Below are 56,323 nucleotides of genomic sequence, written 5' to 3'. Positions count from 1 at the left end.
TGCTGGCGGCGAGCGCCACCGGCCTCGTCCTCTGTTGCCTGGCCGGGCTCCTCCTCGCCGTGCACGTTGGAGCCCGGCGACGCGAGGTGATGCACTGATCGGCGGGGCGTCTCGGCAGAGCGCGGTGTCTCGGCGAGCGCCGCTCCCTCCTCTCAGCGAAGCTTGACGATGCGAAGCGCGACGACCGTGAACCACGTCAGCGCCGCCGCGAGGGCGATCGCGGTCACAACGAGCGGCACGACATCATCGACGGTGAGTCCCCCGGAGCCGACAAACGCGGTGGAACCGAGATTCAGCGCCCGCGTGGTGAGGGCCTGCGGCAGGACGTAGCCGAGGGGCCGCAGCACCGTGGACGTGAGCGCGGCGACCCCGACGACGCAGCCGACAAGGCACAGGGCGACAGGCGCCGCGAAGGATCGCAGCAGCATCGACAGGAGTGATTGCGCGGCGATGAGAGGAAGAGCCGCGACGACGGCGACGAGCCCCACGACGGCGAACTCCCACGGGAAAGGCCCCGCCAGATGGAGGACGACGGTTCCGGAGATCGCGGTACCTGCGACGAGGACCGCCTGCATGAGGGCGGTGGGCAGGAGGACCACGGCGATTTTCGCCAGCGAGAGCCGCGACGCTCCGGCGGTGGAGGTCAGCAAGAGATTCCAGTTCGTGCCGCGGTGCTCGACGCGCCAGACCGTGGCCGTGAGCAGGCTGATCCCCAGTGAATAGAAGATCAGTCCGTAGAAGAGCACGACCTGAGAGGTGAACGACTCCCACCCCGAATCGAGCACTTCAGTGTTGGTTTCGAGGTTGATCGTGCCCGTGACGACCGCGAGGATCGGCAGGATCAGGGCGACGATCCAGGTGCTGGATCGCTTGAGTTTCGTGAGTTCAGCGCGGAACACGAGATTATCCTCCGATGCGATCGAGACGGTGAACTCCCACCGAGAAGGCGGCAGCGGCAAGGATCAGGAACCCGGCGATCCATTCGTAGGGCGCCTGGATGTAGACCACGGCGTCGCCGGACTGCCCGGCCTGCGAGATAACGGCGTAGTACCCCCAGGGAATGACGCGGCTAACGGACGCAGGACTGAGCAGGGAGAATGCCGCGAGGAACGCGCCGAGCATCCCGACGCCCACGCTGACGAGCTGGTTTTCCACGCGTGCGGCGAGCCAAATGTGCAGCGCGCAGAACGTGACGTCGAGCAGAGAAACGAGCCCGGTGTACACGATCCAGGGCAGGGGATCCAGCGGCGCGGTGATCCCGACGAGGACGCCGATGCCGATCACCAGAAGGGTCTGACAGGCAACGGCAGGCACCAGCAGGAGGGCCAGAGCGCAGAGTTTGGCGCGACAGAGGCTCGGACGACTGAAACCGGCAGTGGCGGCGAGATTCCAGCCGGCCCCTGAGTGCTCGATGTCGGTCTGTCTGCTGGCAAGCACGGCGGCGAGGATCGGTGCGGTCATCGCCACGATCATGGTGTAGCTGAGCAGCAGTGCCGCCCAGGGTGACGCGTCCGGATCATCGAAGGTTGCCCGAGCGCCGCCCGAGAACAGGGAGGCGGAGCTGAGGCCAGCAACAGCACCGACGAGACCGATCAGGAGAGGAATCGTCCGCAGACGCCGCATCTTGCGGAATTCCAGTGCCACGGAGGTCGCCAGCCGTCGTGGCCCTGGCCGCGTCACAGGAGACCACCCCGGCCGGTCAGATCCATGAAGACGTCCTCGAGACTCTGCTGGACGCGACGGACCTCATGGATCGGGACGTCGGCATCGACGAGGCGCTTGACGAGCGCAGCGGTCTCGTCCTTCCCGTATCCGCTGACCCGGATCCGCTCCCCTGCCGCCACCGCGTCGGGGACCAGCCGGAGAACTTTTTCCGGCGCAGGGGTGTCGAGGACGAGGTCGGGTACGGAATGCGCGAAAAGCTGGTCGCGGCTGCCCTGGAAGATCAGCCTCCCTCCGGCGAGGATGCCGAGGACCGAGGCCATTTTGTCGATCTCATCAAGGAGGTGGCTCGAGACCATGACCGTGATCCCCTGGCCGGCCAGGTGGAGCAGGAGTGTGCGGATCTCTTCGATGCCGGCTGGATCCAGACCGTTAGTCGGCTCATCCAGGACGAGGAGGACGGGATCGCGAGCGAGAGCCATGGCGATGCCGAGGCGCTGCTTCATGCCGAGGGAGTAGTTGCGCACGAGCTTGTCCTTGTGCTCGATCAGCCGCACCGTGCTCAGAGCGCGCTCGATCTGCGCGTCGGCGAGGCCGAGCATGTCCCGCACGATCAGCATGTTCTCCCACCCCGTCAGGTGCCCGTATCCGGGAGGCGCCTCGATCATCGAGCCGATCGAGGCCAGCACCTGGCCCCGCCCAGTGCGGCTGAGGGGCTGTCCGAACAACTCGATGGAACCGGACGTCGGCTGGGTGAGTCCGAGCAGCATCTTCATCGTCGTGGACTTACCGGAACCGTTGGGCCCCAAGAAGCCATAGACCACACCCGATGGCACGACGAGATTCAGCTCGTCCACGGCCGTGTGGCGCTTGAAGCGCTTCGTCAGCCCGTACGTGGCGATGACTGTGCTCATGATGCACTCCTGTCCTTGATCGGCCCTGTCCCGCCGTGATCGGCCCTCTCCCGGCGCCGCGGCATCCCAGATTGATGTGGCTTCCATCGTCGCGGCGCAAGGACCACTACGAATCATGCTGCGGGGGGAGATGCGACGGCTCTTCTCCTCTGATGGTGGGAGATGGGCGGCAGCGACCGGCGATCCGCGTCAGCCGGAGGTGCCGGTGTCGAGGGTCAGCTCGGCAGCGCCGAGCCCTCGTCGATGTGCCCAGATGACCAGCTGAACGCGGTCGCGCACGTGCAGCTTCGCCAGGATGTGTCCGACATGCGTCTTGACGGTGACCTCGGCGACGCAGAGATCCCGCGCGATCTCAGGATTCGACCTGCCCGACACAACCTGCTCGAACACCATCCGCTCGCGCTTAGTCAGCGCGGCGAGAGCCGAATCGTCCGGTGGTGACCCTCCCCCCTCTCCCGCGGCCATTCGATTCACTAGCCGCACCGCGGTGCTCGCCGACGTCGTGAAGGTGCCGCTGTGAGCGGCCCGGATCGCATCGACGAGCTGCTCGGCGGTGCTGTCCTTGAGGATGAAACCGACGGCTCCCGCCTGAAGCATGCGGATGGCGTAGACGTCGCTGTCGTGGGTGGTGAGTCCGAGGATCCGAGTTCTGGGGCTGATCCGCTCGGAGGTGATGACCCGCGTCGCTTCGATCCCGTCCAAGACGGGCATCCGGACGTCCATCATCACCATGTCCGGTCGAAGGTCGCGCACACGTTCGATGGCCATCGCACCGTCGACCGCGTGGCTCACCGTCTCCATGTCGGGCTGCGCGTTGACGATGCGGATCAAGCCGTCGCGGACCAGAGCATGATCGTCCACCACCATCACCGTGATGCGGGCTCTCGCCGCCGTCACGCGGAGGCTCCATCAGCGCCTGCTCGCAGCGGCCAGCACGCCGTCAGCACGAAGACGTCACCGTGCGAGTAGCAGACGCTGCCACCGTAGAGCGCGCAGCGACGACGCATCCCAGCGATCCCCCGTTGTTCGCGAAGTGGCGCGGCCGGAGCCGAGGCGATCGGATTCGTCGTGACGACGGTGAGAGTCTCCTCCGCCCAGGCCACCCCGACCCACGCCTGGTCGCCGCTGCCGTGCCGCAAAGCATTGGTGAGGGATTCCTGGACCACTCGGTAGACAGACAGGGACAGCTCCGGGGTCAGCGGCTGCGACGCTCCGGTGACCTGGAGAGTGACGCTCATCCCCGATCTCGCGAAGCCCTCGACCAGCTCCCCGAGGTCATCGATCCCGAGCGTCGGCAGCGCCGCCGACACGATCTCGGCGGAGAGCAGCCCGCGGATCTCCCGGAGGGCCGAACGGCTCGTTACGGAGATCGTCTCGAACGCGTCGGCGGCCTGCGGATCCGATGTGTTCGCCCTGCCGCTCTCGGCCTGCACCACAATGCTTGTCAGCGTGTGCGCGAGCACATCGTGCATCTCGGCGCTGATGCGCTCGCGTTCCTCGTATGCGGCTGACCAGCCCCGGATCGCGACATCGCGCTCGGAGAGCTCGCGCCGACGACGAGCGTCGCGCACCACCTCGACCCTGCGCCTCTCGAGAATCCCGAGCGCCCAGGCGACCACGATGCTGATTGCGACCAGCCCGACGATCAGGCTGGCCGCCCCGAGGCTCGACGACGACCCGACAATGGCCCAGCCACCCAGAGACACGGCGTAGCCGATCCCCAGGAGTAGACCGATGCTGCGCGCCTGCTCCGATGCGTGTGCGGCGACGGAGAAGACGGCGACGAGCAGGACCGCGTCCCCCGGCAGGAGCAGCCCGCCATCGAGGAGGAGGTGGGCCACCGACACCGCTGCGGCCAGCACGGCGAAGACGACCGGGCGGGTCCGACGCACGATCAGCAACGCGGCCATGAGTACCGACCATCGCCACTCCGGCTCACCGAGCAGACCCGTCGCGGCACACACCAGGACCGCGACAGAAGCAACGATCATGTCGCCTGCCCACCACTCATTCCTCGTGTCCCGCACCACCCGAAGATAAGCCGGGCGCCGAGGAGGAGACGCGAAGTGGCGCCCGCTGGCGGGGATCGCTCGTGTTCCGTCTCCGTCGGTCGGGGGAGGCGCGAACACCGACCGGATCACTCCGTCGCCAGAGATCCGACCATCGGATAGTTCCGGCTCACCTCCGCGAAGTTCTACAGTCGCGGCACACCCGAAACCAAGATGCCTCCGACGATCACGTCACTGACGAGGACATCTCTGCGGAGATCGGACATCTTTCCCGTCGCTGCTCGATCGATTCTCCGTGATTCTCGCGATGTCGCGCGGTCTCGAACTCCGGTCGTCCCGTGCACCCCGCGGCGCTCCATCGTCGCTGGGTGCACCCCAGTGCCCCCTCGGCGACGCCGAGCGGAAAGTAAAGCAAGAAACGAAGGAAAGGAAGAGATTATGCCCGAGATTCTCGATAAAGAGGCCACCGTCGTGAGCCCGAACTGGGACATGGCGGCTCGTGCTGCGGACGGAACCAGCCCGTCGGTGCAGGCACAGATCGACGAGGCGTTCGAACGCGTCGTCAGCCCGTACATGGGCAGCAGCGGCTGGATGTGCACACTCACGATCGAGTGCGGCACGATCATCTGCGCCTGTCGCTGACGTCATCCACACGGCGGGCGGCCCGGGACTCGTTCCCGGGCCGCCCGCGATCCTCACCTCTGCGATCAACCCGAAGGCCCGACCATGCTCCGTCACGAAGATTCTCTCGTCTCCCCGGAGGCGGACGCCTCGCAGGCCGACTCCCATCAGGATGACTCCTCACCGGCCTCTTCCGCGCGGGCCGAGCCGGAGATCGCCGTCCTGCGGGCCTGCCTCCTCCAGGCCGCCGCTCTGCGTGAACGCCGACCCGACGGCGGTTCCCCGGATGCGGGTGACTCCTCGATCGTGCGCGCCTGGTCGGATCGGGCGCTCGCTCCCGACACGACCCTCGACAGCTATCTCAGCGTTCAGTGCCTTGACCGCGAAGGACTCACCGCGCTCCTCACGGGGGGACGTTGGTCGCCCCGCGAGCGGAGTGCAGAGTGGATCGACTCGGTCGAGGACTGGCTGATCACCCCCGTGGACACCCCTCCGACCCCGTTCGGGCCGCTGATCGTCGAGGGCACCCGCCTCGCCGAGCTGCCGTTCGACGGCTTGCTCGCCCCGATCCTGCATGCTCAGCAGGGCCGGTTCGATCGGCACCCCGATCTCGCACCTGCCGCGCGAACCGATCTCCTTACCGGCCTCGCCGAGATCCTGGCCACGCTGGCCCTGCGCTGCCTGCTCGCCGAACTCGCGCACGACGACGTGTCCGGAGCCTACGCGCGACTGAACACGGCGCTGTCTCTTCCCTACTTCCGGCGGGTGTTCTTCTCCCGTTACCCGGTCCTCGCTCGGGATCTGGTCGCCGCGATCAGCTCCTGGGGCGACCACGTCGAGCGCATCCTCACCCGTCTGAGCAGTGATACACGGGCACTGCGGGACGCCGATCTGCTGCCGCGCGGGACCGACGCGCTCGAGGCGGTCCACTTCGCCGGCGACGCTCACGACGACGGACAGTCCGTCGCGATTCTGCGGTTCGCCAGCGGCCATCGACTCGTCTACAAGCCGCGGGACTGCCGCGTCTTCACGCTCTACGAGGAGGTGAACGCCGTGCTTGCCGAGGTGCTTCAGCCCGATGTTTCCCTGTACTCGCCCCGCTCCCTCGTTAGGGACGGATACGGATGGGTCGAGTACGTGGAACGTCCGGACGCCACTGCCGACGATCCTCGGACGCATCTGCGCAAACTCGGCGGTCTGCTGGCGGTCACCTGGGTCCTCGGAGCCTCGGACATGCATCTCGAGAACGTCATCGCGACCGCAGCGGGCCCGGTACCCGTCGACCTCGAGACTCTGATCCAGAACAGAAGCCACCGCACGAGCGCGATGACGGCGAGCGCCCGCGCCATCGACGAACTCAACAGCTCGGTCCTGGGGACAGGCATCCTGCCCGTGCGACTCACGACGGGGGAAAGTTCCAGCATCGACGTCAGCGTCGCCACGGGCGGACTCGGCTCCGAGGGCAGGACCGCCGTGATTCACCAGGTGGTCGGTGCCTGCACTGACGACATGCGCATCAGCGCAGTGGACACGCCGGTCGGCACCTCCCAGAACCAGCCGCCGGGGATGACGCTTGCGCTGGTGCGCGCTGGGAGGGAGGTGATCGCGGCAGGATTCGCTGAGACCGTTCGAGCGGTGATCCAGCGCCGAGCCGCCATCATCGACCTCCTCTCGACTGCACCCTCGATGACCGCGCGACACATCCTGCGCGCCACGCGCTCCTACTCGCTGCTGCTGACGGAGATGCGCCAGCCGGGCCGTCTGCGCACCGGCATCGACAGGGACCACCTTCTCCGTAGCCTCTGGACCAGGCTCGCCGACCATCCCGACGAAGCAGAACTCATCGACGCAGAGGAGCGGTCGCTCCGGCGACGAGATGTGCCGCTCTTCACCACGTCGCTCGACTCGCGCGCTCTCACCGCGGACCACGGTCGGGCGCTCTCCGACTACTTCACGCGGACGCTCCGCGATGACGTCATCGCGCGCCTCACTGCGCTCGATGAGGCGAGCATCGAGCGGTCGATCGCCCTCATCCGAGAATCGATCCTCGCGGCCTCACCGGGGGAGCACGAGGACGACGAGGTGCAGGCGGTCACGCCCCGTGCGCGCAGCACTGTCAGAGAGCTTGCGAGGGCGCAGGCGGGCCTCCTCGCAAACACCGCGATTCTGGGGGATGACGACGTGACGTGGATCAGCGTGTGCAGCAGCACGGACAGCACCGGGCTGGAGTACCGGCCGGTGGGCCCGACACTCTACGACGGACTCGCCGGCATCGCTTTCTCTGCGGCGTGCGCGCACCGCGTCTTCCCGCACCTCGGCCTCGATGACCTCGCCGGACGCGCGTCGCACGCCATCGCCGCCATTCTCGACGACTGGAGCGCAGCACGCGTCTCCCTCCCGATCGGCGCTTTCAGTGGTGCCTCCGGCCTGCTCTACTCGCTCGCCCGACAGGACAGTCTGCTCGGCACTGATCGGTACCGGACGACCAGGCTGGCTGCGATCCGTCAAGTGACTGAAGGAGCACGATCCGACACCTTCTTCGACGTGATGGCGGGCAGCGCAGGAGCTCTCGCCGTCCTGACGTCCCTCCCGGAATCCGAGACGGAAGAGGGTCGGACTGCTGTGCGGACTCTGGCGGAACACCTGCTCGAGAACGCCGTCGATGCCGGCGACGGCGCGCTCGCGTGGGAGAGCGGAACGGCACGGGTGCGTCTCGGCGGCTTCTCGCACGGCTCCACAGGAATCGGCTGGGCACTCGCGAGGGCAGCGGACGCACTGGACGACAGAGAGATCGGCGAGGCAGCGCTCGCAGCTCTCCGATTCGACGACACGCTCTTCGATCCGCGGAGAGGACGCTGGTTGGACGCCCGCACGGAATCCCTCGAGCAGGGCCGCCTGTTCCCGGCCCACTGGTGCCACGGCACAGCCGGCATCGCGATGGCTCGCGCAGCGTCGGCTGCACTGCTCGACGCGCCCGATCTCCTCGAACGCGCCGTCATCGGAGCAAATCAGACGACCGACGACAGACTGCCCGCAGACGATTCGCTCTGCCATGGCGCGCTGGGGAACCTGCTAGCCCTCCGGGCATTCGACAAGCACGCCCCCGGCTGCGTCGATGTCGCGTCCTTCGCCGAGCGCACCCTCGACAGGATCGGTCGCTCCGCCGCCCGGAGCGGTCTTCCGAGGGGAATCACGACTGTCCGCGGTCTCCTGCTCGGGACCGCCGGTGCGCTCTCCGCTCTCTGCCGCGAACTCGACCCCGATCTGCCGAACGTCCTCCTCCTCGAGTGAGCCGTGCACGAACACCGCGGTGTGAGACACCAGCGTCAACCGGACGCGCGGCGCAGGGCGTCGTCGACCGAGGAGCGGACCAGACTCGAGAGGAAAAAGCCCGGTTTCTCGATACCGATGCCCGCCAGCAGGCCGGCGGCTTGGTCGACGATGGCCGTCGAGAACGTGGTCGCGGTCGAGACTGCCTCGGCGTACGCGGCGCGATCCGTCTCTGCCACGGTGACCGGCTCTCCGCCCATCTCGACGACAAGCGCCTGCGCAATCGGCAACACCGGGCCGGGCGCCGACACCGCGAAGTAGGTCTCGGCGAGCCGGGCGAGGTCCAGGCTCGTACCGGTGAACGCCATCGCGGGATGCACGGCGAGCGGGATGACTCCCGACGCGAGAGCGGAAGCCAGCACGCCATAGCCGTGCTCGGGCGCCGTGTGCACCACGAGCTGTCCAGGCTGCCACGCGCCGGTCGCTGCGAGGCCCGAGACGAGCGCCGCGATCTCGCTCCCGGGGACAGCGACGATCACCAGCTCGCTGCGCTCCACGAGGTCCGGGATCGGGAGTATCGGCACCCCCGGGAGCAGCGCGTCGGCGCGCTCCCGCCCGTCCTCGCTCGTGGTCGCGACCCCGATCACGGCGTGGCCGGCACCGGCGAGCGCCGCACCGAGCACCGGACCGACACGGCCGGCTCCGATGAGGCCGACACCGAGGCGTCCATCGCGGCGACTGTCAGGCATACGGGTCCCCCTTCGGAGCGGGCCAGGTCGTTGCGGCCTGCGCTGTCGCCGCGATCGGCAGGCTGGGCTGCGCCCGCCGGCCCCACAGATGACTGGCATCCCGCGCCGCCGCCCGAACGCCCGCACTCGCAAGCCGCTCGAAGAGGGCCGTTCCGTCGGCAGCGCTCATCACCGGCACGGTGGGAGTGACGGGGCCGGCAACCGTGTGCACGTGTGCCGAAGCCAGCCCGAGCAGGCGCTGGAGCGGCCCCTGTTGGACACCGATGCTCTGCATGCGAGCGAGCGGCACCACCGCGACCCGCCGCCACACCGCCCCGCTGCGCAGGATCGCGACATCGTCCGTCAGCCGGTAGCCCGTTCTGTGGAACGAGAACGGCCGGAGCCACACCGCTGACCGGGGCGCCCGCGTGAATCCTTCGGCGTCGCGGTGCCGCAGCGCGTCGCCGACCGGGGTCGACTCCGCTCCCTCGCTGGTGCCGGGCAGCAGCAGGCCGAGCACGCGCTCCACCGCCGCGAGATCGCCGACGGGGAGGATCGTCGTGTTCGGCTCGCCGTTCGCCCCGCGGGATGCGGCGTGGCCGGCACGGTCGATCCTGACCCGCCACCAGCCGAAGGGCCGCCAGAGAAGTGGCTGCGAGATCTCGACCGCGTGGATCCGCCCGGGTGGCAGTGTGTCGCTGCTGGTCGAGAGCACGCCGTAGCCGACGCGCACGCCGTCGGGGGTCGCGGCGATGGAGTAGCGGAGGGAGCGCACGAACTGGCGGAGGTAATAACTGCCCGAGCCGATGAGGCCAGGCAGGATCGCGACGAGCACGATCGGCGAGCCGTAGGCGGCGACGAACACGACGGCGAGGACCGCGACGGCGAGGAACAGCGTGAATCCGCTGAATACCAGCGACCCGAGCAGCCTGCCCGGCGGGATCGACACGACCGACTCGGGCGGCGCGTCGTTCACCGGCTCGCCGAACTCCTCGAGTCGCCGCGCGAGGAACCCGCCGGGCTGACCCTCGCCCCCAACCGCCGCCTCCCGCTCGCGCACCCCTGACGCCAGGCGCAGGATGTCGCGGCGCAGAGCGTCGACCAGCCGCGAGCCGAGGTACGAGAGCTGCACATTCGCGTCTTGCCCAGCGACGCTCACCTCGAGCTTCGCCGCGCCGAAGAGTCGCGCGACGAGCGGACGCTGCACCGCGATGCCCTGGATACGATCGAGTCGTGCCCTCCGGTTGGTGCGAAAGAGCACGCCCGAGCGCACCTCGACGACCTCGTCTGTGATGCGGAAGGTGTGCATCCGCCAGGACAACCAGAACGCGAAGACGGCCACCGCGAGGCCGACCGCCACCGCGAGCAGCGCCCAGCCAACGAGACCGCGGCGTACGAGCACGTCGACCGGGTCGCCACTCGCGAGACCCTCGGGGCCGGGCAGGAAGAGTTCGACCAGGCGCTCGCGGAGATTGGTGACGATGATTCCGAGCACGACCAGCAGGCCGATTCCACCCTTAAGGACGGGCGTGGCGGGATGGAGGCGGTGCCAGTCACCATCGGCGAGGTCCGTCTCGACGGCGCGCAACTCGGTCACAGACCCGCCCGGCGCGACTCGGCGAGCGCGACGAGGCGGTCGCGTAGCTCCTCCGCATCGCTCTCGGCCAGACCGGGGATGCTGACGCCGGTCGCCGCGGCGGCGGTGACGAAGCGGAGGTCGGCGAGGCCGAGCGCCCGGGCGAGCGGCCCGCGATTGACGTCGATGAGCTGCATCCGGCCGTACGGCACCGATACGAAACGCTGGAACATGATGCCGCGACGAAAGAGCAGGTCGTCCTGCCGTAAGAGGTAGCCGTAGGCGTGCGCCCGGCGAGGCGCCACGATCAGGAGAGTCACCGCGAGGGCCGCGGCCGCGAGCACCAGGATCCACGCCCACGAGACGCCGATCAGCAGCAGCACGACGGGCGCAGCGAGCAGCAGCACGCTGGACACCACGGCCGAAACGACCTCGACCGCGATGTACTTCGGCGAGACGCGCCGCCACTCCCCCGCGACCTCGAGGCGGTCCCGGCTGCGCCCGATCGCGTCGCGACGGGTCGGCAACACCGCATCCTCGGACTCAGCGGGCATGGCGTCGTCCTCCCTGCCCGCCTGTGAGCGGGCGTCGGCGTTAGGCGTGGTTCACCTCGCCGACGGCGCTGTCGTCGTCGTCGCTCGGCGGGATGGTGCAGAGGTGCTCGGCGATCAAACCGGCCACCAGCACAACGATCGCGCCCACGATGGTCGCGACGTCCTGCCACACGGAGCCTAGCGAAGGGATCGCCCGGCTCAGGAGGTAGACGAGGATGCCGCCCGAGGCTCCGAGCAGCAGCGCGCCGACGTGGCTGGACGCCTTCGCGAGCAGCACGACGCGCATCGCACGGAACGGGTCGATCGGACGGTGCAGCGTGCCCGTGGTCGCCCGGTGGATCGGGATCGCGAAGCCGAGCACGAGGGCCGCCACCACGACGAGAGTGAGCGGGACGGTCAGCGGAGGGATGAGCACAGGGTGTCCCGCGGCGGCGATGGCGAGGTCAAAGAGGAAGCCGGCCACGGCTCCGGCCAGGGCAAGGCCGAGCAGAGTGCTGATGCGGGTGCGCCTCACGGGGTCCTGCTCTCGGGGTCTACAGAGGGATGGGCCGGCCGAGTCAGCGCCGGCCAGGTCAGCGCAGCGACGTGGTCGGCCACGCGATCCACTGCCCGCGCGCGCAACTCCGCCACCGGCCCGGCTCCCGGCAGTACCGCATTCGGCTCGACGTCGAGCCAGGGCTCGAGCACGAAGGCACGTTCGGCCGCCCGCGGGTGCGGCACGGTGAGGTGCGCGTCGTCGCGGAGCACACCTCCGATCGCGATCAGGTCGATGTCGAGAGTGCGGTCACCCCAGCGTTCCTCGCCAGTGCCGCGGATCCGCCCACCCGCCACCTCGATCGCCATCGTCGCCGCGAGCAAGTCCTCGGGCTCCAGCGTCGTCGATCCCGTGACCACCGCATTGAGGTAGTCGCCAGCCGCCTCGTCGATGCCCTCGGGCGTCCACGCCGGCGACTCGACCACCTTCGACACCGCCTCGATCCGCAGCCCCGGCGTCGTCGCGAGGGAGCGCAGCGCGTCCTCGAGATGCGCGAGGCGATCGCCGAGGTTGCTCCCCAGCGCCAGCACCACGTGCCGCACCGGACGGATCCGCTCCTGCCGCGGCCTCACGAGCGGGTCCTGGTGATCTGCACGGAGACGTCCTCGAAGGGCAGCGGGATCGGCGCATCGGGCTTGTGCACGGTAATGCGGACGATGTCTGCCGCGTCGAAGCCGAGGGCCACCCCGGCGAGGCGCTCCGCCAGCGTCTCGATCAGGTCGACCGGATCGCGAGTGACGGCGTCGGCCAGCGCGATCGCGAGCTCGCCGTAATGCACTGTCTCGGCCAGAGTGTCTCCGCCGGCCGCGGCGGACGTGTCGAGCCAGACCGTCGCATCAATCACGAAGTCCTGCCCGTTCTCCCGCTCGAAATCGAAGACTCCGTGATGCGCGCGCACACGGAGGCCGGTGAGGGTAATGGAGTCGCGCAGTGCGAGGGTGGCGGGATCGAGCGCGGTCACGGGGTCTCCTCCTGGAGTCGGGCGGCGAGCGCGAGAGCCCGGGCGCTCGAGCGGACGTCATGCACCCGCACGCCCCAGGCGCCCCGCTCGGCTGCGACGAGGCTCAGCATCGCCGTCACGTCGTCGCGCTCGGTGGCCGGGGCGCCGGCGAGCGCGAATGGGGCGAGGAAGCGCTTGCGCGAGTGCCCAACGAGCACTGGGAATCCGAGCGAGCGAATCGCGCCGAGCCGGGCCAGCAGCGCCCAGTCGTGCCCGCCATTCTTGGCAAAGCCGAGGCCCGGATCGAGCACGAGGCGGTCGTCACGGATCCCGGCTGCGCGAGCGGCATCGACGCGGCGCTCGAGCTCGTCGCGCACCTCCACCACGACGTCGCCGTACTCGGCGAGGGCGTTCATGCCCGCACTGTGCCCGCGCCAGTGCATCGCGATATAGACCGCTCCGCGCTCGGCGATCAGCGGCAGCATGGCCGGGTCCGCGAGCCCACCCGAGACATCGTTGACGACGACGGCACCCGCGTCCAGGGCGGCGCCGGCGGTCTCCGCGCTCATCGTGTCGATGCTGACCCGGACGCCCTCCGCCGCGAGCGCGCGCACGACGGGCAGCACTCGCGTCTGCTCGGCGGCGGGGTCGACGCGGGCGGCACCGGGGCGGGTGCTCTCGCCGCCGACGTCGACCAGATCGGCGCCGAAGGAAGCCGGCCCCTCGCCGGACGCGCGGGTCATCGCGAGACCATGGCGGACGGCGTCATCGACCGAAACCCACCGGCCACCGTCGCTGAACGAGTCCGGAGTGACATTGAGGATCCCGACAAGCGCGCTGCGGTCGCCCGGAGCGAGGTCCACGACGGAGAAGGCCATGTCATCGCCCCCGTGCGGCGCCGATCAGCGCGATGATCTCGGCGCGGGCGGCCGTCTCGGCGAGGCTGCCCCGAGCCGCGACCGTCACCGTCGAACTGGCGGCTTGCCGGGGTCCGCGCATCCGAACGCAGCCGTGCTCGGCGTCGACGACCACCAGCACGCCCTCCGGGGCGAGGCCATCATCGAGCGCATCGGCAATCTGCTCGGTGAGCCGCTCCTGGATCTGCGGTCGCGAGGCGACCGTGTCGACCACGCGCGGCAGCCGTCCGAGCCCGACGACCCGCTCCTGCGGCCGGTAGGCGATGTGCACCACGCCCACGAACGGCAGCAAATGGTGCTCGCACACGGAGCGGAAAACGAGATCACGCACGATGATTGTCTGCTGGAGCGGCGCCTCCTGGCCGTCCTCCACGACCGCGAACGTCTCGGTCAGCTGGGCAGCGGCATCGGTGTCGAAGTCGGTGAAGAACTCCTCGTATGCCGCGGCAACCCGGCGGGGCGTCGCTACCAGACCCTCACGGCCAGGGTTCTCCCCGATGGCCGCAAGGATCTCGGTGACGGCCGCCTCGATGCGCGCCTTGTCGACGGGCACGCGCGCGCTACGCCGTCGCGGGGCGCGGGTTGATCAGCGGCGGGCGCTTCGGGGTGACTTCCTCGGCTCCTGCGGAGGAGACGCCTCCGTCGGTCGCGCCGGAGTCGATCGGCGCCTTCGCAACCGGCACCGCGATGGGCGGCAGGTCGGACAGGGGACGCTTGTCGCTCGAGAGCCACTGCGGACGCTCGTCGATGCGGCGCACGTCCTTAAAGATTTCGGCCAGCTGATCGTGGTCGAGCGTCTCCTTCTCGAGAAGCTCCATTGCGAGACGGTCGAGGATGTCGCGGTTGGCATTGATGACCTGCCACGCCTCGTCGTGGGCCTGCTCGATCAGTTGCCGGGTCTCGGCGTCGACCGTTTCGGCGATCTGCTCGGAGTAGTCACGCTGGTGGCCCATATCGCGGCCGAGGAACATCTCGCCCGAGGACTGGCCGAGCTTGACTGCTCCGACGTTCGAGGACATCCCATACTCGGTGACCATCTTGCGGGCGATGGCGGTCGCCTTCTCGATGTCATTCGACGCTCCGGTTGTCGGGTCGTGGAAGACGATCTCCTCGGCGACACGGCCGCCCATCGCGTAGGCGAGCTGGTCGAGCAGCTCATTACGTGTGGTCGAGTACTTGTCCTCCAGGGGGAGCACCATCGTGTAGCCGAGGGCGCGACCGCGCGGGAGGATCGTCACCTTGGTCACCGGGTCGGTGTGGCGCATCGCTGCTGCCGCCAGGGCGTGCCCACCCTCGTGGTAGGCAGTGATCAACTTTTCCTTGTCACGCATGACGCGCGTGCGGCGCTGCGGGCCCGCGATGACGCGGTCGATGGCCTCATCGAGCGCCCGGTTGTCGATTAGCTGCGCGTTCGAGCGCGCGGTCAGCAGTGCGGCCTCGTTGAGCACATTGGCGAGGTCGGCCCCGGTGAAGCCCGGAGTCTTGCGCGCGACGACCTCGAGGTCGACTCCGCTCGCCAGGGGCTTGCCGCGCCCGTGGACCTCGAGGATTCGCTTGCGACCGAGCATGTCAGGGGCGTCGACGCCGATTTGGCGGTCGAAGCGCCCGGGGCGCAGCAGCGCCGGGTCGAGAATGTCGGGGCGGTTCGTCGCTGCGATCAGGATGACGTTCGTCTTGACGTCGAAGCCGTCCATCTCGACCAGGAGCTGGTTGAGAGTCTGCTCGCGCTCATCGTGCCCGCCGCCCATGCCTGCGCCGCGGTGGCGACCCACGGCGTCGATCTCGTCGACGAAGATAATGGCCGGCGAGTTCTCCTTGGCCTGCTGGAAGAGGTCGCGAACGCGGCTCGCGCCGACGCCGACAAACATCTCGACGAAGTCGGATCCAGAGATGGAGTAGAAGGGGACGCCCGCCTCACCCGCGACGGCGCGGGCGAGCAGGGTCTTGCCGGTGCCGGGAGGGCCGTACAGCAGAACGCCCTTGGGGATGCGGGCACCGACCGCTTGGAACTTGGCCGGCTCCTTGAGGAATTCCTTGATCTCGTGCAACTCCTCGATCGCCTCGTCGGCACCGGCGACGTCGCCGAACGTGACCTTCGGCGACTCCTTCGAGACCAGCTTCGCCTTCGACTTGCCGAACTGCATGACGCGGTTGCCGCCGCCCTGCATGCCCGAGAGCATCAGCCAGAAGAACGCGCCGATCAGGAGGATGGGGAGCAGGAATCCGAGTGCCGAGAGGAACCAATTGGTCTGCGGGACCTCGTCGTTGTAGCCGGTGCTACCGAGTTCCGCCGCGGACACCGCGTTGACGACCTCGGATCCACGCGGCGTGACGTAATAGAACTGCACCTGCGTCCCGTTGTCCCCGTCGGCCTGCTTGAGCGTGAGGTCGACGCGCTGTTCGCCATCGACGATCTTGGCGGAGTCGACCTTGCCGCCCTTCAGGAGGTCGAGACCCTGCTGCGTCGTGACCGGGCGGAAGCCAGACATCGTGATCAGCGAGGAGCCGATCCACACCGCGACGATCGCCAGGACGACGTAAAGGATCGGACCTCGGAAGATGCGCTTGACGTTCATGCTTGTTGCGGGTGCGACACCCGGCACCTTTCTGACGAGGAAATGTGAGTGACAGGCTACCTCCCGCACTCTGGACGGCACCCACGCGTTCGCCGTGGGCCGAACGCGCATCCGCTGTGGCGCACGCGTCCCTCCAGGACCTGCAGTCCCCGCACCACCCCCACTGTCCAAAAGTTGTCGCGTTCGGCGTCGAGTGCGACAACTTTTGGACATTCGCGGAGCACGCGCACGCGCACGCGCGTTACGCCGCCTCGAGCAGCGGCGCCGGGGCGCGCCCGCGACGGCGGCGCGCCGCCGCCAGCACGGTCACCCCGAGCGCCCCGACCAGCCACAGCAGCAGCACCAGCACCGCGTGCGCCACCCCAATACTCCCGCCCGCGATCAGCGACCGGAACGCCTCCACTGTCCACGTCAACGGCAGCACCCCGTGGATCACCTGGAAGAAGGCCGGCGCGGTCTCGACCGGGTACGTTCCTCCGGCAGAGGACAACTGCAGCACGATCAGCAGTAGCGCCAGGAATCGGCCCGGCGCATCGAGCAGTGCGATCAGCGCCTGGTTGATGGCTACGAAAGTCAGGCTCGTCAGGACCGCGATCCCGATCAGCCCGGGCAGGTTCGAGGCCTCGACTCCCACCCCGAAGCGGAGGACCAGCGCGGCAAGCACACCCTGGGCGAGAGCCATCAGCGCGCCCGGCAGATAGCTCCGTAGCGCGATGACCCAGGCGGGTCGGCGCTCGGCGAGGAGGCGGGTGCTGAGCGGCGCGCTCATGAGGTAGAAGGCGAGGGCCCCTACCCAGAGCGCCAGGGCCAAGAAGTAGGGAGCAAGCCCGTAGCCGTACGAGGGCACGCCGTTCAGCCGTTCCGCATCGAGGCCAACCGGAGCCGCGGCGACCGCGCTAAGCGCCCGCGCTTGCTCGTCGGTGTAGCTGGGCACGCCGGCCGCGCCGTCGGTCAGCTTCGTGCCGAGGGCCCGCGATCCGGAGGCGAGGGAGTCGATGCCGCTCGTGAGGTCACGCGATCCGTCGGCCGCGACGGCGGTTCCCGAGGCGGCGGAGGCGGCGCCGTCGGCGAGCGCGGATGCGCCGGTCGCGACGTCGGCCGTCCCGGAAGAAAGGGTCGCCGCGCCGGAGGCTGCATCGGCGATGCCGGCGCTGAGCGGGCCGACCGCGTTCGCGAACGTGTCCAGTCCGCCCGCGAGCTGCGCCGCACCGCCGTCCAGCGACGCCGCGCCACCGGCGAGCGTTTGCGCGCCGGCCGACAGCGTCTGCGTGCCAGCGTCGGCGGCGGCGGCGCCCGTCGCCAGCGCGGACGCGCCGGTCGCGACGTCGGCAGCTCCGCCTGAGACCGACGAGGCGCCCGCGGCGAGGACCGTCAGACCGGACCTCCCGTCATCGACGAGGGCCGTCGATCCGCCGCTGAGGGCCTGCGCCCCCGCATCGAGCTTGGACGCTCCACCGGCGACGGCAGCGGCGCCCTGCTTGAGCGCGGTCAGTTCGGCGATGCGCTGCGCATCCGTGAGCGAATCGTAGCGGGCGAGGAGCGAGGCCAGGCCGGAGTCGATTCCCGCGGCACCGGTCGCGAGAGCCGGGGTGCCTACGGCGAGCATTCCCGCGCCGGCCGCGAGCTGCTGCGCCGCACCGAGTGCCGCCTGCGCGCCGTCCGCCACCGAGCCGGCACCGGTCGCGAGGGTCTGCGCTCCCGTCGCCGCCGAGACGGCGCCGTCCTTCAGTCCCGCGGTTCCGGACGCGAGGTCCGCGGCTCCCGAGGCAAGGCCGGCCGCACCGCTGTCGAGCTGCTGCGCGCCGGACGCGACCGTGCGGGCGCCGGAGTCGAGGGCTCTCACCTGCTGCGGCAGCTGGCCCGTCCCGTCGGCGATCCGCCGGAGCCCCGAGGACAGGGTCGCCGCTCCGTCCGACGCCGAGGCAGCACCGGAGCGAAGAGCGGTGGCACCTGTCGCGAGCTGCGCTGTGCCGTCCTGAAGCTGCGAGAGGCCGACGACGAGCTGTGAGGACCCCGCCGCAGCCCGGTCGGCGCCGTCCGCGAGCTGCCCTGCCCCGCCTGCCGCCTGCTCCAGGCTCGAGTGCACACTGGTGAAGCCGACGTAGACGTTCTGCAAGTACGTCTCGCCGACCTGCTTGTCGAGCGTCTGCGTGACCGTGCGGCCGATAGTGGACGCGATAGTGCCGATGATGAGGTTGGCACCATCGTTTGTCTTGACCGAGAGCATCGCTTGCGCGGCAGCGGACGGGTCATCGCCGCCAACCGAAGCGACATCCGCAGAGAACCCCACGGGAACCGTCAGCACGGCGTACACCTCACCCGAGGCCAGCTCGCGCGCCGCCTCGTCAGCACCAACGGCGGTCCAGGCGAAGTTCGATTCGGAGGTGCTGGCGGTCAGCTCGTCGGCCAGGTCGTTGCCGAGGGCAAGGGCCGAGCCGTCGGAGGCGGTCGCGCCAGCGTCCTCGTTGACGATCGCGGCGGGCACGGTGTCGAGGTGGTGGGTCGGATCAAAGTTCGCCGAAGTCAGCAGACCCGCGTAGATCAGTGGGATGAGCGCGATCGCGGCGAAGACGACGGCGAGGCGCGGGTGTACGGCGCGCAGGATGCGGCCCAGCGGTGTGGCGGTCATGGTCCTTCTACTTCGTGGCGTGCAGGGCGGCGAGCCGCTGCGACGCGACTCCGGTGACGAGAAGTTCCGCGATGTCGGCGGAGGCCTCGGCGAGTGGGCGGCGTGCCTCGCCGTCGAGGAGCCAGCCGACGACGAGCCAGGTCGTACCGGCTGCGAGGAAGACGGCGAAGCGCTCGACCCGGGCGTGGTCTCCTCCGCCCGGCGCGCGCTCGGCGAGCGGAGAGAAGGTGAGAAGCCGTTGCGCGAGGAACGCGACAACCGACTCCTGCACCGCGCGGGCCGTACCTCCGCTGAGCACCCGGCGAAAGAAGTCAGCGTGCACGAGTAGACCCTCGAGTAGCCCGCGGACGACGCGCGGGACGGCGCCCTCCCAGTCAGCCCTCGGTGCGACAGGTGCGACAGCGCCGAAAAGCGCGTGCATCCGTTCGACCGCGGCGACCTCGATCAGCGAGGGGACATCGCCGAAGTGCTGGTAGAACGTGGGCCGACTCACGCCCGCCTCCGCGCAGAGTTCCGTGATTGACGGCTGTTCGTCACCCGGACGGTCCAGCGCCGTCGTGATCGCGGAAAGCAGCAGCTCGCGCGAGCGGATGGGTCTCGGGTCGGTCACGAGTCTCCTCTTCTCCGGCGCCCGAGAGCACCTTCTTTACGTCCGTCAAATAACTTACAGCCGTAAAAGAAAGTGCGCAAGCGCTCAGGAGGTGGGCGGCCGCGGAATCAACGTCGCGATCTCGGACGTGGCGACACTGACGGAATCGCGCGGAGTGAGCCCAGGGCTGCGCGGCGTCGGCACAGGGAGGCGCACCAGCAGCGCACCCGGGTCCACCCCGAAGCGCCCCGACCTGGTACGGCCGAGTAGATCGCCATCCAGCTCCGCAAGAACGGGCTGGTCCAGTTCGAAGGTGAACTCGCGGCCGGGCCACTGCCGCAGCGACGCGAGTCCGTTGCGGTTGCCGGTTGCCACATCGAGGGCCAGGCCGAAGCGGCGGCGCAGGAGCACCAGCTCCAGATCGCCGTCATCGAGCACCGCGCCGGCCGCGAGTTCGATGTTGGCGACAACAGAGCTGCAATTGCAGGCCAGCAGCATGAAGCAGCGCTGCGGAGGCTCTACCGCCCCGTCGATCGTCAGCGTCGCCTCGAAGCCCGCCTTGAACATCGCCGGTGCCCCCGCTGCGAAGTAGGCGCCCCAGCCGACCCGCTTCTTCAACTCCTCGTCCGTCTTCTGCATGATTTCGGCGTCAAGGCCCACGCCGCCCATCACCATGAACACCCGCTCCTCGCCGTCGTCGAACGTCGCGGTGCCCATGTCGATCGCCCGATCCTGCCCGAGCAGGGCGATCTCGACGGCCTCAGGGAGCGACCCGAGCGGGATCCCGAGGTTGCGGGCAAGCAGGTTCCCCGTCCCGCTCGGCAGCAGCCCATAAGGGATTCCGGTGCCGCGGAGGGCCGTCGCCACCGCGCGCACAGTGCCATCACCGCCCATCGAGCAGACCAGGTCGGGCTCGGCCGCCCGCGCGGCTCGGGCTGCGGCCGCACCGGAGTCGCAGGGACTGGTCGTGAACCAGAGCGGCTCGTTCCAGCCATGCCGGCGGGCAATCGTCGCGACCAGGTCCTCCGCCGCAACGACGTCGTTGAACTTGCTCGGGTTGATCACGACGGCCAGGGTTCGCTTTTCGAGTGCCTTCACCCGGTCAGTCTGCGGTGAACGGCGACCGCTCCAGCGCCGCGGCGGCCTCGATCGCCAGAACGGCGCCAATTTGGGCCGAGAGACTGGCGGGCCCTGATGGTGGCGCGTCCCAGCGCGGGCCGGCAAGCAGCACTCCGCGACGCTCACTTGAGCGCTGCAAAACGGCGACACTGCCCGTGACGAAGCCGCGCACACGCTCGGCGAGCGCCGGCGCGACTCCGTGGGTCGTGGCGAGGTCAACGAGGTGCCGGTAGGCGATGCCGCCGAAAAGCGCGCCGTCGCCCGTGCCCTGCTCGACGAAGACGCCGTCGGGAGCGAGCCGGTCGAGGAGATCCTCTGCCGTCCGGGATGCGTGCTCGATGAGGCGCGGATCGGGCCGCAGCCGGTGCAGCGCAAGAGCGGACCCGAGGTAGACCCCGTGGTTGTAGCTGAAGGCCCACTCGTCGCGAGTCGTCCCACCCTCGCGGCCGATGCCGTCGGCCACGAAACCGGTGTCGTCGTCGCGCAGCCGGACGTGCATCCAGTCGAAGGCGGCTCGCGAGAGCTCCTCGCGACCATCGGGGCGGAGGAGCTCCAGCCGCGCACCGAGGATCGCGAAGGGGCCGTTCGCCGGCGCGTTCTTGTAGTGCAGCTGCCGACGGCGCCAGGCGAGGCTCGCCCCATGACGGAGGTTCCAGCCCTTCTCCACCGCGAAGCGCCACAGCCGATCGGCGCGGTCGAGCCACCGCGGATCGCCCGAGGCCTCGCCGAGCCGGGCGAGGGCACCGCCGAGCCACATCATGTCGTCGAAGTAGTCGTTGACCAGGCGCCCGCCGTTTCGCAGGCGAATCGCGCGGTGGATCCGCCTAGCCCGCTCAAGGTGCGCCGTGTCGCCCGTGCGCTCGAAGGCGTCGACGGCCGCGTCGATCGCGTGCGCCAGCCACCAGTAGTTGAACTCGAGGTCCGCCCGCAGCGACGTCGGGTAGCTCATGTGGTAGCCGAGCAGCGGCACCGCGAAGAGCCGCTCGAGACTTTGCTGCGCGGTGTCCGCGAGGCTACTCGTAGACGTGCGGGGCGAGGACGGCGACATCGCGCAGGTTCCGGTAGCGCTCGGCGTAGTCGAGTCCGTAACCGATCACGAACTCGTTCGGAATATCAAAGCCCACGTAGGCGACGTCGACCTCGACCTTGGCCGCGAGGGGCTTACGGAAGAGGGCGCAGATCTCGACGGAATCGGCGCCTCGACTGCGCAGATTGCCCTGCAACCACGAGAGGGTGAGGCCTGAGTCGATGATGTCTTCGACGATCAGGACCTTGCGGTTCGTGATGTCGGAGTCGAGGTCCTTGAGGATACGGACGACACCCGAGGACTTCGTCCCGCTCCCGTACGAGGAGACGGCCATCCAGTCCATCACGATGTCGAGCTTGAGTTCGCGCGCCAGGTCCGCCATCACCATGACGGCACCTCGGAGGACGCCGACGATGAGGAGGTTCTCGCCCGCGTAGTCGCGTTCGATTGCGCGGGCCAGGCCGCGAATCCGCTCGTGGATCTCGGCCTCGGTGTAGAGGACCTCGGTGATGTCGTCGGCGATATCGGCTGCTTCCACCCGGCAACTCTACGGCTGGTCCGCCTTTGGATCGCCCGCGCGAAATGCCTCTTGAGTACGCCTTTGCCGGCGTGTCGCGTACCCAAGAGGCATCTCGCGACGGTTGGGAGGGCCAGCGCGGGGGTCAGTGCGCCGGGGCGAACACGAGGGCTGTGCCGGAGCGGGTGGCGACGACGCCCGGGAGGTCGATGCCCTTTTGGCCGTGCCAGTCGGTGACCAGCGCGGCGACGGCCAACGTCTGCGCGCGCGAGAGCGCGACTCCGAACTCGTTCGCCATCACCAGGCGGATGATGCGCTGGCGCAGCGCCGGCGGATCGGCCGCGAGCCCGCGCACGTCGATGGTGACGTGGCCCGCCTCGTCCTGCCCAACCAGCTCCAGTGCCCAGTCGAGCGCGAGCGCATCCAGCGCGTCGCCGTCCTCGCGCAGCTGCTCGGCCGTGCGCGCCAAGGCCTGCGCCACGCCCGGGCCGAGCTCGTCCTCCAGCACCGGCAGCACGCGCCGACGCACCCGCACGCGAGAGTAGCGGGCGTCGTCGTTGTGCGGGTCGTCCCAGACGCTCAGGCCCTGGTCGGCGCAGGCGCGGCGGGTCTGCTCGCGGCGCAGGCCCAGGAGAGGTCGCCGTAACGGCCCGCTGACCGGCACCATCCCGTGCAGCGAAGCGGCACCGGCTCCGCGCGCCAGTCCGAGCAGCACCGTCTCGGCCTGGTCGTCGAGGGTGTGCCCCAGGAGAATCGCGACCGCGCCCGTGGCCGCCAGGGCGTCGTCGAAGGCGCGGTACCGCGCGGTGCGGGCCGCCGCCTCCGGGCCGCCCTCCGTAGCCACACTCACCACCTCGACCAGCACCGGAGCGAGCCCGAGCGTGTGCGCCTGCTCCCCCGCCCGCCGCGCGACCTCGGCCGAGCCCTCCTGCAGCCCGTGGTCGACCACCACCGCGCCGGCCCTCCGGCCACCTCGCGGCACCTCGAACGCAACGGCCGCCGCGAGCGCGAGCGAATCCGCTCCCCCGCTCAGCGCGACCAGCACCAGCGCTCCGGGATCAAGCTCATCGAGGCTCGCCCGCACCGCCCGCCGAAGGTCGGCGACGGCGGGGGTCAGGCGGGGGCGATCGGGCACATCAAGTAACGTTAGGCCAGCGATCCGGCCTGCGAACGCGCGCACGTGCACGAGCGCATCGGGGCGCCACCACTGCCGATGCGCCGTTCCGGCGCCACCGACTCAAGGAGAGAGCATGGCCGCATACGACGTCGTCGTCGAGATCCCCAAAGGGAGCCGCAACAAGTACGAGGTCGACCACGAGACCGGTCGCGTGTACCTCGACCGCGTGCTCTTCACCTCCTTCGTCTACCCGACGGACTACGGCTACTTCGAGAACACACTCGGCCTCGACGGCGACCCCGTCGATGCGCTGGTGCTGCTCGAGTACCCCGTCTTCCCGGGCGTGGGAGTCTCTGTCCGCCCGGTTGGCGTGCTCAACATGAGCGACGAGGCCGGGTCCGACGCCAAGGTGATCGTGGTCCCCGCGAAGGACCCGCGGTGGCAGCACATCCAGGACATCGGCGACGTTCCCGAACAGACGAAGAACGAGATCAAGCACTTCTTCGAGCGCTATAAGGATCTCGAACCCGGCAAGTGGGTCAAGGTCGAAGAGTGGGGCGACGCCGCCGAGGCCGAGCAGATCGTCCAGGACGGCATCAAGAAGCTGGCCGAAGAGGGGCACTGACCTCTCGCCCGACGACGAGCGAACCCCCTCCCGTGACACAACGGGAGGGGGTTCGTGTCGTCTCTGTGCTGTGAGGCCTCAGGTCTGTGCTGTAAGGCCTCAGGCGCTCGGGCGAGCGACCATTGTGGCCGGGGAACCCCAGGTGTTCCAGATGCGCACAGGTTTGCCGTAGTCGGCGGCCTCGAGGATCTGATTGTTCCCGAGGTAAATGGCCACGTGGTAGTAGTCGCCGCCACCGCCCCAGAAGACCAGGTCGCCGCGCTGTCGCTGGCTGTACGGGACGAGCTTGCCCGCCCCGGCCATGGTGTTGTACTGGTTCGTCGCGGAGTGCGTCCCGACGTATAGGCCCGCGGAGGCGTACGACGCCTTGGTCAGACCGGAGCAGTCCCACTGGTCGGGACCCATACCGCCGAGCACGTACTCCTCGCCGAGCTGCGCCATCCCGTACGAGATGGCTGTCTCGACCGCGCTGCTCTGCGGCTGCTGGACGGGAGCGGAGACCGCCTGCGGGAGGGGCGCTGGGGCCTGGATCGGCGTGGGCTGGGCTGCGGCGGGTGCCGGCGCGGGCTGCGGCGGAGCGGGCTGCGGCGCCGCGGGCTGTGGGAGAGGGGCGGCGGGCTTCGGCGCAGCCGGCTGCGGGAGGGAGGGAGCGGTCTGCACCGACTGGGAGGACGTGGACGACGACGCTCCCTGCTGCGGCGGTACGGCAGAGCGAGCAGCCTCGGCCTGCGCCTGCGCCTCAGCCTGCGCCTTGGCGTCAGCCTGAGCCCGCGCCTCGGCTTGCGCCGCGGCCTGAGCTTGCGCCTCGGCCTGGGCACGAGCCTCGGCCTGCGCCTGCGCGGCAGCGGCCTCGTCGGCCTTGCGCTTCTCCTCACCGGCGAGGAACGCCGTCTCGACCTCGACGGTCGAGTCCTTGAGCAGTGCCAGCTGGGCAATCAGCTGCTCGGACTTCTGCTCCTGCGAGGCGAGGGCCGAGCGAGCGGATTCCGCCGCGGCATCAGCCTCGATACGCGCCTCGTCCGCCTCCTTCGAGAGTCTCTCGTGCTCCGTCACGGCCACGTCGGCCTGCTGACCGAGTGACTCCGCGTTCTGCTTGTCAGCGAGAGCGTCGGCGTAGACCTTCTGCGATTGCGCCGACAGCTGCGACATTGCGCCGAGCTGATAGAGCAGGTCGCCGGCGTCCTGGCCCTTGGCCACGAGGCTCGCGGAGAGGTCACCACCGGCCGCACGCGAGAGGTGCGCCGCAAGCAGACCTGCACGCATCTTCGAGGTCTGGGCCTTCGCGGAGGCGGCGGTTGCCTTCTCTTCCAGACCGGAGACGGCCTGCGCGGCGGCGTCGAGAGCCTCCTTGGCCTGGCGCCAGGCCTCCGCTTTCTTCATCGCGGTGATCGACTTCTCGTCGACACTGGCCTGCAGGCTGGCAATGAGCCCGGTGATCGAGTCGATCTCGGACTGCTTGGTCGCCTCGTCCTTCTTTGCGTTCTGCACGTCATCCCACGAGGGGTACTTGGCGTCCTCCGCGAGAGCGGGGGCGATGCCGAGCGATGCCGTCACCGCGCTCACCGCGAAGGCGGCCGAGATCGTGAGAGGGAGACGGCCTTTCCAGGCGCGCTCCCGAGGAGCTGGAGTGAAATTGCGGACGGTCGTCTGTGCGTCAACCAAGGGTGACTCCTCGTGTGGCCATGAACGGTTGGGCGTCGACGGCCGAACCGTTGACGCGGGTCTCGAAGTGCAGGTGGCAACCGGTTGAAGCGCCGGTCGTGCCGACGGCGGCGATCTGTGTTCCCGCCTGGACGCTGTCGCCGACGCTGACGAAGATACCGCCGGGCATGATGTGCGCATAGCCGGTGCTGATGCCACTGCCGTGGTCAATCAGCACCCAGTTTCCGTAGGTGCCGTTCGGACCCGCATAGGTCACCGTGCCGCTGTGGGCCGCGAAGATGGGGATGCCACAGCCACCCGCGATGTCGGTGCCGCGGTGGAACGAACCCGACGAGCCTCCGCCAGTGGAGATGCTGTCGCGGGCTCCGTAGGTTCCGGAAATGCGACCCGCCGCGGGACGGACCCAGCCGGAGTCGCTGACCGCAGAGGAGCTGCCGCCGAACGAGGCGCTGTAACCGCCGCCGGAACTCGCCGCCGCAGCCGCCGCCTGACGTTCGGCCTCGGCAGCGGCCTGACGGGACGCCTCTTCCTCCGCGAGCTTGCGCAGGCGTTCCGCCTCGCGGGCCGCGACTCCGGCCTCGTACTCGGCCACTGTCTTTGACTCGGTGTCGCGCAGTGCGGCGAGCTGCTGCTCGAGGACGACGCTCTGCTGCTGCTGCTCGGCGAGCGCCGACTCCGACGCCGCCTGAGCCGCGGTCGCCTCGGCGAGCTTCTGTTCGGCAGCGACGCGGAGCCGCTCGCGCTCGGTCTGCGCAACCACCGCCTGATCGGCGAGGGAGGAGGCGGTATTGCGCGCCGCACTGGCCTGCTCATAGATCGCGGAGGAACGCTCCACGAGCTTGGTCATGTTGCCGATCTTCGAGAGCAGCTGGTCGGCCTGGCCGGACTGTTGGTCAAGGAACATGTTGACCGACAGGTCGGTGCCGGTGCTCCGGTAGAGCTGAGCGGCGAGCAAGCCCGCCTGCTGAGAAGCCGTGTCCGCCTTCTGCGCGCTCGCGCTCGCCTTGTCGTCCAGCTCTCTTGAGCGGTCGGAGGCAAGGTCGAAAGCCTGTTGCGCGGCGAAGTGCTCGTCGCCCCGCTGCTGGGCGAGCTGCTGGGCCGCAGCGACCTCGCGCTGCAAGTCGCCAATCAGGGACGTGATCCGGTCGACCTGTGCCGCTGCCGACGCGGTGTTGCCCTTGGCCGCCTCGACGTCCGCCCACGTCGGGTAGTCGATCGCCTGAGCCGGAGTCGCGACCAGCAGTCCACTGACGAGGGCGAGGGCGGCGGACGCGAGTGCCGCGCTACGGAGTCGCCTCAGCACCCCACTGCGGAGTCGCCCGAGCCGGGTGACACCCGAGGGGCGGGCGGGACGCGGGCTGCGCAGGGAGTAGGGCATAGGACCTCAGGGATTGGTGGAGCCTCCTCCCACGGCGGTGCGGCGCCGACGCGCAGGTGAAGAGCGATTCCGCCCCACCATAACCGCGCCCCTGCCAATCTCCTAGACCGGGGTCAACCCCGGATGAGGTGCACGCGCCCCGGAAATCGTTCGATTTTGCATCCGCCGCCGAGTCATCTATGCTTCTGTGTCGGTAGCCATGGGATGATCGGTCACGCGTCGTTTCATCCACCTCCCGGCCCCATCGTTTAGTGGCCTAGGACACCGCCCTTTCACGGCGGCAGCACGGGTTCGAATCCCGTTGGGGTCACGGACGGGTCTATCGGCAAGTGCACTGGTTCGTGAGAGTCAGAGCGTGAAAATCGAACAGCCTTGAAGGCAGTATGCTTGTCTTCGCAACGAGGCCCTGTAGCGCAGCTGGTTAGCGTGCCGCCCTGTCACGGCGGAGGTCGCGGGTTCAAGTCCCGTCAGGGTCGCAGAAGGGCCCTTCCGAGAGGAAGGGCCTTTTTCAGGAGATCACCTCTCCGGCGACGTTGCGTCGCAATGGCTCTGTAGCTCAGTTGGTAGAGCGCACGACTGAAAATCGTGAGGTCACGGGATCGACGCCCGTCGGAGCCACGGAAACCCTCGCCTAGCTTCTACATGGCGGGGGTTTCTTCGTGCCCGTCGGCGTCTTCCGACTCTGGCTGACGAGCGGCACGCGCTAGGCCGCCATGCTGAATCCGCGGATCGCCCACACGCTGGAGCATCGCGCGTGCGTCCTGGCGTCGACGGACGGCTCGCAATGGTCACAGAGCGGCTCGGGACGCGATCGTGTCGCACGCGACGATGCACGGCTCCGCGGTGCTCCTGCCGCCGATGTCGCGACAGGAGACGCCCGCATCACACGTCGTACGTGCGCGCCCCAGGAAGCGCGCCGCGCACCTGGCGGTGCAGCCGCTCCATGTCGGCGTCGAGCATGGCCGCGGTACGGGCCGCATCGGCGAGGCCGTCGAGTAGCTCCTGCGGCACCTGGCACTCGTACTTGTAGTAGATCTTGTGCTCCAGGCTCGCCCAGAAGTCCATCGCAATGGTGCGGAATTGCACCTCGACGCGGACGTCCACCGATCCGCCCGAGAGGAACACTGGCACCTCGACGATCGCGTGCAGACTCTTATAGCCGTTCTCCTTCGGCCGGGCGATGTAGTCCTTCACCTCGAGCACGGTGACGTCGGACTGCGACGTGAGCAGGTCGAAGACCCGGTAGACGTCCGAGACGAAGCTGCAGGTGATCCGGACGCCCGCGATATCGGTAATCGCGCCGGCGATCCCGTCGAACGTGGTCGCGCAGCCCTTGCGCTCGATCTTCCTGATGAGGCTGTCGGCCGACTTCAGGCGGCTCGTCACATGCTCGATCGGGTTGTACTCCTGCAGCTCGCGGAACTCCTCCTGCAGGATCGACACCTTGGTGACGATCTCGTCCATGCCGAACTTGTACTGGAGCATGAACCGCGCGAAGTCGTCCCGAAGGGCCCGGATCTCGGCAACGGTGGTGGCGTCCAGGGCCTGCGCGACGTCGTCCGTCAGGGGCGGAACGGCGGTCACGGGGTTGGAAGGGTTGGAGGGGCTGGAGTCCACAGTCGGACACCCTACGCGCGCCCACGTCCGAGACGGGTGGGAGTGCCCGCCCTACGCTGGAGGCGTGAGTACCGAGCCCCGCCCGCTGCGCTTCTTCGCCTTCGTCATGAACACCGCCTCGCACATCCAGCACGGGCTGTGGCGACACCCCGACGCGCGTCAGCACGAATTCGACGACGCGCAGCTGTGGATCGACCTCGCTCGAACGCTCGAGCGCGGCCGGTTTGACGCCATGTTCTTCGCGGATGTCGCAGGTCTGTACGGGCCGGCGGATGGCGACTGGGAGGTCAACGCGCGGGAGGGACTCCAGCTGCCGAGCAACGATCCGTCGGTGCTGCTCTCGGCGCTCGCGGTCAGCACCGAGCACCTGGGCTTCGCGTTCACGAGTTCGGTGCTCCAGTCGCATCCGTTCGACTTCGCCCGGAAGGTCTCGACGCTCGATCACCTCTCGAAGGGGCGCATCGGCTGGAACATCGTCACCAGCGCTCTCGACGGCGCCGCCCGCAACTTCGGCTACGACCGCCTTGAGGAGCATGACGAGCGCTACGCGTGGGCGCAGGAGTACCTCGACGTGGTCTACAAGCTCTGGGAGGGATCGTGGGACGACGGAGCACTGCTGCGCGACAAGAGCGGATCCTTCGCCGATCCCGCGCGCATCCACCGCATCGACCACGTGGGGAAGCGCTACCGCGTGCAGGGGCCGCACCTGAGCGCGCCGTCGCCGCAGCGCACCCCGGTCCTGTTCCAGGCCGGCTCCTCCCCCGCCGGCCGACGCTTCGCGGCGCGCAACGCGGAGGCGCAGTTCGTGTTCTCGGGGTCACCCGGGAAGACGCGCGAGCTGATCGAGGACACCCGCCGCCTGGCCACCGAGGCGGGGCGCGAGCACGGCGCTCCCGCCTTCTCCCTCGGGCTCTCCTTCATCATCGGCGACACGGAGGAGGAGGCGCGCCGGGCCGAGCGCGAGATCGACGAGTACCTCTCCTCCGACGCCTTCCTGGTGCACTCGAACCTCGGCTTCGATCCAACGACCGGTGACAAACTCAACCCGGACCTGCCACTCTCTGCGATCACGACGTACGCCGGGCAGAGCCACCTGCAGTGGATCCGCGATGCGTCGCCGGACCGGGAGCCGACCGTCCGCGACCTGGCGCGCCTCTCGGCGAAGTTGCGGGGCCGTGTCGTCGGCACTCCCGAACAGATCGCCGACCACCTCGCCGAGTGGCGGGACGCGGGCATCGACGGGATCAACGTCGTCAACTGGGTCCTGCCCGGCAGCTACGAGGAGTTCGTCGACCGGGTGATGCCGGTGCTGCAGGAGCGGGGTCTCGCGCAGACGGAATATACGGAGGGGACGTTGCGCCGCAAGCTCTTCGGCACGGACGAGCTGCCCGCGACGCATCCCGCCCGCGCCTACCGCGGCGCCTTCGCGGGCTGAACCGCTCCGTACACGCGGCCGCACGACGTCAGGTCCGGCGAGCGGGTGAGGGAGCGTCTGTCGGAGTCCGCAGCTCCTCACCTTCCCGCGCGCGTCGGTCAGGACGAGGATGGAGGGATGATCGACATCGAGAGCTGGATCGCCGCCTACGAGAAGGCCTGGGCCACCGACGACGCAGACGATATCGCAGCGCTATTCACCGAGGACGCCGAGTACTTCGAGGCGCCCTACCGCGACGCGATCACTCCGCGCGATGCCATCGTGGCGTGGTGGCTCGCCGAGGACGAGCCGGGCGATCCGACGTTCGCGTGGGGGCTGGTCGCGCTGACGGAGGAGACGGCGGTCGTTCAGGCCCGCACGGTGTATCCGGGCGACCGCACGTATCTGAACCTGTGGGTGATCCGCTTCGCGGCGGACGGGCGAGCGCGCTCGTTCACGGAGTGGTACATGGAGGAGCCGGCCGACTCGGTGTCGTGAGGGCTCGCGGGGATCCGTACGAAGTGCAGGAGTCCGTGCGATGTGCAGGAACCTGTGCGATGTGCAGGAACCTGTGCGATGTGCAGGGGTTCCACCTCCATCCGCTTGTCCCATATGGCGGAGAGCGCTCTTCTCGGCTGAAGCCCTGCACATCGCATACGTTCCTGCAGATCGTACGGAGGGGGTCCGCAGAGCGGCGGAGGGTCCCAGGGTCAGAGTTGGGCGGCGGAGAAAGTGTCGCAGCGCGTCGCGTCGCCCTCGAAGCCCGCCTGGAACCAGCGCTGACGCTGCTCCGCTGAGCCGTGCGTCCACCCCTCCGGATCGACCGTGCCGGTCGCCTGCTCCTGGATGCGGTCGTCGCCGACCGAGGCCGCAGCACCCAGGGCATCCTGGTACTCCTGCGCCGTCACCGGGCGGAGGTAGGGCGTGCCCGTCTCGTCCGGCACAGTGGAAGCGTCGCCGACCCAGGCCCCCGCGTAGCAGTCCGCCTGCAGTTCGAGCCGCACCGAATCCGACTCGGGACCCGTGCCGAAGCGGTCAGCCGACTCCATCGCTCCGGTCAGGTTCTGGATGTGGTGCCCCCACTCATGAGCCAGGATGTACATCTGCGCGAGCGATCCGCCCGAGGTGTCGAAGCGGGTGCGCAGCTCGTCGAAGAATGCGGTGTCGAGGTAGATGGTCTGGTCCGGCGGGCAGTAGAACGGACCGACCGCTGCGGTCGCGCCTCCGCAGCCCGTGGTGGTTTGGCCGTCGAAGAGGTCGACGCCCGCGGGAGTTCGGTAGGCGACTCCGAGGGTCTGCGTCGCGGTTCCCCAGTAGCGGTCGAGCGACTCCGCGGCACCTTCGAGGCGACAGTCGACGTCGGAGTTCGCGTCGGCGCCGCTGTCGCAAGCGACGGCCGTGCTCGTGATCTGCTGCGGAGAAGAGTCGCCCACGAGGCCGCCGAGGGTTGAGAGATCGACGCCGAGCAGCTGCGAGAGCAGAGCGAGGACCACGATGCCAACCGCGCCTCCGCCGACCGCGATCCCGGTCGTTCGGCCACGGCGACGGACCTTGCCGCCGCTGAGCTGGGAGTCGTCGTTGAAGGTCATGCCGTCGAAAATAGCGCGCGGCGCGTCGACCGCGCGCAGGCTTGCGGCTAGCCCCAGCGCGCGACGCGCGCCGAGCGGATGATCTCGAGTAGCGCCTCCCGAAGCGGCCCGTCCTCGCGGGAACCCGGGAACAGATCCACCTCGAGCCGGTGAGCGCGACGCCAGGCGGCACGTCCCGCCGAAGTCAGCGACACGAGCTGACGGCGGCGATCAGCGGGGTCGGTGGTGCGTGTGACGTGGCCTTCGCGCTCGAGACGCTCGAGAGTGCGCGACATGGTCTGCACCTCGACATGAGCGGCCGCAGCCAGCTGTTTCTGCGCGACCGGCCCCGCGTGAAGGAGGTGCAGGACGATCAGGCCGGCATGCGTCAGCCCGATCTCGGCAAGGGCGCCGTGGCGGGCGTGCTCGACCATCCGGGACGCGGTCGAGAGCAGACGGCCCGTGGGCCAGCCCTCCATCGCGGAGGAATCGTCGACACGCATCTGCTCAGGCTATGTCCGCCGCTCCTTCACATGCTGCGGCAGGCGCCGGACGAACCGCTCAGGGCGCGAAATGGTCGGTTGCCTCGATCAGCGCGTCGAGGATGCCCGGCTCGTCGAACGCGTGCCCAGCATCCGGGATCATCCGGAAGTCGGCTTCGGGCCAGGCGACGTGCAGGTCCCACGCCGTGAACGCGGGGGTACACATGTCGTAACGACCCTGGACGATCACGGCGGGAATGTGGCGTAGGACGCCTGCATCACGGATCAGCTGACCCTCCTCGAACCAGCCTTTGTGGACGAAGAAGTGGTTCTCGATCCGCGCGAAGGCCAGCGCGAAGTCGGGGTCGGACCAGGTCGAGACCAGCTCCGGCTTCTGCAGGAGCGTGATCGTCGAGGCCTCCCACGTGGTCCAGGCGACGCCCGCTGGGCCATGCACGGCGGGGTTCGGGTCGTGCAAGAGGCGATAGTAGGACTCGATCAGGCTGCCGCGCTCGGTCGCCGGGATGACGGCGGTGAACTGCTCCCACAGGTCCGGGTAGATCGCGGCGGCGCCGCCCTCGTAAAACCACTCGAGTTCGGCGCGGCGAAGGGTGAAGACGCCGCGCAGGATGATCTCGGTGACCCGCTCCGGATGCGTCTCGCTATAGGCCAGCGCGAGGGTCGAGCCCCAGGAGCCGCCGAAGACGAGCCAGGACTCGACGCCGAGGTGCTCGCGGAGTCGCTCGATGTCGGCGACGAGATACCACGTCGTGTTGGTAGCGAGATCGGCGTCAGGTTCGCTGGCGTGCGGAGTGGAGCGGCCGCACATCCGCTGGTCGAAGAGCACGATGCGGTACTTCTCGGGGTCGAACAGTCGGCGATGGGCGGGTGTCGTTCCGCCCCCTGGCCCGCCGTGCAGGAAGACGACGGGCTTACCCTCGGGATTGCCCGACGCCTCCCAGTAGAGCTGATGGCCATCACCGACATCGAGCATGCCGGAGTCGTACGGTTCGATCTCGGGATACAGAGTTCGCATAGGCCGCACCCTACTGACCGCAACGAGCGGACCGGGCCATTTGACCCGGTCAGCCCTCGGATGGGGGGAGTCGCGATACTCCGCCGCGCGACCACCGCGGCGGGCAGTGACGCCTCCGCACGGCAGCCCTGCCGTGGCGAGCGCTACAGTCGCGGCGTTCCGACCAGAACGCGGATCACTCCAGGAAGACTCGGACGGAGCGCCCCAGCACGACTCCCTCCGACGCCTACTGGTAGGCGAGGCGCCCGATCAAGGAGCCGGGCCGCTCCCCATCCTCGGAGTGGGGTTGGCCACCATCATGAGCGGTGAAGTGAAAGGTCATCGCGTCGGCATCATCGACCGACCACGTGCCACTCAGTATCCATCCCTTCCCGATCGAGACAGTCGTCGACGGCGCATCCGAGGTGATCCGTCCATTCGGGACGCCATACGGCCACCCGACAACATCACCGGCAGCGGTCCTCAACGACATCGAAGGTAACCGCGGACGTAGGCAGGTCACTCGAGTATCCGTTCCCACTGAACCCACGCGACAAATCCTGCGGCACCGGCCACGCCCGCCCAGCAGCGGGCGAACAGGGACCATTCGCTGTCTATCGCGTTCTGGCGGCGGGCGCGGATCGCCGCGATGATCGCGGCTCCGGCGAAGCCGATTGTCAGGCAGCTTGCACCTATGGCGACGAGGGCCTTCATAGCCAAACGTCCATCGTCACGGGATCGGTGGGCAGCGGCTTCGAAGTCGGCTCAACACATACGCGGATGCCGCGGCCGCCGACCGCGATGAGAAGCCAGCCATAGCCGGAACGCTCGAACTCATACTCAGATTGCGGGTCCCAAGCGGGCGGGTCCCGCCAGGACGTGAGCATCGACTGCTCCGCGATTGACAGAGGCACCGCCGACGTGAGTAGAGGCATTTCCACGCCGGGGAGAGCACCGGAGAGCTGGACGCCGGTGCGCTGCCTCGTGTGTTTCATGTGGCCGGTTCCCCTCGTTGTGACACCGGTAATCCAACCAGGTAATGCCCGTATGGACACTCAACGAGTGCCCATACGGGACACTGGATGTCTACGCTGGTGGCAGGTGACCGACGCCGACCTAGAATCGTCATGTGGACGTGGAATTGACGAACGTCAACGCCGTGATCGGCGAGGCCGTCAAGAGCGCTATCTTGAACACCGGTTCCACCGTGAAGGCCGCGGCTGAAAGAGCTGGCCTCCCTTATCGGACCGTGCTTCGTTACATCAAGGGCGAACGGGACATGCCCGTCCCTGTTCTTCTTGCTCTTGTGCACGCCACAAATGCTGATTTGGACGCCCTCGTGAAGCAGCTTCGCGGTCGAGTGGTCTTCAAGGAGATGGGCAACTACGTTCCGGACGGCAATTCCATTCCCGCCGAGGAGTTCAGTTCTCTGCATCCCGACGAGGTGGCTCGTCGTCTCTCACTCGTGTTCAGTTCACGAGGCCTCGACGTCACGACCTCCCACACCAAGGTCCCCGAGGCCCTCCTCCAGAGTGAGGCCTCGATTGATCGTCAAGAGTGGGGCCTGCTCATTGCCGGGCGGCTCCCCTCTGCGCCGCGCGTCGATGTGCTCTTCGCCGTGGCACAAGCACTCGATGTCGACCCCGTCTACTTCCTTCGTGACGACCCGGAGCTGGTTGAGGCAGTGGAGGCGCGACTCGAATTTGACAGTGCGATGCTCAACCTCCGTATCGAGCGCGTTGCGGCCCGGTCACTCGGCACGATCCAGCCCGCTGAGCTGCGCGGCATCGCCGCCGTCGTGTCAGAAATCGTCACAGAGCTGCGCCGATAGCGCGCCTCACCTGTCCTGTCGGGTGGCGCAGCTGCGCTCCTGGCCGGAATGCCGTCTACGGTAGATGCGTTTCTCCCGGCCAGACGTGAATGGAGTCCATCAATGCCGTCAGACTCGGCGGAACAAGGACGCGGCCGATGGAGGATGCTTCGCCGCAACGGTCAAACCCGGAGCGGATCGGTCGTTCAGGCCGCCGACCAGTTCGTGGCCAAGCTGGGCTTCCCGGCCGCCGCGACTTGGGATGATCTCCAATCGTCCGTCGAGAAGGTCTACGGCAAGCCCGTTTACCTGATCGCCTCCGCCAGCACTGCTTTGAAGACCGTCACTGGCCTATGGATCGACACAGCCGAGTTCGGCACCATCGTTTGCCGAGAGAGCGACGAGCTGCACTACCAAAGCCAGAACGCATGCCACGAGCTGGCACACATCCTCTTCGCCTACGCCCCCGACGCCTGGTTCAGCGAGCAAATCCCGCGCCTGATCCACCCGGACCGCAGGCACGGTGCCGCGCACCTCTGCGCGCCGACCGACGACCCGGACAGTTCAGAAGCCAAGGCGGAAACCGCTATCGAGCAAATAGCTTTTGCAATGGTCCGCCGCATCCAGACGCTCAATCGAACAAGCGAGGAAACGTACTTCGGATGATCGAGCAGGTTTGCCTCGCCCTCCTCATCGCGCTGGTGCTTGTCCGCGCACCCCGCGCTGCCGCAAAGCCTGCCGCCCGGCCCGCGTTCTGGGCCACGGTCAGCGGTACCGTCTCGCTCACCACCTACGGCTTCCCGATCTCGTTCTACAGCTACGACGCCCTGTTGGGCGGCTCCAACGTCATCACTCTCGTTCGCGACCTCGCGGCCACTTCGGCGTTCTGGTTTTTCCGCGAAGCGCTCGGTCTCCATGCCGGCGGGCAAGGCCGCATCGCCAGCCGGTGGGAACTCACGGTCATGTTCGGCTCGTACATCGTCCCGTTCCTACTCATCCGGGACCGAGGAGAGACCAGCGTCGATTTCATCATTGACCGCCTCGACCAAACCGCCGTCTGGCTTTACGGCTCGGCCTACATGACAACCCTTGTATGGCTCGCCGTCTCCTCGATCCTCAATGCACGGCTGAACTGGCGCGGAATGCAACTGGTGTTCATTATCGGCTCCGCCGTCACCACAGCGGGATGCCTCATCGAAATCGGATTCCTCACGGCGTCTCACTTCGGATACGGCGGAGACACCTTCCGTTACTCCGCTTGGAATGCCTCCGAGATTCCGTTCTTCCTTGGTTTACTCATCGTCATGTCGGGGATCGGATGGATAGCCATCGTTTTGCCTATCGGACACCGACTCGTCGTCATTCGTGCCTCACGAGTCGCAGCCCGATACAAGCTGATCCAGCGCCCGGGAATCACCACTTACCTCAGTGACCGACGGCTGATCGCACACGCTCAGCACGTTCTCGTTATAACCACCAACGCGGAAGTTCGCGGGGACGTCGCATTCACCGACGCTGACCGCCACGCGACCGCCCGAGTGCGCTCGCTCATCGCCCACGACTACGCCTTCACTCCTCGGGTCATCGGCAGCGGATTCCGGAAGGCGGCGTAGGGACGTGGGCTTCCTCTGGGTCGCAATCCCGGCTGTTGTGTTCGGCGCAGCCGGCGCAGCGCTCGTCGCCACCGTGGGACGCCGCGTTGTCTCTCCCCAGCGCAGTCGACCGACGCCGATCCTCGCCGTACCTGCGCCCGACCGCATCGTCCTCGGCGTCACGCCCATATCGAAGCAGGACGGCACTCTCGGGCTGCTCTACGACGACGAGGCCCGTCACGCCGTGCTCGGTCCGATCGTCCGGGCCGGAGCGGAGGGCATCGAACGCGCCCTCACCCTCGATGTCGACGCGTCCTCGCCCGCTGCCGGCTCTCTGAGCCGCCCCATTGGCAACGTGTTCGCGACCGCGCGAGACGTCGATGACCGCGCCCGCGAGGTCGTCGTTCGCACCGAGTTAGGCGAGGCACCAGCCTGGCTCTTTCCCGGCGAGAGCGATGCTGCACACACGTGGGCTATCCACATCCACGGCATCCTGTCGGGCAGAGATGCGACCTTCCGCTCGGTGCACACCCTCAGAAACACCGGGTACACGTCACTCGTCCCGTCCTTCCGCGGCGACGGAGAAGGCCCACCAGCGCCTCTTGGAGCGTTCACGCTCGGGCAGACAGAATGGCCTGATATCGAGGCGGCGATCACTTTCGCGGTCGCGCAGGGAGCACAGCGGATCGTGATCGTCGGCTGGTCCAGCGGCGCCTCCATGGCCCTGCGCCTTGCCACGGACTCGGCGCACCGTTCAAGCATCGCCGGCCTGATTCTCATCTCCCCCGTCCTCAGCTGGCGCAACAGCGTGCTTTACAGCGCCATGAACGTCGGCATTCCCCGCATCGTGGCCGCAGCTGCCATCGCGGCATTGAGCAACTCGGTCTTCAGTCGGATGCTCGGGTCACCGATCTCCCTCGATTTCGGCGCTCTCGACTGGACCGGAGAAGGAACCTCGCTCCCGGTCCCCGCACTCGTGATCCACTCCGAAGGCGACCGCACCACGCCGATTAGGGATACGCGCACGTTCAGCGAGGCCCACGACAAGGCGACCCTGGCTGTCATGGATCCTGCCGGCCACGCCCTTGAGTGGAACTCCGACCCGGAGCGCTTCGAGGCCATCGTGCGCACCTGGTGCAGCACCACACTCTGACCGTCTCGCCCCAGAGGACAGGGCTTGAACGAGCCTTTCGAGCATACGTCCTACTGTTCGGTTGGGAACAAGCCGATGCTACGAACGCCGCTGTCACTGAGCGGCCGGCCGCTGAGGGCATCGTCAGGGCAACGAGGAGACCCCGAACACCAATCGCGCCCTCAATGCAGCTCCAACCTCGTGCATCTGCCGCCGGCCGAGGGGCAGTACGGGCCCTAGTTTTGCCACCACCGCTTCTCTGGGATCGGATTGGGAAATCTTCCGCCCAACGAGAGCCACTTACGCCCAGCCGTTGGCAGGCGCGTCAGCCCGACCGTCGCATTGGACCCTCATCAGACGCTCGGGACCGCCACTGAACGAAGTGATTACTCCCGGAGACGTAGAGAACTGTCCGTCGGTGGCAATCGGAGGCGCACTGTGGCCATTAGCACCTCCGGTCCCGCCTCGGCCTCGGGGGTGCATGTGCCGCCACTCGGCTCGCACCGATTCTAATAATGGCGACTGTAAAGAAGGGGGCACGGCGGCATGCTCCCTTCCTTCCTCGCAGTTAGCAGGTGATGGCGCCGAGGAAGCCTCCCCCGGCTGCACCGGCAACACCACGACTGGACACGCAGTGGCCCCACTCATCCGAGGCCCAGTCGCTGTTGAGGCGGACCGTTTCCCCGCTGGCGTTGACGGTGAAGCGGAATGTCACCGTGTTTGTGTCATCGACAGACCAGATACCAGCCGCTGTGCGCCCCTTTCCGACAGGGATGCTCGTCGGCAACGCATCGGAGGTGATCGTTCCATCCGTAACACCGACGCCGCCGCCCGCTAATTTCACCGGCCGCGCTCCCCCTCCCACGTCGAACGTCACTGTCGAAGCGGAGCCACCCGTCATCGTCAGCACCACCCTTCCGGCGGGCGCGTCGTGCGCGAAAGACGCATCCGCAGCAGATGCCGCCATGACGGGGCCGGCGGTCAGCGCTACCGCCACGACCACCGTCGCCGCGACCTTCGTGCAAAATTTCATCATGATCGATTTCCTTTCCTGATAATTTCGGGGAGCGCTGACGGTGAAGGAGGTTCAATACCACCCAGCCGACCAGGAAAGTAACCGCAACAGCCACGGCAGTGATCACAACGTTCCACGGATCGCGTGCACCCACCGCCGCCGAGACGACACTTCCGACTGTCACCCCCACGAATGAGATTCCCATAGACCCCCACGGCGTGAATTTCCTCGTTACTGAAGTCCGGTCCCGCTGATCGCTCATGTCCGGTCACTCCTCCAAGTTGTGAATGTTGAATCCGGTTTAGCGACCTCATCCAGGGGCGGTCAACCGAATGTGGTGCTTCTCAGGAGCTTGGGACTGCCCGCGCATTGCTGACGCGGGCGTCCCGAGGAACGCACCCGTACGGGCGGGGTGTCGCCGCCGCGATACCTCGCAGTCGGTAGATCAGTGGTCAGACGCCCTCTCGTGGTGATGCGTCACCACTTCTCCCCTCGCGGCAGCGCGAGCGCGACACCGACCGAGGCTGTAGCACGCGCGTCCGCCCGGTACACGATCGAGCGGCCTTAAACTTCGTTCGATCCAGACCCCATACCGGATTACTTCGTGACCGGCGATGCAGTCGAGATCTACTCCGCAAGTTCAGGTGATGACCCATCGACATTCACGCGCGTCGTTGATTGGGGATGGGCGGACGAGGATGCGTGTGACGCGGGCGCCTTTAGGCTCCATGGACTTCTACCGCCTAAAAGGAAACCCAGCCGACGAAGCGGGCACTCGAGAAGACGTAATTCTGCGCACCAATCTATAAGATAGCGGAGAGGTGTGGTTATGCAAAACGATGGAAATAGAAGATTCAGGCGATCAGTAGCAGAACTCGTTTTCTCATTCGCGAACTGACTTAAGGGAATGGGGCACGCAGCACACCTGCGGCGGGCCCCACAGCTATACGAGAAGTGTGTCAATAGAGGTGCCCTCAGCGGGCATTTCATCCGGCGGGCCATCTAAGACACCACGATGCCCGCGATTCCGCGCCGAGCGACGCGCCCTCGCGGTGTCGCGATGAACGATTCTCTTGCGGGACACCTCGCCTTCCGGCTAACGGCGGATGAGAAGGGCGCGAGCGGTGCCGTAACCAGTGACGCTACTGAACCAGCCTCGTGAGGGTCCGGATGTCGGCGGCGAGCAGCTCCGGCTCCTCGTGTGGGGCGAAATGGCCGCCGCGAGGCATGCGCGTGTAGCGAATGACGTCATACGTGCGTTCCGCCCAACTGCGCGGCGGGTGCGTCAGGTCTGCGGGGAAGATCGAGATCGCGGTCGGCACCGAGACGCGTCCGACCCGAGCAGTCCGTCCGGTCGCGTACTCCCAGTACGGGCGGAGGGATGTCGAGATCGAGTCGGTGAACCAGTACAGCGACGCGAGGGTGAGCAGGTAGTCGTCGTCGAAGCGGATCGAGAGGTCTCCTCCGCAATCGCTCCAGGCGCGGTGCTTCTCGAGGATCCAGGCGAGCAGACCGACCGGAGAGTCCGACAGTGCCGGAGCCAGGGTGAGCGGCCGGGTCTGCTGCTGATGCTCGTAGGCGCCCTCGATGTCGGACCATTCCCGTACCTCGTCGAGATAGGAGCGCTCTTCCGCGGAGAGGGAGTCGTCCTCCACGTGCTGTGGTGAAGCGACGGCGAGCAGGTGGATGCCGGCGACCGCCGCGGGGTGATTCTCGGCCAGCCGCGAGGTGATGCCCGCGCCCAGGTCGCCTCCGTGGGCGACGTAGCGAGCGATGCCCAACTCCTCCGTCATCAGCCGATGCCAGAGGTCGTGGGTTTGCTCGTCCAGCCGCGGCCGCTGCGGCGAGAACGGGAAGCCCGGCAGCGCGGGGACGACGACGGTGGCCGCGTCGGCTGGATCGCCGCCGAACCGCGATGGGAAGGCGAGGCGCTCGGCGAGCGGAACCAGTTCCAGAGCGGAGCTGGGCCAGCCGTTGGTCAGCACCACCGGAAGCCTGCCCTCTGTCTCGGCTTCGAAGCGGAGGTAGGACAGAGGTGTCCCATCGAAGTCGGCCTGCGACCAGGGCAGCTCGCGCATCCGCCGCTCCTGCGTCGGCCAATCGAACTCCTCGGACCAACGGCGGGCCAACCGCCGCAACTCGGCTCGGTCCGTTCCTGCCGACCAGCCCTCGACCGGCCACTCGGGCGACCAGCGGGTCCGGCGGATGCGATCCCGCAGGTCGGACCACTCCTCCGACGACACTGTGGGGACGGGCCGCGACGTTCGATGCTGCTTCATCGCTCGACCGTAACGCCCGAGAACGGACACGAGGCGTCGCACCCCGGTCCGGTCTCCGTTGAGGCCCCGGGACCAGACGTGACCGCACGCCATCCTCCTGAGTTTCCTGAGCGCAGTCCTTTCGCGCGTTCACGAGACGGTCCGCTTGCGAAGGACAGGATGTGTCCTCATTGCTCCGTACTGTCGCCGCAGTGACTCGATCGATCAGACGATTAGCACCCGAGCGAAGGACGACTTCATGAGCGACCAGATCCATCCGTTTCGGATCGAGATACCGATGAACTCGATCGAGGACCTCAGGAGCCGGCTCCGCGCGACCCGCTTCTCGCCCCCGCTGCCGGGTGACGACTGGCGCACCGGAGTCCCGGTCGGGTACCTACGTCGGATGACCGAGTACTGGGCGGAGGAGTACGACTGGGTTGCTGCGCAGGCAGAGCTGAACGAAATCCCGCAGTTCACGACCGTCATCGAGGGTCAGACGATCCACTTCCTCCACATTCGGTCGACCGTGGCAGGGGCGCTTCCCCTACTGCTCACTCACGGCTGGCCGGGATCCTTCGTGGAGTTCGTGGACCTCATCGGGCCGCTCACCGACCCGGGATCGCACGGTCGACACCCGGCGGACGCGTTCGATCTGGTGATTCCTTCGCTCCCCGGATTCGGGTTCTCGAGCCCGGTCGCGGAAGGCGACTGGGATGCCGCCAGGATCGGACGGACGTGGGCCGCGCTGATGGAGCGTCTGGGCTACGACCGGTACGGCGTCCAGGGTGGGGACATCGGGGCGGCAGTCTCGCCTGAGATCGCCCGGTCGGCACCTGAGGCCGTGGTCGGCGTGCACGTCAACGGCACGCTCGGGACGCCGTTGCGGGCCCCGACCGAAGCCGACCTGGCCACGTTGACGCCGCTGGAACTGGATCGTCTGGGGCGGGTACAGACCTTTATGCAGGAGGAATACGGCTACATCTCGATCCAGTCCACGAGACCCCAGACACTCGCGGCGGGCCTCACCGATTCACCGGCGGGCCAGCTCGCGTGGATCTTCGACAAGTTCCACAAGTGGACGGTCCCCTCCGAGGCGCTGCCCGAGACAGTCGTCTCACTCGACCGCCTCCTCACCAACGTGTCGTTGTACTGGTTCACGGCGACCGCCGCCACCGCCGCCTACATCGGTTACGCACAACACTCCGCATGGGGAGCTGTCAAGGAGCCCTCCGGCGTACCCACCGGCGTGATCATGTTCGCCCATGACGTCGGCATCCGCCGGTACGCCGAACGAGAGAACACCATCACCCGCTGGACCGACGTTGCGGACAGGGGTGGGCACTTCGCAGCTCTCGAAGAGCCGACACTGCTCATCCAGGACCTGACAGAGTTCTTCCGCCCCCTCCGCCCCCTCCGCCCGCTCCGCCCCCTCCGGTGAGTGCAACGGGCCGACCCCTCAGGAAGGGCCGGCCCGCCTCCCTTACTCACGGCCCGCTCGATCGGCCTGTCTCGCGACCCGGCGGAACGCAACCCGCAACTCGTCCGGCTCGATGACATCAATATCCGACTGCACAAGCAGAAGCCAGCGGGCTATCGACTCGTACGTGTCCGCTCCCGCTCGGACAATCGTGACCCCGGGTGACTCCTCCTCCACGACTCCCCAGGCCGGCGCCACCCACCGACTCACCGCCTCTCTCGGCGCGTGCACTCGGACCGTTGCCGTGACCTGCTGCCACCCGGCAGCGAGCTGCCCCGTCACCCACTCCTCGACATTCCGACCCGGGAACTCGTGCGACCGCGCAGGGAAGTCCATCACCTGCACCTCGGAGACACGGTCCACGCGGTAGGTGCGCCACTCGCCGGCGTCGATATCGAACGCGACGAGATACCAACGCCGAACAGTGTTCACCAGAGAGCGAGGGTCGGCGCGGCGCACAACCGTCTGCCCATCCTGTTTCGTGTAGCAGAATTCCAGGCGACGGCGCAGCTGACATGCGCGTGCGAGGTCACCGAGCAGACCAACGTCGACCAGGCGATCATCGACCGGTTCGAGAGCGTCCACAGGGACGGAGAGGGTCACCTTCGACACGGCGTCGACCACCCACCGCACACGCGGAGACAGCGACAAGACGAGCTTCCCGAGGGCACTGCCTGCTCCGAGACAGCCCTCCCGTCGATCGTCGCCGAGACGCCGACCGTCACCGCGCCCGCAGGCGCATTCGCGTGACGGGTCGTGAAGGAGGTGGTGGAAGCACCGATGGTCTATAGTGAAGCTACGCCGTGACTGCGTCGATACTTGCAGGTTTGAGTGAACACTCATCACGGCGTCTTTTTTCAGCGGTGCGGAACCCGGACGAGCCCGTATCCGTCGATACTCCCCGTTGGGGAGCGGCGGAAGGCCGATTCAAGTTGGGAAGCAAAGCGCTTGTCGTCGCGGGCCTCTGATCGGAAGACGGCTCCGGCGACCAGGTCTGCGAACTGTGTACCGGGGCTGTGGTGTGAGGCCGCAATGAACAGTCCCTCGATTAAATTACTGTAGTTAGCCGTATTCTTGCCGCCGGCGAGCAAATTCTGGTGAAACTCCTTGAGGCGGTCATCCTGGTCGTTATTTCGATTGTCGGCGACGATCATGCCGTTGACACGCACTCCTGCTAATCACTCAAGGTCTTGCAAGAAGTACTGGAAGCGCTCGCTGAGTTTCTTGAATGCGTCGTGGTAAAGGTCATCGGCATCCCTAATGTGGATCTGCTCATACGCACGAACGGTGTCGACCACCACGGCAATGACCTTCACCGAGTTGTACTTCGTTATTGCAGCAAGCAAGTGAGAGCGAAGCTCCTCCTTCGCGACGGCATCCAAATGGCTGAGGGCGTGAGGCCGTGACCCGGCACGAGACGGAGCAAAGTATCGCCATTTGATCTCGCCGACGACGTTGTGGCGCGACTTCCCCAGCTCAAGGTCGGCACGGATCTTGGACCACACGTCCTCCGGAATGATGACGCCGGCCAGCACGAAGATCGCGTTGCTAGGCGCTTGCACGGGGGCCGGAGCGGTACCGCTCTCGTCGACAAACATGATGTGCACGCGGGCAACTCTATTGGGTCGTCGCTGATGCTCTTCACATTCGCCGCGACCAGACTGACACCGCGCTCACAAGCGAGTAGTTGGCGGTGGTCGGGGCTATGTCGACGGCGCCGGCGGTGAGCACCTGGCGGCGACGCACGATGTCGGCGTCATGTTTCGGGTGCGCGCCGACCGCTATGGCGGCTTCACTTCGAACGTCCGCGACGTCGTCTCCCACATGGACTGATCATCCGCGCGAATCAGGACACCCGCTGTCCCCAGGGAGCCAGACGAGGTTCGAGATCGCGAGCCAGCCGTCTCTCGCGCGCATCTGCCCGCCTGAGGTGCAGCCCAGCCGGACGTGAGAACACGGGCCGGAATCCGCCCAACTAGAGCGAGATCCGGTCACATCGTCACCTCCTCGCGGAGAATCACGGAGTCCGACCTGACACAAGAGTGGTGCCCGGAAGATACACGAATCACCCATCTCGTCGTCGTCTCCTGACGTCGGCGCCTGTCCCGAGACGGCGCCTGCGCCAGAGCTACTCTTCGGGGCATGCCTCTCGCTCTCGTGACCGGCGCTGCTCGCACGAACAGCATTGCCGCCGGCATCGTGCCTCGCCTGGCTGCTGACGGCTGGACCGTCGTGACCAGCGATCTACACGCCGGCGACGTCCCCTGCGACCTATCCACCGCCGACGGCCCCGCGAAGCTGATCGCGGAAGTCTCCCGCATCCACGGGCCGATCACCGCTCTCGTTCTCAGCCACGCGCACGATGTCGAATCAGGGATCCTCGACACCACCGCCGAAAGCCTCGACCAGCACTTCGCCGTCAACGCCCGCGCCGCCCTCTTGCTCATCGCCGCATTCGCGCGGCAGATTGGTGCCACCGGCGGCGCGGTCATCGCGTTCACCAGCGACCACACCACGGGGAACCTCCCCTATCCACGTGTGCGGGGGGGGTCTGCGCTCCGCACGACGTGAGGTGGCCGCGGTTGTCGAGACGCGTGCCCCGCCCTTCCGAGCACGTATCGCGCCCTACCTGTTTTGAAGCCATTCCGGACCGAGATCCTGCAGCCCGTAACCGCGGGGGTAGACCGAAGAACCGGATACTCCCGGGATGAAGCCGGGCCTTGGGTGTCGCCGGCGCCGAGCGCGCACGAGAGACATGGATGCGTAGACCGCCTTCGCGAAGAGAGGGTGCACCGCAGGGAGATGGAGTGCGCGAGCGACGGCGTCATCGTCGATCAGCGCCGCGAGGATTCGAGACCCGAGCGGACGCAGCGGCGCGGGGAAACGGTCCACGAGCACGGCGAGTGTCGCTCGCATCAGTGATCTGGAGGAGTTGCTAGGGGCGACGTTCTCTGCCTCGTAGGCGGTGTAGAAGCGCTCTGCGGCGTCGTAGGTGCTTGCTGGCTGGGCGATGCCCATCCGCCGACCGATCTCCGCGAAGGTCTCGGCAAGAGAGTCCCGTTCCGACCTAGAGAGCGAAGAACCGCCGTGGGAATCGATCCATCGGGTCGGAACGACGACGAAGGACTGAAGCACGTAGTGGAAGTCGTCTGGCAGGGCCTGCACGCGCTCGTGAGCGCGTACGAGGAGGTCGAGGGCCTTCTGACCACGCGGCGAGCTGAGGCCATTCACGACGATCTCGAGAGTGATAAGCGCAGTGTCGTAGGACCGCTTGCGGGGTGAGCGCCCGATTTCGCCACTCGCCGACAGGTGATCGGCGATGCGTGGCACCGCGAAGGAGCGGTAGTACGCAAGGAAGAAACCGACACGCATGTCGAAGGCTCGTCGGCAGACGATGAGATCTCGAGCGACCGCCTCCGACTTGAGGTAGGCCTCGCTCAGACCATCATCACGCTGCTCCACACCTCGATCGTAGATTGAATGATGAGTTGTTCGCAGTTTTGAGGGAGTGGGAGGCGATTGATGAGGTGATGACGTCTCGACGAACGCGCGTGGCCCGACAGCTGCGTCTCAAAGGGCTATCCGGGATTCGGGCGCTCCGGGGCCTACAGGCATCCGGAGGAATCCGTCGCGTTCGGAAAGCGAGACGGGCGAGCTTCCCGGAGCGCGCGACGTCGTCCGTACCGCTCATCGGGAGCCAGCAGCACGAGCGCGCCACGTACGGAGCGCTCAGCTCCGCCGAGGCAGCCTTCCCGTCGATGGTCGCCGAAGCGGCATCTGCATTTGCGCAACACATTCGTGCTCCGCGATTCGACGGCGCGGACGGAGTGACTAACGCCCCTCCCCCTCCCCGCCCGCGAGATGCTTCTTCAGTACACCTCCACCGGCATGTCGCGTACCGAAGAGGCATCTCGCGGGCGGTTTTAGCGGCGCTTCTCGGGGGTGGGGAGGGTGCCGGCGGCGCGGGCAGCGGCGGACCAGGCGTGCGCCTCCTGCTGACGCGTCGCCTCGGCGCCGGTCGCGATGGCGGCACGGACGTGCTCGGGGGCGTAGCCGAACGCGGCGACGAGGTCGGCGGCGTGCGGGCGGATGCGGGCAAGCAAGCGGTCGATATAGGAGGTGACAGCGAGCGCACGCTGCGAAGAAAGTCGGCCGTGGATGAGGTACCAGTCGAGGTGCTTCTCGATCAGGCCGAGCCCGAAGAGGTCGCGGAGCCACGTGAGGACTGTGCGGGTGCCCGCATCCTCGATCCCGTCGAGCGCCTGCGTAAACGCCTCCCACTGGAGCAGTTCCGCGTGCGCGCGGGCGGCTTCGATCAGCTCGTTCTGATTCGCGTTGAACAGGCGGGCGGCCTCGTCGGCAGAGAGTTTCGACGCCGGGCGCAGGCGCGACGCGATGCTCGAGACCATGCTCTCGACACGGCCGGTCAACAGCTCGCGCTGGTCCTCCCGTAGCTGTCCGACGGAGCGGGCCGTCGATCCGCGGTCGGCGACGACCTGGGCGAGACGCCGCAATCCGGAGGTGTCGACGGTCGCCTCCGCAACATGGGAGGCAGCGTAGCGCGCCAGATCGGTCGGCTGCGCGTCCTTGAAACGGCGGCCGACATCGGTGAGCAGACGCTTTGCGACGAGCTGAAGCAGCACGGTGTTGTCACCCTCGAACGTCGCGTAGACATCGAGGTCGGCGCGCAGCTGGGTGAGACGGTTCTCGGCAAGGAATCCCGCGCCTCCGCAGGCCTCGCGCGCCTCCTGAAGCGTATCGAGCGCATGCCAGGTCGAGAGAGCCTTGAGACCGGCAGCCAGGGTTTCGAGATCCTGCCGCGACTGCTCCGTGTCGTTCACGCCCGAGAACACTTCGTCGAAGGCGCGCAGCAGCTTCTCGTGCGCGAAGCCGGCAGCGTACGTGGTGGCCAGGCGCGGCAAGAGGCGGCGCTGGTGACGTTGGTAGTCGAGCAGAACCTCCTCGCGCTCTCCCCCGCCCGTGAATTGGCGGCGTTGGTCGCCGTAGGTGACGGCAACGGTGAGTGCGATCTTGGCGGCGGCGACCGAGGCGCCATCGAGCGAGACGCGGCCCTGCACGAGCGTGCCGAGCATGGTGAAGAAGCGGCGACCCGGACTCGCGATCGGCGAGGAGTAGGTGCCGTCTGCGGCGACGTCGCCGTAGCGGTTGAGCAGGTTCTCACGCGGGACGCGGACGCCGTCGAAGTGGAGTCGACCGTTGTCGATCCCGTTCAGCCCGCCCTTGAGGCCATCGTCTTCGCCGCCGACTCCGGGGAGGAACCGGCCATGCTCGTCGCGAATCGGCACGAAGAAGGCGTGGACGCCGTGGTTCACGCCGCGGGTGATGAGCTGCGCGAACACGACCGCCGCGCGCCCATCGATCGCCGCGTTGCCGAGATAGTCCTTCCACGCCGCACGGAACGGGGTCCTCAGGATGAACTCGCCGTCCTCGTACGTGGCAGTCGTGGCGAGGGAAGCGACGTCGGAGCCGTGCCCCGTCTCGGTCATCGCGAAAGCACCCGGGATCTCGAGGCTCATGATGCCGGGCAGCCACTTCTCGTGGTGCGGGCGAGTGCCCAGGTGCAGAACCGCGGCGCCGAAGAGTCCCCACTGCACGCCGGACTTGATCTGGAGCGAGGGGTCGGCGGTGACCAGTTCCTCGAAGCCGGCGATGTTGCCTCCGTGATCGGCGTCTCCGCCGAGGTCGCGCGGGAATGCGCGGTGCACGCCGCCCTCCGCGGCGAGGATGCGCATCTGCTCCGAGACGCGGGCGCGGTGCTCGTTCATCGGGAGACCGTCGAGGCGATGCAGGTCGGCGCGGGCCGTCAGCGCGCGGGTGGCGAGACGCTGTTCGCGCCACGCTCCGAGCAGCGTCTCGCCGAGGGCGGCCACGTCAACGGAAGGGGCGCCGTCGGCATCGAGGCGGGCGTCGACCTCGGAGCCGAGCGAATCGATCGGCGGCGTCGGCGAGATAGAGCCGGTGCGGGAGCGGCGGAGCCGGGAGCGGCCGGTAGCGGCGCGGTCTGCGGCATCGGCGGCGGAGCGAGGGTGGGGAGCGGTACTGACCATGGTGTTCGTGTCCCTTCGACCGTCTTTGGTGGGGACCGCTCCCGGCGCATCGTGCGCCGGCGGGCGCGGCAGCGGAGGCGGTCTGAGCACGGTAGGCCGCGCGGCGCGAGGTCGGAAACGTTCCGTGGCGGGGGCACAAAGGGCGCAGGGCGAAGGCGTCGACGCGTTGTCGGAACCGGCCAGGCACAGGGAGGAGCCCGCTGACGTGGGGCTGGTATGCGTTCGTCGCATTTCGGTGATCGGGAGAGAGGGGTGGCATCTCGCGCCAGGATGAGCGAGAGGAGCCGACAACGGTACGCTCGAGAGATGAGCAGTGGTCGGTTACAGGTTGGCGACCGGGGCTTCACCTGGCCGCAGCCACCTCGTCCCATCGATTTCGTTGCGACCATCATTCTGATCGCTGTGTCCTTCTACGCGATGGGGGTGGTGTGCGCCCTCAGCTCGCTGGCCGCCAACTACCCGGGGCGAGGCTGGGGGCCGCTTACTCACGACGGCCTCCGCTCGTTCTACACCGTCCTCGCGAACGCAGACTGGGTCGTCTACGCAGCGACAGTCCTGCTCGCCATCACGCGGCTCGTTCGGGAGAAAACCGCCTTCTGGGTCGTGCCGGCGGGTGTCGTCGCCTCCTTCCTCTGCGCCCTCGTCCCCTACCTGTTCTTCACCCGTGACTGACGGCGGTGACCGGATCGACGTCGGTGGCCGGGGATATGCGCGCAACGACCGCCGCTGGGATGTCGTGCTGACCCTGGCGCTCCTGCCCCTCGTCTGCTTCGGAGCGCTCCTCGCGACACCGGTGATCATGCCGCCGAACTGGTTTCGGTTTCTGAGCGACGCGAGTGAGCCCCTGCGGCTGACGCGCGAGCCTCCCTCCTTCCTCTCGTTCTCTCTGCAGGTCGTCTTCTTCGTCTCGGTCGCGGTCTCGGCAGCGCGACTCGTCGCGGGGAGGAACGCCTGGTGGGTTCCTGTCACCGCGCTCCTCGTTGAGGGCTGCATCGTCACGTTCGTGCTGGTACGGTGACGCGCCCGAGAGGGTGTCCCGCGTCCGTCTGGCTAGCGTGCTGCACCATGAGTGACGATGACAGCGACTGTTCGGCAGTGGTGCAGAAGGACCGTGTTCCGCGTCCGGGATCGACCGCTGATCTCGTGGTGACGCTGATTCTCCTGCCTGTCGGCTTCGTTCTCACCGCCGCGGTCTCGATGATGGCGCTCGTCGCCGCCGCGCTGGGCGCCGCCTGTACCGGATCCTGCTCCGACTCCTTTGTCAGGACAGTGCGGTTCGTCGTGGCGGCAGCCGTCTGGGTGCCGTTCTTCCTCAGCTCGGGGGTGGCGGTTGTCCGCCTCGCTCGGCACCGGGGTGCCGCGTGGGTGCCCGTGATCGGAGCGGTTGGAGTGATCGCGGTCACCGTGATCGGGTTAGGAGTGGGGCGCAGGTGATGCTGACGAAACCGGACGATGCTCGGCGCGTCGATGACCCTGAGCTTTTCGCCGCCGACCTCATCGCAACAGTGCTCCTGCTGCTCGGTCTCGTCGTCTGGTCACTACTGCGTTCACTCGCCGGTCTGATGCTCGGCATCTGGTCGTCGCTCTGCTGGGCGGAGCCGTGCACGAAGGCGTTCTTCGCTCCGGGCACCGCTCTCGCCCTCGGCGGGTTTTGGCTGATCATCTTCGCGACGGTCGTGGTGTCGGTCCTTCGATTGAGACGGCGCACACTTGCGGCCGTGATTCCCCTCATCGGCTTGCTGGCCTCGTCCAGCTGGTTCGAGTGGCTGGCACGGATGTCGTCGGAACGGTGACGGCGACGACCGGAACCGTCGCTCGCTTCGGAGGCTGAGCGAGCCGGCGGCTGGGCGCGGTTGCTGCTTCATCTGAACCGAGTGACACCTCCGCCTGCGCTCCGGGTCAGTAACTGTCCCAGCCGGGCTCCCAGTCGGGTTCGTCCGGCGGGACCCAGTCGTCCTCGGGCGGCTCGGCGGACGAGACCGGCGGGCGAGCGGGCTCACGGCCGAACGAGGGCGTGGCGCCTCCGGAGCGGGAACCGCCGCCGCGGGCGGGCGGACTGCGACGAGGAGCGGGCGCCTCCTCGCTCGGCTCCGGTGCGACGATCTCTGGAGTCTGCCCGGCGACGACCGCGAGGACCGCGTCACCGTAGGTGAGCAGCTTCTTCTGGCCGACGCCGCCGATGATGCTGAGCGCGTCCATCGTGGCCGGTTCGGTCGTTGCGATCTCGCGGAGGGTCGCGTCGTTGAACACGATGTACGCGGGGACAGACTGTGCCCGTGCCTGAGCGGCGCGCCACTCCCGAAGGCGCTCGAAGAGGGGCTGCGCCTCTCCGGAAAGCTCGGCGACGGCGGACCGGCCGGAGCGCGTGGCTCCGCTTGACCTCGTCGGTTTCTCGGGCTCCTGCCGCAGCTCGACCGTGCGCTCACCACTGAGCACCGAGGCGGAGGCGGGAGTGATTACCAGCGTGCCGAAGCCGTCGTCGTTCACTCCGAGCAGCCCCTGCGCGAGGAGCTGACGGGCGACTCCGCGCCACTGGGTGTCGCTGAGGTCGGCGCCGATGCCCCAGGTGGCGAGGGCATCGTGCTTGTACTGGGTGGTGCGCGGCGTGGTCTTGCCTCGCACGATGTCGATGATGTGGCCTGCGCCGAACTGCTGGTTGCGCTCGCGCTTGAGTCGCACCACTGTCGACAGGAACTTCTGCGCCGCGACCGTACCGTCCCACGAGGCTGGCGGCTCAAGGCAGGTGTCGCAGTTGCCGCAGGCGGTGCTCTGCTGGCCGAAGTAGGCGAGCAGGTTGACCCGGCGGCACTGCACCGTCTCGGAGAGGGCGAGCATGGCGTCGAGGTGCGCGGACATCCGCCGACGATGCGCGAGATCGCCGGGCGACTCGTCAATCATGCGACGCTGCTGAACGACGTCCTGCAGGCCGTAGGCGAGCCAGGCGGTGGAGGGCAGGCCGTCGCGACCGGCGCGACCCGTCTCCTGGTAGTAGCCCTCGACGGATTTGGGCAAATCGATGTGCGCGACGAAGCGGACATCTGGCTTGTCGATCCCCATGCCGAAGGCGATGGTGGCGCAGACGATCACGCCCTCCTCGCGGAGGAACCGCGACTGGGCGGCGGCCCGGACGCGGGAGTCGAGACCTGCGTGGTACGCGACCGCATCGAAACCGGCCGTGCGCAGTGCCTCGGCTGTCGCCTCCACACTCTTGCGCGAGAGTGCATAAACGATTCCCGCGTCGTGCGCGTGCTCGCGGCGGAGGAAGTCGATCAGCTGCTTACGCGGCTCCACCTTGTTGACAATTCGGTACTGGATGTTGGGGCGGTCGAAGCTCGAGACGAAGTGGCGGGCCGCGCCCAGGTGCAACCGGGTGGTGATCTCGCGGTGGGTGGCCTCGGTGGCGGTCGCGGTGAGGGCGATGCGGGGGACGTCGGGCCAGCGCTCGGCGAGTTCGCCCAGAGCGAGGTAGTCGGGGCGGAAGTCGTGGCCCCACTGGCTGACGCAGTGCGCTTCGTCAATGGCGAAGAGAGCGATGCGTCCGCGGGCGAGGAACTGCTTCGTACCCTCGTTGCCGAGGCGCTCGGGGGCGACATAAAGCAGGTCGAGTTCGCCAGCGAGGTAGGCGCGCTCGACGCGGTTACGCTCGCCCGCGTCCTGCGTGGAGTTGAGGAATTCGGCGCGCACGCCGTTGGCGCGCAGGGCGTCGACCTGGTCTTGCATGAGGGCGATAAGCGGAGAGACGACCACGCCGGTACCCGGGCGCACGATCGCCGGGATCTGATAGCAGAGGGACTTGCCGCCACCGGTGGGCATGAGGACGACGGCGTCACCTCCGTGAATGACCTGCTCGACGATGGCCTGCTGCTCACCGCGGAAGGATGCATAGCCGAAGACCTTCTCGAGGATTGCCTGAGCCGCGCTCGCGTCGCCACGGGGCTCCGCCTGGGCGGCGGGCGTGGTGGAAGCGGCAAAGACGGTTGCGGTGGGGTCTGTCACGCGGGGAACTCTACCGGCCGCCTCCGACGCCGCCCCGGGTGCGCGGGGTTCTGTGGAGAGAGGCCCCGAGGGGCGGGTTGTGGAGGGGCGTGCGGGTCGGGTGGCGACGGGGTGCGGCAGGCCAGGACGACGTCAGGCTCGCTGGAATGGCCGGGTTGGGCGAGCCGAGCGAGGTGTGGCGAGCCGAGTGGCGCCTCCCCGGGGTGGGAGCGGGGGTCAGAGGTCGGTGACGGTTCTGGTGTTGCCGTCCCAGAAGCGGATGCCCGCGAGGCCGACCGTGAACGGCTCGCCGAGCAGCGGTACGGCCTGGCCGAGGTGCTCGGCGCGGAGGCGGCGCGAGAGGCTGATGTGCGGCGTCCATGACTCCGGAAGTGACGTCTCGATGCCTCCCGGGACCAGACGCGCGGTGCGGGCGTGCAGCGCCTCGAGGGCCGGCGAGCGGATGACGCCCCAGGCAAGCACGAAGCGGCCAGCGTGCGGGAAGAGGAGGATGGCGACCAGGTCGACGGAGTCGGGCAGCGGGGCGAGCGCGCCCGGGTCGGGAGCGACGAGTTCGGGGCCCGCGACGAGGGTGAGATGTGGGCGGTTGCTCTCCGAGGTGTGCAGGGCGAGGCTCGGGATGCCTGCCGCCTCGAGTGCCTGCCACTGCCCGCGGACGCGCGCCTCCGACTCCGAATCGAGGAGCACTTCGATGCTGCGCATGCTCCCATCCTGCCGGAGCTGAACGCGCGAGTCGCTTACGCGAAAAGCCAAAAGTTGTCGCACTCGGGGGTCGAGTGCGACAACTTTTGGACAGTGGCGAGCGTGCCGACGGGTCGGACCTCGCGCGGGCGCGGGGCTGGCGCGAGAGGCCAAAAGTTGTCGCACTCGGCGTCGAGTGCGACAACTTTTGGATAGTGGGGCGGGGGCCCGAGGGGGCGGAGCGGCGGAGGGCGGGGCGGGGGCGGCGGGCGGCCGCGCTCAGCCCACCGTCACGAGGGCGGCGAACAGCTCGGGGGCGCGGCGGTCCACGATTCGCCCGCCGACGCGGATGCCGACCGCGGCGAGCGCCGAGCCCAGCACCAGCGCCACCGCTAGCGACACCACGCCCGACACCACGTCGCCGCCGATCAGCGAGATCGCTCCTAGCACGATCGACGGCGCCGCAAGCAGGCCGGTAGCGGCCATGCTGCCGAACATCACGACACTCGAGATCACTCCCGACCCGGGCGGCGTCTTCAGCGGGCTGTCCCCCGGCGCCGGCACGGGGTAGACGACCAGCGAGGACGCGACGCTCGAGACGCCAAACCCGCTCAGCACCAGCGCGAGCGACATCCCGAGCACGCCGGGCACCGCCTCCGGACGCCCGGCGTACAGGCACGTGCCGACGGCCACGACGAGCACCGCCGGGATGCCGATGAGGGCGGCGGCGATGACGCGACCGGCGCGATCGGCCGACCCCGTCACTCCTGAACTGACGTGCGCCGCCCACGCGGTGCCGTCGTAGGACACGTCGGCGCACAGGGTGACGCCGAAGATTAGCCCGATGAGCAGGCTCGACAGGACGACAAGCGTGCTCCCGCCGCCGCCGATCACGGAGTAGAAGACCGCGAGCACGACGACCGCGGGCACGACGAGCAGCCCGCGGCTGTATCGGGGGTCGCGCCACCAGTAGCCGAGCGCGCGGGCGGCGACCGCGCCGGTCGGAGTGCCGGGGAACCGAGCGAACAGGCCAAGGCCCGCGGATCCGGAGGCGGAGTGCGCGCCGGTCGCGGCCGGCTCGGCGAGTGCGTGACGCAGCGCTCGCGCCCATGCCCACACCAGCGCGGCGAGGGTCGCGAGCCCGATCAGCAGGCGCGCGACCGCCGCGACCCCGTCGCCCGCAACGACGGAGCCGGGCACGGCCCAGATCGCGCCGAGCGGCGACCAGCCGAGAGCCGTCGCGATGACGGGAAGCACATCGAGGCCGCCGCGGATCACGTTCGTGAGCCCGACGATGAGGGGGCCGAGGAGGATGACGACGACGAGCACGACTCCGCCGATCACTTCGCGGTAGCGGCGGCTCGAGCCCAACCCCGTGGTCAGCGCGCCGATCAGGCGGGAGGCGACCACGCAGATCGCGACCCCGATCACCGCCGAGACGACGGCGGGGAGGATGCCGACCGGGTTGCTCCACCAGGCCGCCGCCGACGCGAGCGCGCCGAGCGAGGTCACCAGTCCGGGGATGCCCGCGAGTCCGGCCGCGGCGAGCCCGAGCATGAGGGTGCGCAGCGGAATCGGGAAGGTTGCGAGAGTGGGCAGGTCGAGGCTCTGGTCGGAGCCGGACACGAAGATCGGCCCGAGCACCCAGCCGAGGATCAGCGCCGATCCGCCGAGGATCACCGCGACGTTCGCGAACGCAGGGTCTGTCGCTCCGAGCGCGACCAGCCCCGTGAAGACCAGGCCGAGCACGCCGATCGCGTACAGGCCGCCGACGATGACGCCGATCAGCTGCCAGACGTTGCGCGTCAGCGAGTTGCGGAGGAGGAGCAGCCGCAACCTCAGGAGATGCGCAACCATGCCGGTCCCTCCTGGTGAGTGCGGCCGCCGACCAGTTCGACGAAGCGCTCCTCGAGGCTGGAGCCGGCGCGGACCTCCTCGAGGGTGCCCGAGGCGAGGACGCGGCCCTCGGCGATGACGGCGACGCGGTCACACATCCGCTCGACCAGGTCCATCGAGTGGGAGGAGACGATCACGGTGCCACCCGAGGCGACGAAGCCGGTCAGGATGTCGCGGATGTTCGCGGCTGACACCGGATCAACGGACTCGAACGGCTCGTCTAGCACGAGGAGGCGCGGGGCGCGCACGAGGGCGCAGGCGAGCGCAATCTTCTTGGTCATGCCCGCGGAGTAGTCGACCACGAGCGTGCGGTCCGCGGAGTCAAGACCGAGCAGCGCGAGCAGGTCGTTCGTCCGCTCGATCACGGTCGACCGCTCGAGCCCGCAGAGCAAGCCGTAGTAGGTGACGAGCTGGAGCCCGGTGAGGCGGTCGAACAGCTTCACGCCGTCGGCGAGGACGCCGATCAGTCGCTTGGCCGCGAGGGTGTCCTTCCAGACGTCGACGTCGTGGATTGTGACGATGCCGTTGTCGGGGCGAAGGAGCGCTGTAGCCATCGAGAGGGTCGTCGTCTTGCCTGCGCCGTTGGGGCCGACGAGTCCGAAGAAGGAGCCGGCGGGGACGTCGAGGTCGATGTCCTTGACCGCTTCCTTCTCACCGAAGCGCTTACGCAGGCCGCGGATGCGGAGGGCGATCTCGCCGTGGCGGCCGGTCGCCTCCGGGGCCGCCCAAGCCGGGGTGGGTTCCGGGGCGTCGGCGGGTGTCGTCACGTCCATGTGTGTCCCTTTCCGGGCCGCGGTGCGCAGCCGCCCGGCCACAGTAGACGCACCGCCGTCCGCGCACATCCGTCACACGACGGAGTCTCCTCCACGACGTCCCCCGAACTGAGTTGCCCGAGACTGCGCTCGACACGCCGTGAGCGCCGACCATCTCGGGCATCTCAGTACGGCAAAGAAAGAGGGGGGCGCGTCTACGCTGGGCTCATGCCCACGCTTCTCCTCGTCCGGCATGGGCGTACCACAGCGAATACCGCGGGGATCCTTGCCGGCCGCGCCGCCGGAGTGCGGCTCGACGATGTGGGCCGCACTCAGGCGGCGCGCACAGGAGAGCGGCTGACGGCTGTTCAGCTCGCCACAGTCGTGTCGAGCCCTCTCGAGCGATGCCGACAGACGTCGCGGTTCGTTCTCGAGCGGCAGAGCGGATCGCCGGCGACCGTGATCGACAGGGGCATCACCGAGTGCGACTACGGGCAGTGGCAGGGCCGCTCGCTCCGCGATCTGGCGAAGGAGCCGCTATGGGCGACCGTGCAAAGCCAGCCCTCAGCCGCTGTCTTCCCG

Annotated in this window: 56 protein-coding genes, 3 tRNA genes and 1 pseudogene (2 of these 60 running past the window's edge); 21 read left to right on the top strand and 39 right to left on the bottom strand. The window is 68.1% G+C overall.

The annotated features are described in order from the left end of the window. A protein-coding gene (locus B0H03_RS00575) for an MFS transporter (RefSeq protein ID WP_104266190.1) crosses the window boundary here: on the top strand, window positions 1-98 show its 3' end. Its footprint begins 1,141 nt before the window's first position; only the last 98 of its 1,239 coding nucleotides appear in the window; the start codon falls outside the window, past its left edge; the stop codon is at window positions 96-98. Window positions 99-152: 54 nt separating this feature from the next. Here B0H03_RS00575 and B0H03_RS00570 read toward each other — a convergent pair whose 3' ends face one another. From B0H03_RS00570 to B0H03_RS00550, 5 genes are all read right to left on the bottom strand, one after another. After that, entirely contained in the window at window positions 153-899 is a 747-nt protein-coding gene (locus B0H03_RS00570) for an ABC transporter permease (RefSeq protein WP_104266189.1), read from the bottom strand. A gap of 4 nt (window positions 900-903) precedes the next feature. Next, a complete protein-coding gene (locus tag B0H03_RS00565; RefSeq protein WP_241560469.1) occupies window positions 904-1,644 on the bottom strand; it encodes an ABC transporter permease in 741 nt (246 codons plus the stop codon). 32 nt (window positions 1,645-1,676) lie between these two features. Then, window positions 1,677-2,576, bottom strand: a complete 900-nt coding sequence (locus B0H03_RS00560) for an ABC transporter ATP-binding protein (protein ID WP_104266188.1) — start codon at window positions 2,574-2,576, stop codon at window positions 1,677-1,679. Between the two features lie 189 nt (window positions 2,577-2,765). Next, window positions 2,766-3,473, bottom strand: coding sequence for a response regulator (locus B0H03_RS00555; RefSeq protein ID WP_206612073.1), 708 nt, complete (start codon window positions 3,471-3,473; stop codon window positions 2,766-2,768). Then, the gene (locus B0H03_RS00550) at window positions 3,470-4,603 is read right to left on the bottom strand and encodes a sensor histidine kinase (protein WP_146083986.1); all 1,134 of its coding nucleotides are present in this window, start codon (window positions 4,601-4,603) and stop codon (window positions 3,470-3,472) included. Before B0H03_RS00550 ends, B0H03_RS00555 begins: the two co-directional genes overlap by 4 nt. Before the next feature lie 420 nt (window positions 4,604-5,023). On the opposite strand from B0H03_RS00550, the gene B0H03_RS00545 reads away from it, so the two are divergent. Both B0H03_RS00545 and lanM read left to right on the top strand, forming a co-directional pair. Then, window positions 5,024-5,227, top strand: coding sequence for a hypothetical protein (locus tag B0H03_RS00545; RefSeq protein WP_104266186.1), 204 nt, complete (start codon window positions 5,024-5,026; stop codon window positions 5,225-5,227). An 84-nt stretch (window positions 5,228-5,311) separates the two neighbouring features. Then, on the top strand, window positions 5,312-8,497 hold the full coding sequence (gene lanM / locus B0H03_RS00540; protein ID WP_104266185.1) for a type 2 lanthipeptide synthetase LanM: 3,186 nt from the start codon (window positions 5,312-5,314) through the stop codon (window positions 8,495-8,497). A 35-nt stretch (window positions 8,498-8,532) separates the two neighbouring features. Here the strand turns inward: lanM and B0H03_RS00535 are convergent, their stop codons facing one another. The 15 genes from B0H03_RS00535 to tilS form a co-directional block, all read right to left on the bottom strand. Then, window positions 8,533-9,225, bottom strand: a complete 693-nt coding sequence (locus B0H03_RS00535; RefSeq protein WP_104266184.1) for a Rossmann-like and DUF2520 domain-containing protein — start codon at window positions 9,223-9,225, stop codon at window positions 8,533-8,535. Next, window positions 9,218-10,801 carry a PH domain-containing protein gene (locus tag B0H03_RS00530; RefSeq protein ID WP_104266183.1) on the bottom strand — a complete coding sequence of 528 codons (1,584 nt, stop codon included), beginning with the start codon at window positions 10,799-10,801 and terminating at the stop codon, window positions 9,218-9,220. Before B0H03_RS00530 ends, B0H03_RS00535 begins: the two co-directional genes overlap by 8 nt. Further along, complete coding sequence (locus B0H03_RS00525; RefSeq protein WP_104266182.1) at window positions 10,798-11,334, bottom strand: PH domain-containing protein; 537 nt, start codon at window positions 11,332-11,334, stop codon at window positions 10,798-10,800. Before B0H03_RS00525 ends, B0H03_RS00530 begins: the two co-directional genes overlap by 4 nt. Window positions 11,335-11,374: 40 nt before the next feature. Continuing rightward, on the bottom strand, window positions 11,375-11,848 hold the full coding sequence (locus B0H03_RS00520) for a DUF3180 domain-containing protein (protein ID WP_104266181.1): 474 nt from the start codon (window positions 11,846-11,848) through the stop codon (window positions 11,375-11,377). Beyond that, window positions 11,845-12,441 (bottom strand): 2-amino-4-hydroxy-6-hydroxymethyldihydropteridine diphosphokinase, encoded by a 597-nt coding sequence (folK, locus tag B0H03_RS00515; RefSeq protein WP_104266180.1) that lies wholly within the window; start codon window positions 12,439-12,441, stop codon window positions 11,845-11,847. The genes B0H03_RS00520 and folK overlap by 4 nt, the downstream gene beginning before the upstream one ends. Continuing rightward, window positions 12,438-12,830 (bottom strand): dihydroneopterin aldolase, encoded by a 393-nt coding sequence (folB, locus tag B0H03_RS00510; RefSeq protein ID WP_241560468.1) that lies wholly within the window; start codon window positions 12,828-12,830, stop codon window positions 12,438-12,440. Before folB ends, folK begins: the two co-directional genes overlap by 4 nt. After that, on the bottom strand, window positions 12,827-13,687 hold the full coding sequence (gene folP / locus B0H03_RS00505; RefSeq protein WP_104266179.1) for a dihydropteroate synthase: 861 nt from the start codon (window positions 13,685-13,687) through the stop codon (window positions 12,827-12,829). The genes folB and folP overlap by 4 nt, the downstream gene beginning before the upstream one ends. Before the next feature lies 1 nt (window position 13,688). After that, window positions 13,689-14,279 carry a GTP cyclohydrolase I FolE gene (folE, locus tag B0H03_RS00500; protein WP_104266178.1) on the bottom strand — a complete coding sequence of 197 codons (591 nt, stop codon included), beginning with the start codon at window positions 14,277-14,279 and terminating at the stop codon, window positions 13,689-13,691. Window positions 14,280-14,286: 7 nt separating this feature from the next. Further along, window positions 14,287-16,302 carry an ATP-dependent zinc metalloprotease FtsH gene (gene ftsH / locus B0H03_RS00495; RefSeq protein ID WP_104266177.1) on the bottom strand — a complete coding sequence of 672 codons (2,016 nt, stop codon included), beginning with the start codon at window positions 16,300-16,302 and terminating at the stop codon, window positions 14,287-14,289. Between the two features lie 241 nt (window positions 16,303-16,543). After that, window positions 16,544-18,931, bottom strand: coding sequence for a YhgE/Pip family protein (locus tag B0H03_RS00490; RefSeq protein WP_104266176.1), 2,388 nt, complete (start codon window positions 18,929-18,931; stop codon window positions 16,544-16,546). A 7-nt stretch (window positions 18,932-18,938) separates the two neighbouring features. Further along, window positions 18,939-19,541 carry a TetR/AcrR family transcriptional regulator gene (locus B0H03_RS00485; protein ID WP_104266175.1) on the bottom strand — a complete coding sequence of 201 codons (603 nt, stop codon included), beginning with the start codon at window positions 19,539-19,541 and terminating at the stop codon, window positions 18,939-18,941. An 84-nt stretch (window positions 19,542-19,625) separates the two neighbouring features. Next, window positions 19,626-20,618, bottom strand: coding sequence for a diacylglycerol/lipid kinase family protein (locus tag B0H03_RS00480; RefSeq protein ID WP_160487188.1), 993 nt, complete (start codon window positions 20,616-20,618; stop codon window positions 19,626-19,628). 4 nt (window positions 20,619-20,622) lie between these two features. Further along, complete coding sequence (locus tag B0H03_RS00475) at window positions 20,623-21,687, bottom strand: glycoside hydrolase family 76 protein (protein ID WP_104266173.1); 1,065 nt, start codon at window positions 21,685-21,687, stop codon at window positions 20,623-20,625. Next, window positions 21,653-22,204, bottom strand: a complete 552-nt coding sequence (hpt, locus tag B0H03_RS00470) for a hypoxanthine phosphoribosyltransferase (RefSeq protein WP_104266172.1) — start codon at window positions 22,202-22,204, stop codon at window positions 21,653-21,655. The genes B0H03_RS00475 and hpt overlap by 35 nt, the downstream gene beginning before the upstream one ends. A 124-nt stretch (window positions 22,205-22,328) precedes the next feature. Further along, the gene (gene tilS / locus B0H03_RS00465) at window positions 22,329-23,318 is read right to left on the bottom strand and encodes a tRNA lysidine(34) synthetase TilS (RefSeq protein ID WP_104266248.1); all 990 of its coding nucleotides are present in this window, start codon (window positions 23,316-23,318) and stop codon (window positions 22,329-22,331) included. 115 nt (window positions 23,319-23,433) lie between these two features. On the opposite strand from tilS, the gene ppa reads away from it, so the two are divergent. After that, entirely contained in the window at window positions 23,434-23,925 is a 492-nt protein-coding gene (ppa, locus tag B0H03_RS00460) for an inorganic diphosphatase (protein WP_104266171.1), read from the top strand. 99 nt (window positions 23,926-24,024) lie between these two features. Here the strand turns inward: ppa and B0H03_RS00455 are convergent, their stop codons facing one another. Further along, entirely contained in the window at window positions 24,025-25,587 is a 1,563-nt protein-coding gene (locus tag B0H03_RS00455) for a C40 family peptidase (RefSeq protein WP_104266170.1), read from the bottom strand. Further along, window positions 25,580-26,965 (bottom strand): M23 family metallopeptidase, encoded by a 1,386-nt coding sequence (locus B0H03_RS00450; protein ID WP_237399257.1) that lies wholly within the window; start codon window positions 26,963-26,965, stop codon window positions 25,580-25,582. The genes B0H03_RS00455 and B0H03_RS00450 overlap by 8 nt, the downstream gene beginning before the upstream one ends. 237 nt (window positions 26,966-27,202) lie before the next feature. Between B0H03_RS00450 and B0H03_RS00445 the strand changes: the two genes are divergently transcribed. The 3 genes from B0H03_RS00445 to B0H03_RS00435 all read left to right on the top strand — a co-directional run bounded on the left by B0H03_RS00445 (window position 27,203) and on the right by B0H03_RS00435 (window position 27,583). After that, window positions 27,203-27,275 (top strand) — tRNA-Glu (locus B0H03_RS00445). A 92-nt stretch (window positions 27,276-27,367) separates the two neighbouring features. Further along, window positions 27,368-27,441: transfer RNA gene (locus B0H03_RS00440), tRNA-Asp, on the top strand. A 69-nt stretch (window positions 27,442-27,510) separates the two neighbouring features. Then, window positions 27,511-27,583, top strand: a tRNA-Phe gene (locus B0H03_RS00435). A 264-nt stretch (window positions 27,584-27,847) separates the two neighbouring features. On the opposite strand, the gene B0H03_RS00430 is transcribed toward B0H03_RS00435, so the two are convergent. Beyond that, a complete protein-coding gene (locus tag B0H03_RS00430) occupies window positions 27,848-28,450 on the bottom strand; it encodes a GTP pyrophosphokinase (protein WP_104266246.1) in 603 nt (200 codons plus the stop codon). A gap of 238 nt (window positions 28,451-28,688) precedes the next feature. Here B0H03_RS00430 and B0H03_RS00425 point away from each other — a divergent pair, with 238 nt between their 5' ends. After that, window positions 28,689-30,017: an LLM class flavin-dependent oxidoreductase gene (locus B0H03_RS00425; protein WP_104266245.1), complete on the top strand. Its 1,329-nt coding sequence runs from the start codon at window positions 28,689-28,691 to the stop codon at window positions 30,015-30,017. 117 nt (window positions 30,018-30,134) lie between these two features. Beyond that, entirely contained in the window at window positions 30,135-30,494 is a 360-nt protein-coding gene (locus B0H03_RS00420; RefSeq protein ID WP_104266169.1) for a nuclear transport factor 2 family protein, read from the top strand. Window positions 30,495-30,706: 212 nt separating this feature from the next. Here B0H03_RS00420 and ypfJ read toward each other — a convergent pair whose 3' ends face one another. The 6 genes from ypfJ to B0H03_RS00390 form a co-directional block, all read right to left on the bottom strand. Further along, window positions 30,707-31,585 carry a KPN_02809 family neutral zinc metallopeptidase gene (ypfJ, locus tag B0H03_RS00415; RefSeq protein ID WP_104266168.1) on the bottom strand — a complete coding sequence of 293 codons (879 nt, stop codon included), beginning with the start codon at window positions 31,583-31,585 and terminating at the stop codon, window positions 30,707-30,709. Between the two features lie 47 nt (window positions 31,586-31,632). After that, entirely contained in the window at window positions 31,633-32,067 is a 435-nt protein-coding gene (locus B0H03_RS00410; RefSeq protein ID WP_104266167.1) for a MarR family winged helix-turn-helix transcriptional regulator, read from the bottom strand. A gap of 58 nt (window positions 32,068-32,125) precedes the next feature. Then, complete coding sequence (gene pip / locus B0H03_RS00405; protein WP_104266166.1) at window positions 32,126-33,082, bottom strand: prolyl aminopeptidase; 957 nt, start codon at window positions 33,080-33,082, stop codon at window positions 32,126-32,128. 226 nt (window positions 33,083-33,308) lie between these two features. Continuing rightward, a complete protein-coding gene (locus tag B0H03_RS00400) occupies window positions 33,309-33,554 on the bottom strand; it encodes a hypothetical protein (protein ID WP_104266165.1) in 246 nt (81 codons plus the stop codon). A gap of 26 nt (window positions 33,555-33,580) precedes the next feature. Then, window positions 33,581-33,775: a hypothetical protein gene (locus tag B0H03_RS00395; RefSeq protein ID WP_104266164.1), complete on the bottom strand. Its 195-nt coding sequence runs from the start codon at window positions 33,773-33,775 to the stop codon at window positions 33,581-33,583. Further along, entirely contained in the window at window positions 33,772-34,056 is a 285-nt protein-coding gene (locus B0H03_RS00390) for a hypothetical protein (protein ID WP_104266163.1), read from the bottom strand. Before B0H03_RS00390 ends, B0H03_RS00395 begins: the two co-directional genes overlap by 4 nt. Window positions 34,057-34,190: 134 nt before the next feature. Here B0H03_RS00390 and B0H03_RS00385 point away from each other — a divergent pair, with 134 nt between their 5' ends. From B0H03_RS00385 to B0H03_RS16410, 5 genes are all read left to right on the top strand, one after another. Further along, a complete protein-coding gene (locus B0H03_RS00385) occupies window positions 34,191-34,892 on the top strand; it encodes a helix-turn-helix domain-containing protein (protein WP_104266162.1) in 702 nt (233 codons plus the stop codon). A gap of 144 nt (window positions 34,893-35,036) precedes the next feature. Then, entirely contained in the window at window positions 35,037-35,537 is a 501-nt protein-coding gene (locus B0H03_RS00380; RefSeq protein WP_104266161.1) for a hypothetical protein, read from the top strand. Then, entirely contained in the window at window positions 35,534-36,484 is a 951-nt protein-coding gene (locus B0H03_RS00375) for a hypothetical protein (protein WP_104266160.1), read from the top strand. Before B0H03_RS00380 ends, B0H03_RS00375 begins: the two co-directional genes overlap by 4 nt. Before the next feature lie 4 nt (window positions 36,485-36,488). After that, on the top strand, window positions 36,489-37,616 hold the full coding sequence (locus tag B0H03_RS00370; RefSeq protein WP_160487187.1) for an alpha/beta hydrolase family protein: 1,128 nt from the start codon (window positions 36,489-36,491) through the stop codon (window positions 37,614-37,616). A 752-nt stretch (window positions 37,617-38,368) separates the two neighbouring features. Further along, window positions 38,369-38,650 carry a hypothetical protein gene (locus B0H03_RS16410; RefSeq protein ID WP_146083985.1) on the top strand — a complete coding sequence of 94 codons (282 nt, stop codon included), beginning with the start codon at window positions 38,369-38,371 and terminating at the stop codon, window positions 38,648-38,650. Window positions 38,651-39,752: 1,102 nt separating this feature from the next. Here the strand turns inward: B0H03_RS16410 and B0H03_RS00360 are convergent. Further along, window positions 39,753-40,889 (bottom strand): epoxide hydrolase family protein, encoded by a 1,137-nt coding sequence (locus B0H03_RS00360; protein WP_104266244.1) that lies wholly within the window; start codon window positions 40,887-40,889, stop codon window positions 39,753-39,755. 238 nt (window positions 40,890-41,127) lie between these two features. On the opposite strand from B0H03_RS00360, the gene B0H03_RS00355 reads away from it, so the two are divergent. Then, window positions 41,128-42,309, top strand: a complete 1,182-nt coding sequence (locus B0H03_RS00355; RefSeq protein ID WP_104354402.1) for an epoxide hydrolase family protein — start codon at window positions 41,128-41,130, stop codon at window positions 42,307-42,309. Between the two features lie 42 nt (window positions 42,310-42,351). Here the strand turns inward: B0H03_RS00355 and B0H03_RS00350 are convergent, their stop codons facing one another. The 3 genes and pseudogenes from B0H03_RS00350 to B0H03_RS00335 form a co-directional block, all read right to left on the bottom strand. Further along, window positions 42,352-42,999, bottom strand: coding sequence for a helix-turn-helix transcriptional regulator (locus B0H03_RS00350; RefSeq protein ID WP_164860207.1), 648 nt, complete (start codon window positions 42,997-42,999; stop codon window positions 42,352-42,354). Window positions 43,000-43,205: 206 nt separating this feature from the next. After that, window positions 43,206-43,946, bottom strand: a pseudogene (locus B0H03_RS17310) (DUF3800 domain-containing protein). Between the two features lie 43 nt (window positions 43,947-43,989). Then, the gene (locus tag B0H03_RS00335; protein ID WP_104266153.1) at window positions 43,990-44,172 is read right to left on the bottom strand and encodes a hypothetical protein; all 183 of its coding nucleotides are present in this window, start codon (window positions 44,170-44,172) and stop codon (window positions 43,990-43,992) included. A gap of 318 nt (window positions 44,173-44,490) precedes the next feature. Between B0H03_RS00335 and B0H03_RS00330 the strand changes: the two genes are divergently transcribed. After that, a complete protein-coding gene (locus B0H03_RS00330; protein WP_104266152.1) occupies window positions 44,491-44,919 on the top strand; it encodes an SDR family oxidoreductase in 429 nt (142 codons plus the stop codon). Between the two features lie 54 nt (window positions 44,920-44,973). On the opposite strand, the gene B0H03_RS00325 is transcribed toward B0H03_RS00330, so the two are convergent. Continuing rightward, window positions 44,974-45,810 (bottom strand): oxygenase MpaB family protein, encoded by an 837-nt coding sequence (locus tag B0H03_RS00325; protein ID WP_104266151.1) that lies wholly within the window; start codon window positions 45,808-45,810, stop codon window positions 44,974-44,976. Between the two features lie 461 nt (window positions 45,811-46,271). After that, on the bottom strand, window positions 46,272-48,416 hold the full coding sequence (locus B0H03_RS00320; protein WP_104266150.1) for an acyl-CoA dehydrogenase family protein: 2,145 nt from the start codon (window positions 48,414-48,416) through the stop codon (window positions 46,272-46,274). Window positions 48,417-48,722: 306 nt separating this feature from the next. Between B0H03_RS00320 and B0H03_RS00315 the strand changes: the two genes are divergently transcribed. Genes B0H03_RS00315 through B0H03_RS00300 form a run of 4 tightly spaced genes read left to right on the top strand, consistent with a single transcriptional unit; the run spans window position 48,723 to window position 50,209 of the window. Then, window positions 48,723-49,088, top strand: coding sequence for a DUF6264 family protein (locus B0H03_RS00315; protein ID WP_104266149.1), 366 nt, complete (start codon window positions 48,723-48,725; stop codon window positions 49,086-49,088). Then, the gene (locus B0H03_RS00310) at window positions 49,081-49,434 is read left to right on the top strand and encodes a hypothetical protein (protein WP_104266148.1); all 354 of its coding nucleotides are present in this window, start codon (window positions 49,081-49,083) and stop codon (window positions 49,432-49,434) included. Before B0H03_RS00315 ends, B0H03_RS00310 begins: the two co-directional genes overlap by 8 nt. A gap of 47 nt (window positions 49,435-49,481) precedes the next feature. Further along, window positions 49,482-49,850, top strand: coding sequence for a DUF6264 family protein (locus B0H03_RS00305; protein WP_127844067.1), 369 nt, complete (start codon window positions 49,482-49,484; stop codon window positions 49,848-49,850). Further along, a complete protein-coding gene (locus tag B0H03_RS00300) occupies window positions 49,847-50,209 on the top strand; it encodes a hypothetical protein (RefSeq protein ID WP_104266146.1) in 363 nt (120 codons plus the stop codon). The genes B0H03_RS00305 and B0H03_RS00300 overlap by 4 nt, the downstream gene beginning before the upstream one ends. 106 nt (window positions 50,210-50,315) lie before the next feature. On the opposite strand, the gene recQ is transcribed toward B0H03_RS00300, so the two are convergent. The 4 genes from recQ to B0H03_RS00280 all read right to left on the bottom strand — a co-directional run bounded on the left by recQ (window position 50,316) and on the right by B0H03_RS00280 (window position 55,762). Further along, a complete protein-coding gene (gene recQ / locus B0H03_RS00295) occupies window positions 50,316-52,322 on the bottom strand; it encodes a DNA helicase RecQ (RefSeq protein ID WP_241560518.1) in 2,007 nt (668 codons plus the stop codon). Window positions 52,323-52,628: 306 nt separating this feature from the next. Then, window positions 52,629-53,114 (bottom strand): 2'-5' RNA ligase family protein, encoded by a 486-nt coding sequence (locus B0H03_RS00290; RefSeq protein ID WP_104266144.1) that lies wholly within the window; start codon window positions 53,112-53,114, stop codon window positions 52,629-52,631. A gap of 258 nt (window positions 53,115-53,372) precedes the next feature. Continuing rightward, entirely contained in the window at window positions 53,373-54,950 is a 1,578-nt protein-coding gene (locus B0H03_RS00285; RefSeq protein WP_104266143.1) for a transporter, read from the bottom strand. Then, window positions 54,932-55,762 (bottom strand): ABC transporter ATP-binding protein, encoded by an 831-nt coding sequence (locus tag B0H03_RS00280; protein ID WP_104266142.1) that lies wholly within the window; start codon window positions 55,760-55,762, stop codon window positions 54,932-54,934. Before B0H03_RS00280 ends, B0H03_RS00285 begins: the two co-directional genes overlap by 19 nt. A 207-nt stretch (window positions 55,763-55,969) precedes the next feature. Between B0H03_RS00280 and B0H03_RS00275 the strand changes: the two genes are divergently transcribed. Continuing rightward, on the top strand, window positions 55,970-56,323 hold the 5' portion of the coding sequence (locus B0H03_RS00275; RefSeq protein WP_104266141.1) for an MSMEG_4193 family putative phosphomutase. Its footprint extends 327 nt past the window's final position; only the first 354 of its 681 coding nucleotides appear in the window; it begins with the start codon at window positions 55,970-55,972; the stop codon falls past the right edge of the window.

Source organism: Rathayibacter iranicus NCPPB 2253 = VKM Ac-1602, assembly GCF_003149025.1.
In the GTDB taxonomy this organism is placed as follows: Bacteria; Actinomycetota; Actinomycetes; order Actinomycetales; family Microbacteriaceae; genus Rathayibacter; species Rathayibacter iranicus.
Note: the sequence above shows the minus strand (reverse complement) of the source record. Positions and strands in the feature narration are given on the sequence as shown.

Bases quoted from the DNA above. Each gene is read 5' to 3' on its own strand.
- B0H03_RS00560 (WP_104266188.1), bottom strand. From the start codon at position 2,576: ATGAGCACAGTCATCGCCACGTACGGGCTGACGAAGCGCTTCAAGCGC.
- B0H03_RS00545 (WP_104266186.1), top strand. From the start codon at position 5,024: ATGCCCGAGATTCTCGATAAAGAGGCCACCGTCGTGAGCCCGAACTGG.
- lanM (WP_104266185.1), top strand. From the start codon at position 5,312: ATGCTCCGTCACGAAGATTCTCTCGTCTCCCCGGAGGCGGACGCCTCG.
- B0H03_RS00535 (WP_104266184.1), bottom strand. From the start codon at position 9,225: ATGCCTGACAGTCGCCGCGATGGACGCCTCGGTGTCGGCCTCATCGGA.
- B0H03_RS00525 (WP_104266182.1), bottom strand. From the start codon at position 11,334: ATGCCCGCTGAGTCCGAGGATGCGGTGTTGCCGACCCGTCGCGACGCG.
- folP (WP_104266179.1), bottom strand. From the start codon at position 13,687: ATGGCCTTCTCCGTCGTGGACCTCGCTCCGGGCGACCGCAGCGCGCTT.
- ftsH (WP_104266177.1), bottom strand. From the start codon at position 16,302: ATGAACGTCAAGCGCATCTTCCGAGGTCCGATCCTTTACGTCGTCCTG.
- B0H03_RS00490 (WP_104266176.1), bottom strand. From the start codon at position 18,931: ATGACCGCCACACCGCTGGGCCGCATCCTGCGCGCCGTACACCCGCGC.
- B0H03_RS00475 (WP_104266173.1), bottom strand. From the start codon at position 21,687: ATGTCGCCGTCCTCGCCCCGCACGTCTACGAGTAGCCTCGCGGACACC.
- ppa (WP_104266171.1), top strand. From the start codon at position 23,434: ATGGCCGCATACGACGTCGTCGTCGAGATCCCCAAAGGGAGCCGCAAC.
- B0H03_RS00450 (WP_237399257.1), bottom strand. From the start codon at position 26,965: ATGCCCTACTCCCTGCGCAGCCCGCGTCCCGCCCGCCCCTCGGGTGTC.
- B0H03_RS00430 (WP_104266246.1), bottom strand. From the start codon at position 28,450: ATGCTCCAGTACAAGTTCGGCATGGACGAGATCGTCACCAAGGTGTCG.
- B0H03_RS00425 (WP_104266245.1), top strand. From the start codon at position 28,689: ATGAACACCGCCTCGCACATCCAGCACGGGCTGTGGCGACACCCCGAC.
- B0H03_RS00420 (WP_104266169.1), top strand. From the start codon at position 30,135: ATGATCGACATCGAGAGCTGGATCGCCGCCTACGAGAAGGCCTGGGCC.
- ypfJ (WP_104266168.1), bottom strand. From the start codon at position 31,585: ATGACCTTCAACGACGACTCCCAGCTCAGCGGCGGCAAGGTCCGTCGC.
- B0H03_RS00410 (WP_104266167.1), bottom strand. From the start codon at position 32,067: ATGCGTGTCGACGATTCCTCCGCGATGGAGGGCTGGCCCACGGGCCGT.
- pip (WP_104266166.1), bottom strand. From the start codon at position 33,082: ATGCGAACTCTGTATCCCGAGATCGAACCGTACGACTCCGGCATGCTC.
- B0H03_RS00400 (WP_104266165.1), bottom strand. From the start codon at position 33,554: ATGTCGTTGAGGACCGCTGCCGGTGATGTTGTCGGGTGGCCGTATGGC.
- B0H03_RS00395 (WP_104266164.1), bottom strand. From the start codon at position 33,775: ATGAAGGCCCTCGTCGCCATAGGTGCAAGCTGCCTGACAATCGGCTTC.
- B0H03_RS00390 (WP_104266163.1), bottom strand. From the start codon at position 34,056: ATGAAACACACGAGGCAGCGCACCGGCGTCCAGCTCTCCGGTGCTCTC.
- B0H03_RS00380 (WP_104266161.1), top strand. From the start codon at position 35,037: ATGCTTCGCCGCAACGGTCAAACCCGGAGCGGATCGGTCGTTCAGGCC.
- B0H03_RS00375 (WP_104266160.1), top strand. From the start codon at position 35,534: ATGATCGAGCAGGTTTGCCTCGCCCTCCTCATCGCGCTGGTGCTTGTC.
- B0H03_RS16410 (WP_146083985.1), top strand. From the start codon at position 38,369: ATGCTCGTCGGCAACGCATCGGAGGTGATCGTTCCATCCGTAACACCG.
- B0H03_RS00360 (WP_104266244.1), bottom strand. From the start codon at position 40,889: ATGAAGCAGCATCGAACGTCGCGGCCCGTCCCCACAGTGTCGTCGGAG.
- B0H03_RS00355 (WP_104354402.1), top strand. From the start codon at position 41,128: ATGAGCGACCAGATCCATCCGTTTCGGATCGAGATACCGATGAACTCG.
- B0H03_RS00330 (WP_104266152.1), top strand. From the start codon at position 44,491: ATGCCTCTCGCTCTCGTGACCGGCGCTGCTCGCACGAACAGCATTGCC.
- B0H03_RS00320 (WP_104266150.1), bottom strand. From the start codon at position 48,416: ATGGTCAGTACCGCTCCCCACCCTCGCTCCGCCGCCGATGCCGCAGAC.
- B0H03_RS00315 (WP_104266149.1), top strand. From the start codon at position 48,723: ATGAGCAGTGGTCGGTTACAGGTTGGCGACCGGGGCTTCACCTGGCCG.
- B0H03_RS00305 (WP_127844067.1), top strand. From the start codon at position 49,482: ATGAGTGACGATGACAGCGACTGTTCGGCAGTGGTGCAGAAGGACCGT.
- B0H03_RS00290 (WP_104266144.1), bottom strand. From the start codon at position 53,114: ATGCGCAGCATCGAAGTGCTCCTCGATTCGGAGTCGGAGGCGCGCGTC.
- B0H03_RS00285 (WP_104266143.1), bottom strand. From the start codon at position 54,950: ATGGTTGCGCATCTCCTGAGGTTGCGGCTGCTCCTCCTCCGCAACTCG.
- B0H03_RS00280 (WP_104266142.1), bottom strand. From the start codon at position 55,762: ATGGACGTGACGACACCCGCCGACGCCCCGGAACCCACCCCGGCTTGG.